At 67.2% G+C, this 52,821-nt stretch carries 72 protein-coding genes (1 of these 72 running past the window's edge); 50 read left to right on the top strand and 22 right to left on the bottom strand.

The features are described 5' to 3' along the window. From OG194_RS18580 to OG194_RS18535, 10 genes are all read right to left on the bottom strand, one after another. Positions 1–424, bottom strand: partial view of a hypothetical protein gene (locus OG194_RS18580; RefSeq protein ID WP_327401949.1) — the 5' end (the start) only. The gene continues 800 nt to the left of window position 1, outside the view; 424 of the gene's 1,224 nt are visible here — the first part of the coding sequence; its start codon is at positions 422–424; its stop codon lies beyond the left edge, outside the window. A 283-nt stretch (positions 425–707) separates the two neighbouring features. Further along, positions 708–1,901, bottom strand: a complete 1,194-nt coding sequence (locus OG194_RS18575; protein WP_327401948.1) for a hypothetical protein — start codon at positions 1,899–1,901, stop codon at positions 708–710. Positions 1,902–1,905: 4 nt separating this feature from the next. Further along, complete coding sequence (locus OG194_RS18570; protein WP_327401947.1) at positions 1,906–2,826, bottom strand: phage distal tail protein; 921 nt, start codon at positions 2,824–2,826, stop codon at positions 1,906–1,908. Between the two features lie 61 nt (positions 2,827–2,887). Then, on the bottom strand, positions 2,888–4,150 hold the full coding sequence (locus tag OG194_RS18565) for a tape-measure protein (protein ID WP_327401946.1): 1,263 nt from the start codon (positions 4,148–4,150) through the stop codon (positions 2,888–2,890). Next, complete coding sequence (locus OG194_RS18560) at positions 4,147–5,343, bottom strand: phage tail protein (RefSeq protein ID WP_327401945.1); 1,197 nt, start codon at positions 5,341–5,343, stop codon at positions 4,147–4,149. The genes OG194_RS18565 and OG194_RS18560 overlap by 4 nt, the downstream gene beginning before the upstream one ends. 558 nt (positions 5,344–5,901) lie before the next feature. Then, positions 5,902–6,675, bottom strand: a complete 774-nt coding sequence (locus OG194_RS18555) for a hypothetical protein (RefSeq protein WP_327401944.1) — start codon at positions 6,673–6,675, stop codon at positions 5,902–5,904. Between the two features lie 95 nt (positions 6,676–6,770). Continuing rightward, complete coding sequence (locus OG194_RS18550; RefSeq protein WP_327401943.1) at positions 6,771–7,202, bottom strand: DUF3592 domain-containing protein; 432 nt, start codon at positions 7,200–7,202, stop codon at positions 6,771–6,773. A gap of 99 nt (positions 7,203–7,301) precedes the next feature. Further along, positions 7,302–7,697 carry a hypothetical protein gene (locus tag OG194_RS18545; RefSeq protein ID WP_327401942.1) on the bottom strand — a complete coding sequence of 132 codons (396 nt, stop codon included), beginning with the start codon at positions 7,695–7,697 and terminating at the stop codon, positions 7,302–7,304. Between the two features lie 40 nt (positions 7,698–7,737). Continuing rightward, on the bottom strand, positions 7,738–7,935 hold the full coding sequence (locus OG194_RS18540) for a DUF397 domain-containing protein (RefSeq protein ID WP_327401941.1): 198 nt from the start codon (positions 7,933–7,935) through the stop codon (positions 7,738–7,740). Positions 7,936–7,946: 11 nt separating this feature from the next. Then, entirely contained in the window at positions 7,947–8,798 is an 852-nt protein-coding gene (locus tag OG194_RS18535) for a helix-turn-helix domain-containing protein (RefSeq protein ID WP_327401940.1), read from the bottom strand. Between the two features lie 160 nt (positions 8,799–8,958). Here OG194_RS18535 and OG194_RS18530 point away from each other — a divergent pair, with 160 nt between their 5' ends. After that, positions 8,959–9,453, top strand: a complete 495-nt coding sequence (locus tag OG194_RS18530; RefSeq protein ID WP_327401939.1) for an ATP-binding protein — start codon at positions 8,959–8,961, stop codon at positions 9,451–9,453. A gap of 21 nt (positions 9,454–9,474) precedes the next feature. Here OG194_RS18530 and OG194_RS18525 read toward each other — a convergent pair whose 3' ends face one another. Both OG194_RS18525 and OG194_RS18520 read right to left on the bottom strand, forming a co-directional pair. Then, positions 9,475–9,723 carry a hypothetical protein gene (locus OG194_RS18525; protein WP_327401938.1) on the bottom strand — a complete coding sequence of 83 codons (249 nt, stop codon included), beginning with the start codon at positions 9,721–9,723 and terminating at the stop codon, positions 9,475–9,477. 9 nt (positions 9,724–9,732) lie between these two features. Continuing rightward, the gene (locus OG194_RS18520) at positions 9,733–9,939 is read right to left on the bottom strand and encodes a hypothetical protein (RefSeq protein WP_033279999.1); all 207 of its coding nucleotides are present in this window, start codon (positions 9,937–9,939) and stop codon (positions 9,733–9,735) included. 353 nt (positions 9,940–10,292) lie between these two features. Here OG194_RS18520 and OG194_RS18515 point away from each other — a divergent pair, with 353 nt between their 5' ends. Next, a complete protein-coding gene (locus OG194_RS18515; protein ID WP_327401937.1) occupies positions 10,293–11,087 on the top strand; it encodes a hypothetical protein in 795 nt (264 codons plus the stop codon). 3 nt (positions 11,088–11,090) lie between these two features. Here the strand turns inward: OG194_RS18515 and OG194_RS18510 are convergent, their stop codons facing one another. From OG194_RS18510 to OG194_RS18490, 5 genes are all read right to left on the bottom strand, one after another. Then, positions 11,091–11,447, bottom strand: a complete 357-nt coding sequence (locus OG194_RS18510; protein ID WP_327407126.1) for a hypothetical protein — start codon at positions 11,445–11,447, stop codon at positions 11,091–11,093. A gap of 65 nt (positions 11,448–11,512) precedes the next feature. Then, positions 11,513–11,803, bottom strand: coding sequence for a hypothetical protein (locus OG194_RS18505; protein ID WP_200691634.1), 291 nt, complete (start codon positions 11,801–11,803; stop codon positions 11,513–11,515). A gap of 86 nt (positions 11,804–11,889) precedes the next feature. Further along, positions 11,890–12,489: a phage tail tube protein gene (locus tag OG194_RS18500; protein ID WP_327401936.1), complete on the bottom strand. Its 600-nt coding sequence runs from the start codon at positions 12,487–12,489 to the stop codon at positions 11,890–11,892. Between the two features lie 132 nt (positions 12,490–12,621). Further along, positions 12,622–13,035, bottom strand: a complete 414-nt coding sequence (locus tag OG194_RS18495) for a hypothetical protein (RefSeq protein ID WP_327401935.1) — start codon at positions 13,033–13,035, stop codon at positions 12,622–12,624. A gap of 298 nt (positions 13,036–13,333) precedes the next feature. Further along, positions 13,334–13,801 (bottom strand): helix-turn-helix domain-containing protein, encoded by a 468-nt coding sequence (locus OG194_RS18490; RefSeq protein WP_327401934.1) that lies wholly within the window; start codon positions 13,799–13,801, stop codon positions 13,334–13,336. Between the two features lie 276 nt (positions 13,802–14,077). Between OG194_RS18490 and OG194_RS18485 the strand changes: the two genes are divergently transcribed. The 16 genes from OG194_RS18485 (at position 14,078) to OG194_RS18410 (ending at position 29,951) form a co-directional block, all read left to right on the top strand. Further along, positions 14,078–14,392 (top strand): WhiB family transcriptional regulator, encoded by a 315-nt coding sequence (locus tag OG194_RS18485; protein WP_327401933.1) that lies wholly within the window; start codon positions 14,078–14,080, stop codon positions 14,390–14,392. Position 14,393: 1 nt separating this feature from the next. Then, a complete protein-coding gene (locus tag OG194_RS18480; protein WP_327407125.1) occupies positions 14,394–15,074 on the top strand; it encodes a hypothetical protein in 681 nt (226 codons plus the stop codon). Further along, positions 15,071–15,271: a hypothetical protein gene (locus tag OG194_RS18475; RefSeq protein ID WP_327401932.1), complete on the top strand. Its 201-nt coding sequence runs from the start codon at positions 15,071–15,073 to the stop codon at positions 15,269–15,271. The genes OG194_RS18480 and OG194_RS18475 overlap by 4 nt, the downstream gene beginning before the upstream one ends. A gap of 156 nt (positions 15,272–15,427) precedes the next feature. Then, positions 15,428–15,982 carry a DUF1707 and DUF4190 domain-containing protein gene (locus OG194_RS18470; protein WP_327401931.1) on the top strand — a complete coding sequence of 185 codons (555 nt, stop codon included), beginning with the start codon at positions 15,428–15,430 and terminating at the stop codon, positions 15,980–15,982. A gap of 331 nt (positions 15,983–16,313) precedes the next feature. Continuing rightward, positions 16,314–16,685 carry a 30S ribosomal protein S12 gene (gene rpsL / locus OG194_RS18465; protein ID WP_003948652.1) on the top strand — a complete coding sequence of 124 codons (372 nt, stop codon included), beginning with the start codon at positions 16,314–16,316 and terminating at the stop codon, positions 16,683–16,685. A gap of 3 nt (positions 16,686–16,688) precedes the next feature. Next, positions 16,689–17,159 carry a 30S ribosomal protein S7 gene (rpsG, locus tag OG194_RS18460; RefSeq protein WP_005481264.1) on the top strand — a complete coding sequence of 157 codons (471 nt, stop codon included), beginning with the start codon at positions 16,689–16,691 and terminating at the stop codon, positions 17,157–17,159. A 39-nt stretch (positions 17,160–17,198) separates the two neighbouring features. Next, complete coding sequence (fusA, locus tag OG194_RS18455) at positions 17,199–19,328, top strand: elongation factor G (RefSeq protein WP_327401930.1); 2,130 nt, start codon at positions 17,199–17,201, stop codon at positions 19,326–19,328. Between the two features lie 143 nt (positions 19,329–19,471). Continuing rightward, positions 19,472–20,665, top strand: a complete 1,194-nt coding sequence (gene tuf, locus OG194_RS18450) for an elongation factor Tu (RefSeq protein ID WP_327401929.1) — start codon at positions 19,472–19,474, stop codon at positions 20,663–20,665. A gap of 190 nt (positions 20,666–20,855) precedes the next feature. After that, a complete protein-coding gene (locus OG194_RS18445; protein ID WP_327401928.1) occupies positions 20,856–24,005 on the top strand; it encodes a glycosyl hydrolase 115 family protein in 3,150 nt (1,049 codons plus the stop codon). Between the two features lie 72 nt (positions 24,006–24,077). Next, entirely contained in the window at positions 24,078–24,458 is a 381-nt protein-coding gene (locus tag OG194_RS18440; RefSeq protein ID WP_327401927.1) for a hypothetical protein, read from the top strand. Positions 24,459–24,521: 63 nt separating this feature from the next. Then, positions 24,522–26,558, top strand: coding sequence for a hypothetical protein (locus OG194_RS18435; protein WP_327401926.1), 2,037 nt, complete (start codon positions 24,522–24,524; stop codon positions 26,556–26,558). Next, positions 26,555–27,079: a hypothetical protein gene (locus tag OG194_RS18430; protein ID WP_327401925.1), complete on the top strand. Its 525-nt coding sequence runs from the start codon at positions 26,555–26,557 to the stop codon at positions 27,077–27,079. The genes OG194_RS18435 and OG194_RS18430 overlap by 4 nt, the downstream gene beginning before the upstream one ends. Positions 27,080–27,148: 69 nt before the next feature. Further along, the gene (locus tag OG194_RS18425; RefSeq protein WP_327401924.1) at positions 27,149–27,499 is read left to right on the top strand and encodes a hypothetical protein; all 351 of its coding nucleotides are present in this window, start codon (positions 27,149–27,151) and stop codon (positions 27,497–27,499) included. 220 nt (positions 27,500–27,719) lie between these two features. Continuing rightward, positions 27,720–27,950 (top strand): hypothetical protein, encoded by a 231-nt coding sequence (locus tag OG194_RS18420; protein ID WP_327401923.1) that lies wholly within the window; start codon positions 27,720–27,722, stop codon positions 27,948–27,950. Positions 27,951–28,017: 67 nt separating this feature from the next. Next, complete coding sequence (locus OG194_RS18415) at positions 28,018–29,376, top strand: alpha/beta hydrolase (RefSeq protein WP_327401922.1); 1,359 nt, start codon at positions 28,018–28,020, stop codon at positions 29,374–29,376. 110 nt (positions 29,377–29,486) lie between these two features. Continuing rightward, positions 29,487–29,951: a hypothetical protein gene (locus tag OG194_RS18410; protein WP_327401921.1), complete on the top strand. Its 465-nt coding sequence runs from the start codon at positions 29,487–29,489 to the stop codon at positions 29,949–29,951. Here the strand turns inward: OG194_RS18410 and OG194_RS18405 are convergent. The 4 genes from OG194_RS18405 to OG194_RS18390 all read right to left on the bottom strand — a co-directional run bounded on the left by OG194_RS18405 (position 29,912) and on the right by OG194_RS18390 (position 33,091). Next, a complete protein-coding gene (locus OG194_RS18405; protein ID WP_327401920.1) occupies positions 29,912–31,357 on the bottom strand; it encodes a S41 family peptidase in 1,446 nt (481 codons plus the stop codon). The two genes, OG194_RS18410 and OG194_RS18405, sit on opposite strands and share 40 nt — an antisense overlap. A gap of 255 nt (positions 31,358–31,612) precedes the next feature. Next, the gene (locus OG194_RS18400) at positions 31,613–31,966 is read right to left on the bottom strand and encodes a hypothetical protein (protein WP_327401919.1); all 354 of its coding nucleotides are present in this window, start codon (positions 31,964–31,966) and stop codon (positions 31,613–31,615) included. 50 nt (positions 31,967–32,016) lie between these two features. Beyond that, a complete protein-coding gene (locus OG194_RS18395; RefSeq protein ID WP_327401918.1) occupies positions 32,017–32,763 on the bottom strand; it encodes a WXG100-like domain-containing protein in 747 nt (248 codons plus the stop codon). A 4-nt stretch (positions 32,764–32,767) separates the two neighbouring features. After that, positions 32,768–33,091, bottom strand: a complete 324-nt coding sequence (locus OG194_RS18390) for a hypothetical protein (protein ID WP_327401917.1) — start codon at positions 33,089–33,091, stop codon at positions 32,768–32,770. Positions 33,092–33,225: 134 nt separating this feature from the next. On the opposite strand from OG194_RS18390, the gene OG194_RS18385 reads away from it, so the two are divergent. From OG194_RS18385 to truA, 32 genes are all read left to right on the top strand, one after another. Beyond that, a complete protein-coding gene (locus tag OG194_RS18385) occupies positions 33,226–33,576 on the top strand; it encodes a hypothetical protein (protein WP_327401916.1) in 351 nt (116 codons plus the stop codon). 655 nt (positions 33,577–34,231) lie between these two features. Continuing rightward, positions 34,232–34,540: a 30S ribosomal protein S10 gene (gene rpsJ / locus OG194_RS18380; protein ID WP_003948644.1), complete on the top strand. Its 309-nt coding sequence runs from the start codon at positions 34,232–34,234 to the stop codon at positions 34,538–34,540. Between the two features lie 17 nt (positions 34,541–34,557). After that, the gene (gene rplC, locus OG194_RS18375) at positions 34,558–35,202 is read left to right on the top strand and encodes a 50S ribosomal protein L3 (protein WP_327401915.1); all 645 of its coding nucleotides are present in this window, start codon (positions 34,558–34,560) and stop codon (positions 35,200–35,202) included. Between the two features lie 5 nt (positions 35,203–35,207). Further along, positions 35,208–35,864 carry a 50S ribosomal protein L4 gene (gene rplD, locus OG194_RS18370; protein WP_266861023.1) on the top strand — a complete coding sequence of 219 codons (657 nt, stop codon included), beginning with the start codon at positions 35,208–35,210 and terminating at the stop codon, positions 35,862–35,864. Further along, positions 35,864–36,283 (top strand): 50S ribosomal protein L23, encoded by a 420-nt coding sequence (gene rplW, locus OG194_RS18365; RefSeq protein WP_200681734.1) that lies wholly within the window; start codon positions 35,864–35,866, stop codon positions 36,281–36,283. Before rplD ends, rplW begins: the two co-directional genes overlap by 1 nt. 38 nt (positions 36,284–36,321) lie before the next feature. Next, a complete protein-coding gene (rplB, locus tag OG194_RS18360; protein WP_327401914.1) occupies positions 36,322–37,158 on the top strand; it encodes a 50S ribosomal protein L2 in 837 nt (278 codons plus the stop codon). Between the two features lie 12 nt (positions 37,159–37,170). Further along, positions 37,171–37,452 (top strand): 30S ribosomal protein S19, encoded by a 282-nt coding sequence (gene rpsS, locus OG194_RS18355; RefSeq protein ID WP_019055518.1) that lies wholly within the window; start codon positions 37,171–37,173, stop codon positions 37,450–37,452. Positions 37,453–37,492: 40 nt separating this feature from the next. Continuing rightward, a complete protein-coding gene (gene rplV / locus OG194_RS18350; protein WP_006604878.1) occupies positions 37,493–37,840 on the top strand; it encodes a 50S ribosomal protein L22 in 348 nt (115 codons plus the stop codon). Further along, a complete protein-coding gene (rpsC, locus tag OG194_RS18345; RefSeq protein WP_327401913.1) occupies positions 37,840–38,700 on the top strand; it encodes a 30S ribosomal protein S3 in 861 nt (286 codons plus the stop codon). Before rplV ends, rpsC begins: the two co-directional genes overlap by 1 nt. A gap of 5 nt (positions 38,701–38,705) precedes the next feature. Continuing rightward, a complete protein-coding gene (gene rplP / locus OG194_RS18340) occupies positions 38,706–39,125 on the top strand; it encodes a 50S ribosomal protein L16 (RefSeq protein ID WP_010986348.1) in 420 nt (139 codons plus the stop codon). Next, entirely contained in the window at positions 39,125–39,349 is a 225-nt protein-coding gene (gene rpmC, locus OG194_RS18335) for a 50S ribosomal protein L29 (RefSeq protein ID WP_005481220.1), read from the top strand. Before rplP ends, rpmC begins: the two co-directional genes overlap by 1 nt. Continuing rightward, a complete protein-coding gene (rpsQ, locus tag OG194_RS18330) occupies positions 39,349–39,636 on the top strand; it encodes a 30S ribosomal protein S17 (protein WP_019055521.1) in 288 nt (95 codons plus the stop codon). The genes rpmC and rpsQ overlap by 1 nt, the downstream gene beginning before the upstream one ends. A 126-nt stretch (positions 39,637–39,762) precedes the next feature. After that, positions 39,763–40,131, top strand: coding sequence for a 50S ribosomal protein L14 (rplN, locus tag OG194_RS18325; protein ID WP_003998823.1), 369 nt, complete (start codon positions 39,763–39,765; stop codon positions 40,129–40,131). Between the two features lie 2 nt (positions 40,132–40,133). Beyond that, positions 40,134–40,457, top strand: coding sequence for a 50S ribosomal protein L24 (rplX, locus tag OG194_RS18320; RefSeq protein WP_019055522.1), 324 nt, complete (start codon positions 40,134–40,136; stop codon positions 40,455–40,457). Next, positions 40,457–41,014 (top strand): 50S ribosomal protein L5, encoded by a 558-nt coding sequence (rplE, locus tag OG194_RS18315; protein WP_327401912.1) that lies wholly within the window; start codon positions 40,457–40,459, stop codon positions 41,012–41,014. The genes rplX and rplE overlap by 1 nt, the downstream gene beginning before the upstream one ends. A gap of 5 nt (positions 41,015–41,019) precedes the next feature. Further along, positions 41,020–41,205: a type Z 30S ribosomal protein S14 gene (locus OG194_RS18310; RefSeq protein WP_003948630.1), complete on the top strand. Its 186-nt coding sequence runs from the start codon at positions 41,020–41,022 to the stop codon at positions 41,203–41,205. Positions 41,206–41,418: 213 nt separating this feature from the next. Continuing rightward, a complete protein-coding gene (gene rpsH / locus OG194_RS18305; protein ID WP_266769350.1) occupies positions 41,419–41,817 on the top strand; it encodes a 30S ribosomal protein S8 in 399 nt (132 codons plus the stop codon). A gap of 22 nt (positions 41,818–41,839) precedes the next feature. Then, positions 41,840–42,379, top strand: a complete 540-nt coding sequence (gene rplF, locus OG194_RS18300; RefSeq protein WP_327401911.1) for a 50S ribosomal protein L6 — start codon at positions 41,840–41,842, stop codon at positions 42,377–42,379. A gap of 3 nt (positions 42,380–42,382) precedes the next feature. Further along, entirely contained in the window at positions 42,383–42,766 is a 384-nt protein-coding gene (gene rplR, locus OG194_RS18295; RefSeq protein ID WP_019055526.1) for a 50S ribosomal protein L18, read from the top strand. Positions 42,767–42,803: 37 nt separating this feature from the next. Continuing rightward, on the top strand, positions 42,804–43,409 hold the full coding sequence (rpsE, locus tag OG194_RS18290; protein WP_006376045.1) for a 30S ribosomal protein S5: 606 nt from the start codon (positions 42,804–42,806) through the stop codon (positions 43,407–43,409). Next, the gene (gene rpmD, locus OG194_RS18285) at positions 43,409–43,591 is read left to right on the top strand and encodes a 50S ribosomal protein L30 (protein ID WP_006376032.1); all 183 of its coding nucleotides are present in this window, start codon (positions 43,409–43,411) and stop codon (positions 43,589–43,591) included. The genes rpsE and rpmD overlap by 1 nt, the downstream gene beginning before the upstream one ends. A 2-nt stretch (positions 43,592–43,593) precedes the next feature. Continuing rightward, entirely contained in the window at positions 43,594–44,049 is a 456-nt protein-coding gene (rplO, locus tag OG194_RS18280; protein ID WP_019055527.1) for a 50S ribosomal protein L15, read from the top strand. Positions 44,050–44,305: 256 nt separating this feature from the next. Then, positions 44,306–45,619 carry a preprotein translocase subunit SecY gene (secY, locus tag OG194_RS18275; RefSeq protein WP_318018231.1) on the top strand — a complete coding sequence of 438 codons (1,314 nt, stop codon included), beginning with the start codon at positions 44,306–44,308 and terminating at the stop codon, positions 45,617–45,619. Continuing rightward, entirely contained in the window at positions 45,619–46,284 is a 666-nt protein-coding gene (locus OG194_RS18270) for an adenylate kinase (protein WP_026150164.1), read from the top strand. Before secY ends, OG194_RS18270 begins: the two co-directional genes overlap by 1 nt. A 130-nt stretch (positions 46,285–46,414) precedes the next feature. Then, positions 46,415–47,251, top strand: coding sequence for a type I methionyl aminopeptidase (gene map, locus OG194_RS18265; RefSeq protein ID WP_327401910.1), 837 nt, complete (start codon positions 46,415–46,417; stop codon positions 47,249–47,251). A gap of 248 nt (positions 47,252–47,499) precedes the next feature. Continuing rightward, positions 47,500–47,721 (top strand): translation initiation factor IF-1, encoded by a 222-nt coding sequence (gene infA / locus OG194_RS18260; protein WP_003948620.1) that lies wholly within the window; start codon positions 47,500–47,502, stop codon positions 47,719–47,721. Between the two features lie 59 nt (positions 47,722–47,780). Then, on the top strand, positions 47,781–47,894 hold the full coding sequence (gene rpmJ, locus OG194_RS18255; RefSeq protein ID WP_003998809.1) for a 50S ribosomal protein L36: 114 nt from the start codon (positions 47,781–47,783) through the stop codon (positions 47,892–47,894). A 205-nt stretch (positions 47,895–48,099) separates the two neighbouring features. Further along, positions 48,100–48,480, top strand: a complete 381-nt coding sequence (gene rpsM / locus OG194_RS18250) for a 30S ribosomal protein S13 (protein ID WP_019055531.1) — start codon at positions 48,100–48,102, stop codon at positions 48,478–48,480. A gap of 69 nt (positions 48,481–48,549) precedes the next feature. Beyond that, on the top strand, positions 48,550–48,954 hold the full coding sequence (gene rpsK, locus OG194_RS18245) for a 30S ribosomal protein S11 (RefSeq protein WP_006376016.1): 405 nt from the start codon (positions 48,550–48,552) through the stop codon (positions 48,952–48,954). Positions 48,955–49,068: 114 nt separating this feature from the next. Next, a complete protein-coding gene (locus OG194_RS18240; protein WP_019055532.1) occupies positions 49,069–50,091 on the top strand; it encodes a DNA-directed RNA polymerase subunit alpha in 1,023 nt (340 codons plus the stop codon). A gap of 83 nt (positions 50,092–50,174) precedes the next feature. Then, the gene (rplQ, locus tag OG194_RS18235; RefSeq protein WP_327401909.1) at positions 50,175–50,669 is read left to right on the top strand and encodes a 50S ribosomal protein L17; all 495 of its coding nucleotides are present in this window, start codon (positions 50,175–50,177) and stop codon (positions 50,667–50,669) included. Between the two features lie 126 nt (positions 50,670–50,795). After that, positions 50,796–51,641, top strand: coding sequence for a tRNA pseudouridine(38-40) synthase TruA (truA, locus tag OG194_RS18230; RefSeq protein WP_327401908.1), 846 nt, complete (start codon positions 50,796–50,798; stop codon positions 51,639–51,641). A 63-nt stretch (positions 51,642–51,704) separates the two neighbouring features. Here the strand turns inward: truA and OG194_RS18225 are convergent, their stop codons facing one another. Next, positions 51,705–52,580: a hypothetical protein gene (locus OG194_RS18225; RefSeq protein ID WP_327401907.1), complete on the bottom strand. Its 876-nt coding sequence runs from the start codon at positions 52,578–52,580 to the stop codon at positions 51,705–51,707. Positions 52,581–52,821 lie beyond the last annotated feature (241 nt).

Below are 52,821 nucleotides of genomic sequence, written 5' to 3'. Positions count from 1 at the left end.
GGATCAGGGGGGCGGTCGGGGTGGCCGCCGGGGTGCCCTTGACGATCTCCAGGGCGGCCTTCGTCTGGCCGGAGTTGTCGTAGAGGGAGTCGTAGATCCTGAGGACGACGAGGTCGATACGGGGGTTGGTCGCGTCGCCGTCGGCGAAGGCCAGGGCGGTCGGTTCGGGCAGGGTGACCGGGTAGGCGCCCCGGGTGGCGCCGGCCGCGACGACCGCACGGCCCTCGTGGACGGTCGCCGTCATCGCGCCCGAGGCGCCCTCCATCCAGAAGCCGGACATCCGGTTGAGGCCGTCGTAGGACCCCGGGAGGATGCCGGAGCGGACTTCGAGAGGGTTGGCGGGGGTGGTCGCGCCGAGCTGGGTCAGCCGGGTGTCCTCGCGGGTCTGACCGGTCTCGGCCACCCATGAGCTGCGCAGGTTCATGTACGGGTCTCCTGTGGTGGGGCGGGTGAGGCGAGGTGGGGTGGGTTCGCCCGCTGGTGGTGGGTGGGTCGGGGTCGTGGCGGTACGGCCAGCCCGCCGCTGGTTGCGCCCCTCTGTTTGCTGCCACAGTTGAAGGAGCGGGGACCAGATACGCGGCGGGCTGCGCCGTACCGCCACGACCCGCTCCCGTTTCGTCGGCGGGTGCGGGTGCGGGTGCGTGGTCCGTCCCGGCCCATCCCGGTCCATTCCAGGCGGGGGCAATTGGGCCTATGCGAGCGGGAGCTCAGGAACGGAGCCACTCGGCCGTGAGGTTGGTGGCGTAACCGGAGCCGCCGAGGGTGGTGATCGTGGAACCCGAGTTCTGCAGGCCGTAGAGCGCGATCTTGTCGCCGGCCGCGCACTTGAGGAGGGTGCCGCCGCCGACGCTGGTCGCGCCCGGACCGGCGCCGGTCAGCCAGGTGGCGCGGGGGACTCCGGAGCCGTTCTGGTAGATCCGGGCGCCGCGCGAGCCGGTGGTCGACTCGGTGAACCAGGTGAGGGCGCAGTCCACCCGCCACCACCCGGCCCTCGGCACGGTGTACGTGTTCGACCCGGACCAGCCGGTGACGTCGTCGACGTCCGTCGTCTGGAGCGTGATCTGCGTCCAGGTCCCGGTCGCCACGGACTGCGCGGTGGTCTGCTCGACGCTCAGCAGGATCTTCGAACGACCCTCCGCGTACTGCCAGTTGGCCCCGTCCCAGCGTTGCAGCAGCCCGGCCGCGTTCTCCTGGTACTGCCCGGCGTAACTCCCCGTGCTCAGCGCGCCGATCGGGGCGATCCCGCCGACCGCCTTCGGGTACGACACCCACGCCGAGCCGTCCCAGCGCTGGAACGTGCCCGGGGTGTCCCGGTACTGGCCCGCGTACGCGCCGTTGAAGCCGGACGCGGGCACGATGCCGCCCAACGCGGCCGTCGGATAACGGAGGTTGGTGACCACTGTGTCCCAGGCGAGCCCGCCGTTTCCGGCCGAAGCACCGGCCGGCACCGCGATCCGGTAGAGGGGGAGGGCGTTGCCGTTCGGGGTGGTGGGCACGATGGGCGTGGCGGCCGGGGTGCCCTGAACGAGCCGTACCAATACGGCAGTTGTCCCCGTCCCGTCGTACTCGTCGTCCAGTACGGCGAGTTCGACCAGGTCGATACGGCCGTACTGGGCGTCGCCGGCCGGCACGGTCAGGGTCTCCGGGTCGGTCACCGCGACCGGGTAGGTGCCCTGGAGGATCCGCCCGCTCTGCACGAAGGCCCGCCCGGTGCCGATCGTGAACGTCATCGCCCCGATGGAGCCGGTGAGCGCGAACCCGCCCGGGACGATGCCGCCGCGCGCCTTGAGCGGGACGTTCTCGGCCGCGCCGGCGTTGATGGTGAGCAGGCCGGAGAGGGTGAGCCGGGTGTCCTGGCGGGTCTGGTCGCCCGCGCTGAGCCAGGCCGCTGTGACCGTCATGCGATCACCACTCCGCCGAGCGCCAGCGCACCGAGAGCTGCGCGCCCGTGTCGTAGGTGTCCGGGCGGAACGCCAGCTCGGCGCGGCCCGGTTCGAAGGCGAAGAGTTCTTCCGGGCTGCTGTCCGCTGCCGCGGTGTGGCGGCGCGAGGCGGTGGAGTTGAGGGTGACGGTCCCGGCCGCCGTGTCGACGACCAGCTCGTCACCCGCCGCGAGCCCGATCTCGTAGCGCAGTCGGCGTCCCGAAGTCCGGTCCGTGACCGTCGGGTTGGTGCAGGGGCCGGTGAAGGTGAGGACCGGATGGGTGGGCGCGGAACCGGAGTTGTCGGCGCCCACGTCACCGGTGGACGAGGCCTGGCCCCAGTTCAGCGGCCAGGTCAGCGGCCAGGTGAGGCCGCTCTCCGGCTGCGGGGCACCGGTGACGGCGGTCTGCTCGTCGACGGTGTAGCGACGCGGATCGGTGGCGTACCACTGCACGGACGCCTTGGAGACGCCCTGGGTGGTGTACGTCCGGTCGGCGGCGAGCACACGCTGGCTGACCCGTGCCCGGATGGCGAGGATCTCGCCGTGCAGTCGTACCGCCAGCCAGCGCTCCGGGTCGCCGAGCAGCAGCGCCTGGCGCAGGGTGCGCATCGCGGAGAGGGAGGACTCGGTGTCGTCGCTGGTCGGCACGGTCCACACCGAGCCGCCGACCTTGCGGGGCTTGGCGTAGCGCGCGCCCGGCCAGGCGCCGTGCGCGGTCGGGTGGTCGGCGTCGGTCGTGTCGTAGTCCGGCAGGTCCTCCCAGCCGGTCAGCCCGTCACTGCCGATCTCGTACGGCGTACCGGGGCCGAGCAGCAGTCCGGCCCACTGCATCTGCCCGTCGCGGGTGATGAGTGAGCCGGGGGGAACGTCGTCGGTGGATGTGGTGGTCGTCAGATCGGCCATGGGGCCGTCACCTCACTGGGGTGGGCGGGTGTCGGTGGCTGCGGCTTCGGTTGTGGTCGCTTCATGCGCGGGCGTGGGCGGAGGCCAGGAAGAGGAGGTCGGCCGCAGTGCCGTGAGCGCCGGTGCCGTTGCTCTCGTGGAACTCCTTGATGCGCTGGGCGGGTTGGGCGGTTCTGGCGGCCGCCCGGCCGCGCTGTCGTTCCAGGGCGGTGAGGGACAGCACGCGGCCGGTCCGTGCGCCGGGGACCGCGATCCCGCCCTCCGCGAGCATCGGGATCTTGCTCAGATGCACGCCGAACTTCTTGCCGAGGATGCTGAAGCTGAGCTTGTTCAGCCCGTCGATCACCCAGTTCGCGAAGGCGACCAGCCCCTCGATCGGGCCCTTCACCACCCCGGCGACGGTCTGGGCGCCGGTGGTGACGAACTGCCCCATCGCGCGCAGGGTGTTGGAGGTGGCGGTCTTGATCCGGGTGAAGCCGGCCGGGATCTCCTTGGTGATCCAGTTCAGCACCGGCTTCACGGCGTTCTTGAACCCGCTCCAGATCGCGGACATCCTGCCGCTGAGGGCGCGGGTGTCGCCGGTGGTCAGCGCCTTGAGGACGGCGAAGCCGGTGCCGATGACCGTGCCGAGGACGGAGAGGGTGGTGGTGATCAGGGTGAGATAGCCGGTGACGTAGGTGTTCACGGCGCTCGCGATGAGCTTGAGGATCGGGCCGAGGATCGTGAGGTAGCTCTGGACGTACTTCAGGATCAGCGTGGCCAGTTGGTCCATCAGGCGTTGGCCGGTCTCGGAGTTCAGGGCGATGTCCAGCAGCCAGCCGGCCAGCGGGAGCAGGATGCCGATGACGAAGCCGAGGGGGTTGGCGCGGGTGAGGGCGTTGACGATGATCATTACGCCGGAGCCGATGGTCATGGCGGTGCCGAAGGTGTCGAGCAGTCCGCCGAGGACACCGGAGGCGGCGATAAGGGTGCCGACGATGGCGAAGACACCGCCGAGGCCGGTGGTGAGTTTGCCGAGGGACTTTCCGGCGGATCTGCCCCTGGCGCCCGTGGACTTGATGCCGGGGACGGCGCCCGTGGCGGTCTGGCCGGTTCTGGTGACGGAACGGGCGGCGGTGTCGGCGTTCGTCTTGAGCTGTTGGACGGCGGTGGAGCTCTGGGCGCCGGGGGCGGCGACGCGGTCGAGATCACCGGCGGCGCCCGTGACGCGCTCGGTGAAGGACCGTACACCGGCCTGGGTCTGCTGCACCTTGCTCTGGAAGGAGCGCAGGACGGGGGCGGCACCGGCGAGCGGATTGCGCAGTGCGGTGACCGTGCCGCTCATCCGCGCGCCTTCGCCAGGAACATCAGCGCGTCGGCGGTGCGCTGCGGGCTGCTGGTCTCAGCCGCGTAGTAGTGCTCGATGTGCAGCGCGCTGCCGTCGGCGCCGGACACCCCGGCGTACGCCCGACCGCGCGAGGCCGCTGTCCTGAGCAGCCGGTCGAGCTTGCTGAGCGGCAGTACGGCCTCCGCCTCACCGGCCTCGGCGAGAAGCGCGGGAACACCGCCGGAGCGGGGCATGACGACACCGCCGGTGGCCAGTGCGGGGATCCTCGGCAGGCTGACACCGAAGGTCTTGCCGCCGACCATCGGGACCCAGCCGGGGATGGAGACGTGGATGCCGTTGAGGGCGCCGATCGCGCGGTTGATGAGACCGATGACGGCGTTGATCGGGTCGCGGACCGCGCCCTTGATGCCGTCGAAGGCGCGACCGGCGATGCCCTTGAGCCCGCCCCAGATGCTGGACAGCCGGTCCTTCACGGCCCGGAAGGCGTCCGGGATCGCGGACTTGACCCAGCTGACGACCGGCGAGATGACGGCCTTGATGCCCTTCCAGACGTTGGAGACGACCGTGCTGATCGCCTTCAGGACGCCGGTGATGATGGACTTCCACACGTTGACGTAGGTCCTGATGACCGTGGCGACGGCCTTGACGATGTTCGTGATCGCCGTCTTGATACCGCTCCACACCGACTTGATCAGCTTGCCGGCGTTCTTCATGATCGGCTCGATGGCCTTCATGACGCTGCTGATCACGGACTTGATGACCTCGAAGGCCTGCTTCAGGACCTTCTGCATGGTCTTCGAGTTGGTCACCATGTCGATGACCTTCTGGATGAGCGGCGCGAGCAGTTGCATGAGCAGGCCGAAGAAGTTGCCCTTCATCGACGTGTTCATCTTGTCCTGGCCCTTGGCCGCCTTGCCCGCCCCGGTTTCGTACTTCCCGAGATTGGTCCCGGCACTGGAACCCGTCTTGCCGGCCTTGCCGAGAGACTTCTCGGCCTGGTCCGACGCGGTCCTGAGATCCTTCAACTCCTTGCCGGAACCGTCGGCGGCGGTCTTGAGGGCCTTGAGCTGAGCGGCACCTTTCTGCCCGGAACTGCCGATTTCCTTCGAGGCGGCCGACGCTCCAGAGGCCTTCTCCTTGAAGTCCTGCAGGGACGTGGTCGCCTTCTTCATCGAGGCAACAAGTGACACGGTGAATCTCCTTCAGTGCAGCTGATCTGGTCGTCCGGAACCTGAATCGGCTGCGGCGACCGCCGTGTTCAGACGCTCGTGAAGACCGAGACGGCCAATGCGGCGGTGAGTCGAACCGGTGGAGCCGGGCCAGGCGTCGGTATCCGTGGGCGCAGCCCCCTCGTCCTCCAACGCCGCCTTGAGATCGGCTTCCTGGGGTGAGGGAGGACAACGTGAGAGTCCGGTACTTCTTCGATGCGGTGGGGCAGTCGACGGAATTCCATCCGCAAATGAGTGCGCGGCTCTGCTCCGGGTTCGGCGGGGGTTCGGACAGTGCGTCCGGCTGCGGCTATTCGGGCGAGTGCGGAAACCACGCGTCTGCCGGGGGCCGACGAGGCCCGAGGGCGAGTGCGCGATGGACGCGGTGGTGTGGTGACGAGAGGGGTTTTCGGCGGCTGGCCTCGTGGGCGCGCGCCCTGCGGTGGGAGCCTCACGTTCACGGTGGCGCGCCGAGCACACCGGGGCCGGCGTCCAGGGCAGCCGGTGCGTCCACGTCAGCTACGGCAAGAGCGGCTGGCGTCAGATACCGGCCAAGGAGGCCACGAGTTCGTCCACGGCTTTTCGGAGGTTCTGCACATCCTTCGCCACCGGGCCGACCTTCGGTTGCTGGGCGTCCACGCCCTTGTGACGTGAGGTGAGTCCGGTTCGGTCGTCCCGGGCAGCTTGTGCCTTTTCCCGAGCGGTGCTGAGGGCTGCCTTGATCTTCTCGATCGCTTTTTCGTTCTCGCCGACTCGATGCGGCAGACCTTTGATCGTCTGCTGTATTTTCTCCTCGGCCTCCTTGGCCTGCCGCTCCAGTTGTTCCTTGGCCTCTTTGGCCTGCCGCTCCGCATCCTCCTGCTGGCGCTGTGTCGCGGCACGTTCCCTGAAGATGGAGTCACGCAGCTTGCCGACGTTGTTCTGCAGCTTGCCGACCCACTTCACGTTCTTCTCGTCGAGCTTCTTCCACAAAGTCAGGTCGATCTTGAGGATCTGCATGTCTATCTTGATCGCGGTCAGACCGAGGGTCGACAGTGCTGCGGTGCCTGCGGCACCCAGCGCCACCCAGCGGAGCCACTTCACCTTCTCCGAGAGTTTGGCGGCCGTCGCGTCGAGAGTGTCGAGTCTGCTCCGGAATGCGGAGATCTGCCCGGGCAGTTTTTCCAGAGAGGTCAGCCGCGATGCCACGTCCGGGCTCTTCGCCAGTGAGCCCAGGCTTTTCTGGATATCGGCGACGGTGCTCTGGACACCGGGGAATTCCTTTTCGAGTTTGCCTAGATCCTTGTCCAGTTGATCAACGCTTCTGCTGCTCACTTTTCCTCGCAGTTGTCTCGTCGGGGTGTTGTGTGGGTTGCGGTCGGATCGTCAAGGCGGCAACCACTACTACGGCCCCGGTGGACAGGCGGAGGTCAGCCGGTGAACGCCTGGGCCAGGGCCAGAGCGGCGAAGAGGGCCGCTGTCGCGGCGCAGATGGCATACGCCGCAGCATCTGTGCCGCGGACCCGGTGCCCCTCGAAGCGGGTGACGTGGATCCGGGTCGGCTTCGCGGGGTCGTAGACGATGTCCATCGAGTCACCCCGGGCGAAGCCGTTCGATCCGTCAGGCTTGGACGTCAGGGACTCCGCCTCGACCTCCGTGCCGTCGGGCAGGCAGAAGATCACCAGGACGCGGTGACGCGGGTCGGAGTCGGCATCGGTCGTCGAGCGGAAGCCGGACACCTGAGCGGTGGTCCGGACGCCGTGGCGTCGCAGTCGGTAGATCTCCCAGGCCGATGCCGTGCACGCGGCGGAGACTCCGAAGAGGATCAGGGAGACGGGAGCCCACACCCATATGGTCACCATAAGGGCAGTGTAGGAGCCGAGATGAACAGCCTGGATTTCTAAGGGCGTTGATGGATGATCGGCAATGGGCAGGGGATGCCCGGTCTCCTGCGGCGAGTGTTACGACGTCGATGTGGTCGGCTGTGGGCCGAGGGGCAGAAGTACCAGAAGCGATACGCGGACGACGATGCCGGCCAGCAGGGCCGTGAGGAAGCCGTCGACGTGGAGGCCCAAGTACATTTCGGAGTTGAGCCAGGAGACGAGCAGCCAGATCAGGGTGTCCTGAACGATGCCGATCGCGGCTTGAAGCAGCAACAGGATCGGGGAAGCGTTTCGGATGTTGCTCGGATAGGTGTAGATCAGTTGGTTCAGGACGAGGAAGACGCAACTGCCCAGCATTATCGGCATCCATGACGGATCGTCAGTTGTCAGGCTGACGCCAGGCAGAAGGGTGGCGAGTGCCACGCCCAGGCACGTACCGAGCACCCGTCTTTTCTTGTACATGCCGGGAATCATGGGGCTTTGCTCCTGGCGGACGCAAGAGTCCAGCCCGCCGCTACGGCTCCGTACGCAGCAGACCTGAACCCAGGGCCCCCGAGAACTCCGTCCACGCCCTCCGGCTCACTGTCGCCCACGGCAGTTCCGGGTGCTTCGAGTCGCGGAGGGCGATGAGGGGGCCGGCCTCAGCCATCTCGACGCAGGCGTTGGCGGATGCCTCGGAGTACGAGGACTTGCGCCACTTCGGCTCGGACACGGGGGCACCTCTTACAGGTCGTCGGCGATCGAGAGGATGAGGTCTCTCGACTTGTTCGGATTCAACGCGACCTGTTCGACCAAGTCCAGCCGTCGCCGGAAGTTGGCCAGTTGGGTCGGTGAGTCGAAGAACACCGCGCCGATGGGGGAGTCCACCTCCACTGTGTCCAGGTGGGCGCTGGCGGCGGAGACGTACATCAACGTGTCGCCGGCCATGGGGAAGCCCTCGGCGGTGAACGGGATCACCAGCAACCGGACGTTGGGGCGCTCGCTCTCCTCCAGTAGCCGACCGAGTTGGGCCTTGGCGACCCGGCGGCCTCCTGTGCGCATGCGCAGCGCCGTTTCGTGGACCAGGCCGACATAGGGAACACCCGGGGCGTCCGCGATCACGGCGTGGCGCCCCAGGCGTTGGGCGATCCTCAACTCGACCTCCAGACGCGGCAGTGCCGGGACGAAGAGGTCGAACAGCGCCCGTGCGTGCTCCTCGGTCTGGAACAGGCCGGGGATGTGGGCGGTTTGCAGCGTGCGCAGGCCGGTGGCGTGATGTTCGAGTTCCGCCACGTCCAGGAAGTCCGGCGGGATCTTGCCCCGGTACTCGTCCCACCAGCCCTTCGAACGTCCGCCGGTCATCGATGCCAGGGCGTCGATCAGTTCGGTGTCGTCGCACTCGTAGATGCTCGCGAGACGGCGGAGGCGGTCCTCGCTGATGCCGAATCGGCCGGCCTCGATGTTGGAGATCATCGTCCGGTCGGCGCCGAGCCGTTCGCCCGCGACCGGGGCGGACATGCCGACGCCTTCACGCAGTCTGCGCAGCTCGGCCCCGAAGCGCCGTTGGCGAATGGTGGGGGTCTGTCGGGGTGCCATGGATCAACTCCTCGCTCGCGCGCACAGTTTGCCGACCGGTGAGCACGGCGTCCACCCAGTTGGAGATCGGTACTCGTTTTAGCGAATTAGGTAGCACGCGTTTTAGATCTCCCGGTAGCTTGTGAGGCAAGCCACTCATCGACTCCCCGCGAGGTGAACGATGGATCTCCCTCCCTTCAACACCACCCCCACCCGCGTCGGTTGGGACACCTCCGCCCTCGACCCCCTCCGCCCCGTTGCCGAAGCCCGGCACCGCACCCGCGTATGGCTCCAAGAGCATTGGGGGCTGGGCGAGTTGGTCGATTCCGTCGAGCTCGCCGTGGGCGAACTGTGCACGAATGCCGTGCGGCACGGAGGTGGCCTCGCGGGGCTGGAGTTGACGCTTGGGGCCGGGCGGCAGTTCGCTCCGCCGGTGCTGCGGGTGATGGTCAACGACCACGCGCCCGGGCGGGTGCCCGAACTCCCCCTGGATGTCGACCCATTCGGCGAGGGCGGGCGAGGGCTGCGGCTCGTCGAGGCGTTGGCGCGGCGGTGGGGATGGCATCGCACCGGGTTCGACGAGAAGCAGGTCTGGTGCAGCTTCGCCCTCGCGTCCGGATCCGCCCGCAACGGATCGGCGGATCCGGACAGTTCACCTCACGGACCTCACCGCTGAGGTCCCGTCGCGGCCGACTGGCTACGGCGTTCGCTCGCCCGGTCGTGGGCCAAGTGCCAGCAGAAACAGGACAGTTGCCCGGACGATGACGCCGCCAAGCAGCGCGGCCAGGAAGCCGTCGACATGGAAGCCGGCCTGCGTCTTGCCGCTCAGCCAGGAGGCGAGCAGCCAGATCGGGGTGTCCTGCACGATGCCGGTCACCAGTACGTCGAAGAGTGCCGATATCGCTATCGCGTCGATGCTCGACGGCAAGGCGGCGGTAAGTGTCACCTCAACCGTCTACGGCCGCCCGCCCCGCCCCCGCCCCGCCTCCGTCAACGCGTCCGTCCACCCCGCCGCGTACGCCCGCGACTCCCGTGTGAGCAACTCCTCGTACAGCCGGTCGAGCAGGGCCGTGCGGTCGGGGGCCGGGGAGTGCAGGAGGTGGGCGAGGCGGGTGTAGGTGTCGATCGGCTGCTGCGGGGAGTGGCTCGTGCCAGTCGCCATGTCGTCGTCCTGCTTTCCTGTCTGTCCGCTCGGCTGGTGGTACAGGTGGCGCTCCCGAGGCGTCCGAAGCGTCTGTTCGAACTAGTGTACGAGTAATCCCGGGGTGCCGTTCCGTGTTTGCCGAAGACCGCCACCCGCTCAGCGGTCCGGACCTGCGGTGATGCGGGGTGCGGTGGCAGTTGTGCCAGGTTGGTGAAGTAGGATCCGGCCGTTCTCCCGTCGGTGAATGAAAGGTGAATTACCGGGCCCTGTGAGGCATTTGAGGGCCTGTCTACGACGGTGGGTGGCCGACAGGGCGGCCGTTCTCGCGCTGGGGGGCGCGGTGGGGCACGGACGAGAGCAAGGCCTACGGGGTGGATGGGAACGCGAGCGACGCGCGGCAGACGCATGTGATCGACTGGCTTGAACAGGCTCCCGACCTACCACATCTCATCGCCCGACTGTCCGAACTGGTCCTACGGCTCGGCCACGCGCCCGACGACCTGGTGATCCTGCCCCGCGCCGAACTCGACCGGCGTGAACTGGCCGCCTACAGCGCGGGCTGGGCCGACGTCGTCGAGGAGCAACTCCCGTCCGTGCGGCGGGCGTACGAGCAACGCATCACCGCCGCCTACCTCCAGGGCCAGGAGGACGCCCGCACCGGACGCCGGCCGCGCCGGGTGCGGGATCGCGATCACGTCGGTGGTGACGTCATCCAGCTTCCGTACGTCCAACTGCTGAGCCCTCCACCCGAGTTGACGCGAGTAGAAGAGCTCGGGGAGCGGGAGCGGGTGGTGGCGGATGGGCCGCGGGACCAGGTGAACCCCGACCCCGACCTCGGTTCCGACCCTGACCTCGACCCCGATCCCGATCCCGACATCCTGGTCACCGCCCGTGACGTCCGGGAGAAGCGCGCCGCACCCGCCGAACGGCGTTCGGTCGTACGGCGCAACGGGCGGCCCAGCGTGCCTCCGCTGAACGCCGGCACCGGGCGCGACAAGGGACGTAGAACGGAGTCGTCCGAACCCTCGCTCGCCCCGCCCGCCCCGCCCGGCGCCCGGAGCGAGGAACGTCCCCGGCTCTCCGCCAAGGCCCGTGCCCTCGCGGACGAGTTGGAGGGACGGGCCTCCGGCGGGCGCCAGGACGAGGAGACGGGGTCGGCGGACTGACAATCAGCCGAAGAAACAGGCCAGTTGGACCGTCGACGGCGTCGCGTCCGCGGCCGGCGTCTTCTCGGTCTGCCTGCCCGGTGTCTCCTCGTCCCCGGTCTCCGGCTGCTCGTAGGAAGGGCGCGGTACCGGTGCCGGTGGCTCCGGCTGGTCGCCCTCCTCGGAGTTGACGGAGGCGAACATCCAGTTCGCGGCGGCGAGATGGTCCACGGCGGCGGCCAGCAGATGGTCGGTCACCGACCAGTCGGCGGCCTCGCCGTGCAGCTCCCGGTTGAGGGCGCTGTCATGTGGCAACTGCCGTACGAGCACGGTGAGTCGGCGCGCGGAGAGCCGGTCACGGTGCCAGTCGAGCAGATCGATGCCGTAATAGCGGAGCAGGTCCGCTTCGAGGGCCTCGGCGTGTTCGTCGACGAACCCGACGAGGCTCAGCCTTCCCCCAGGCCGAGCCCGGTCTCCTTGCCGTAGGCCTCCAGGATGGCGGCGATGTCCTGCATCGTGACCTCGTGCTGCTCGAAGCGGGTGAACTGCTTCTCGCCCAGGAGGAGTCGGAGCAGCCCGTCCACGTCGTTGTCGTCGAGCTTGCGCAGCGCCTTGGCGGTGGCGCGGGTCAGCTCGGTGGGGAGGGTGTAGCTCTCGGTGTCGAGTTCGAACGACCAGGTGCGGCCGAGGGCTTCGAGCCGCTGGGCGCGGGCTGCGTTGACGTCGAAACGGGCCATGGCGATGAGTGCTCCTTAACAGGCGGCAGAGGGAGGGGAGTTGGGCCCGGGGGGGACAGACACGGGTGCCTGTCCCCCCCGGTGGGTCAGGACGCGGCGTACGCGGCGTCCTTCATCACGAAGCTGGCCAGCGGCGAACCGTCGGCGGCGGACATGGCCGTGTAGGTGATGCCGAGCTGGGCCGCGGACTTGCGGGCCAGCTTGATGTCGTCGGCCGCCGTGACCTGGCCGCGCGGGACGCCGAAGCGGTAGGTCACGGTCGAGCCGTCGCCGGCCCGGACGTCCGTGAACTCCAGCCCGAGAGCGCGCACATCGGCGAACGGCCGGTCGGCGATGTCGTACTTGTAGACGCCCGTCGAACCGGTCACCGCGCCCACCGCACCGCCGCCCATGAAGAACGGCAGCGTGTCCTCGTTGAACTGCATCAGCGAGAACTTCAGGGTCAGATCGCGGTCCGAGTACACGAAGTGCACCGGGCTGACGGCCTGCCACACGTCGACCGGCTCCAGCTTGTCCTTCTTGCTGAAGGTGACACCGTCTCCCGAGGTGAAGCCGAGGTTCTTCCAGGTCGCCCAGTCCGTGGCGGTGTCGGAGGAGAACGTCGACGGTACGGCGGTGTCGGCCGGGGCGACGTAGAGGCGGCCTACGCCGGCGATGCGGATCTCGGAGGAGTTGGTTCCTGCCATGGGTGAATCTCCTTGTTCTTATGGGGTGTTGTCGTACTCGGGAGCTCCGGGTACGAAGAAGGCCCCGCCGGGGGGTGGCGGGGCCTTCGGTCTGTGGGGCGCGGAGCGTGGAGCGTCCGTGAGGATCAGGGGTCAGTAGACGTCCACGTACACCTTCATCACCGTGACGTAGCGGTTGGCCGCGGAGTACAGGTAGTCGGGCAGCCAGCGCGGGCCGTCCTGCTCCTCGACCTCGGTGACGAGGTTGGTGCCGTACTTGTTGTTGGCCATCGCCAGTACGGCCTGGCGGGCGTCGTTGGCCAGGACGTGCGCGGCCTGCTTGGTCGGGCCGTACACCTCCAGCTCGATCAGCGGCTGGTCGACGTGGCGCTCACCGACCCAGGCGCCGCCGCGCCGGTTGACGAACACGGCGGCGGCCGTGCCGTCGAAGCCCGACGGCGCCTGTACGGCGACGATCGCGCCGGAGAGCCGGGAGTCGTCCTCCAGGATGTCGACGATCATCGCCTCGACGTCGGGGAAGGCGCTCGGTGGAGTGGGTGTGGTCATGCCGGGTCACCTCGGGGCAGCTTCGGGAGAGCGTGCGGGACGCGACGAGGCACTGAGCGGCCGACCTGCGGGCGCAGCTCCGCCGCTGCACCAACTGTGACAGACGAGCGTGCGCGCACGCAACTAAAAACCGACGGTGCGTGAGGCGCCTGGGATTTGGGTGGGGGTGGAGCGGGGTGGGGGAGTGGGGGCGGTAGGGCTGGGGGAGGTGCTTGGGTGCGGGGAGGGAGGGACCAGTCCCCTCGTGTCGCGAACCAGTGATCGCCGACGGGCGACCGGCGGCCGGCCGGTCAGCCGGTCAGTCGGTCACCAACAGTCGTGCGTCCTCAGGTGCCATGTCCGCCGCCGCCGGCACGTCGTTCGGCAGGAACTGCTCGACCACGCGCACGAACATCTCCCGCCGGTCGGCCGGCACCCCCAGCAGATCGGCGACCTCCTCCAGCGTGGGGCGGCGGGCGAACTCGGCGCCGGGTGCGGGGGAGGCCAAGTAGTCGTGGGGGTCGGCGAGTTCCTCCGCGGTCAGTCGGCCGGAGCGGATGAGCATGTCGCGGACCGGCACGCCCAGCACGCGGGCGAGCCTGCGCGTGGTCTCCAGGTCCGGCATGCTCTGGCGCTGCAGCAGGCGGGTGACGGCGGCCCGGTGGACGCCCGCCTCGTCCGCTATCCGGGACTTGCCGCCGCCGCGTGGGCTGTCGATGTCGTAGCCGCGTTCGCGCATCAGGTCCTCGACCCACGCGGCGAACGCGTCCAGATCCTGGCTGGTCATCTGTGTGCTCGCTTCCTTTGGATGGCAGCGAGTTTAGCTTGCTTGCGCGCAAGGAATTACGTGCTCGCGTGCAAGCACTGAGAAAAACCGCCCCAATTAAGGGGAGGTTCGGTGGAGATAGGGGTGTGATCACCGGTTTCGTGACAGGTGGTCGTCGCTCCTGTGAGGCGAGTGACCAAAGTTTACGTTGCGAGCGCGCGCGCAATCTGTAAACCTGGTCGACCTGGACGGCACGTGCCAGACGCTCGTGCCACCCCCGACCTATAGGGAGGCCCCATGTCCACCGACTCGTGCTCACCACCCCGCCCCCACGACAAACGCGCCGGCTGGCAGACCGCCGCCGCCTGCGCCGGGCTCCCGCCCAAGGCCGTCTTCTCCAAGAAGGTCAAGGAGGCGGCCCCCGTCCTGCGGGCCTGCGCCCGCTGCACGGTACGGCGGGACTGCGAGCGGATCGTCGCCCCGGCCGACAACTGGTTCGACGGCGTCTGCGGCGGCCGCCTCTACCGTTCCGGCCGCCCGGTCGAGATCCCCGCGCACCTTCTCCCGGCCATGTCGGTCATGCCGGCTTCGCGGGGAGGCTCCCTTGCCTGACCTGAGCCCGGTGCCCGACCCGAGCCCGGCGTCCGCCGGGACGGACCCGACCGCGCACGCCGCCCTCTGGATCGGCACGCTGCTCCAGCAGTTCCCCGAACTGGCCGTCGAACTCGCCCCCGGCCGCACCGCGCCGGCCCACTGCGCACCCGCCCCGCCGCCCCCGCCCGACCTCGCCGACCGGCTCCGCGCGGAGCGTGCGGAGGCCCTCCTCCTGGAGCAGCGGCACGGACTGGTCGCCCCCGGCCACAGCGCGGCCCCGCTCCGCCTGCACATCTCCGACACGATCCGGGACATCACGGACGGCGTCGTAGAACTGGAGGAGGCCGTGCGGGACCGGCTCGGGCTGCCTCGCGTGCGGCGGGCGTCCGTGCCCGAGCGGTTGCGAAGGATCGCGGAGCTGCTCGACGAGGTCGCCGGCGACGCCGTACTCGCGGCGCATGTACGGGACGAGACCCGGCGGATGGCACGGCGGTGCGCCCGCGCCCTGGGGGACAGCGAGACCGTCGTACGGGTGGCGGGCCGTTGCCCCTGGTGCGACTCGGTGTCGCTGCGGGCCTTCCCGGACCGCGGCGCGGTGCTCTGTGTGAACCCCGGCTGCCGTTGTTCGGCGCCCGACTGCGGCTGCCACGACGACCCGGCCTACCGGCACACCTGGGACGAGGGGGAGTGGAGCCGATGACGACACCGACGAGGACCGGAGCGCCGACCCTGATCCCCGGTCCGCTCGCCGCGCGGGAGGCCGGGGTCGCGCCCGCCACCATCCGCAAGTGGGTCCAGCTCGGCCGGCTCCGGGCGGTCGGCAGGGCGGGCCGCGCCCAGCTGTTCCGCCTGGAGGACGTGTTCGCCGCGGAACGCACCGCCCGCCGCACCCGCTGACACCGGTCAACCCGCCCCCTATATACGGGAGATCTACGGGGGCGGGGTGGCCGGCCTTTTTGGGTATCGATCGGTATCGGTGGGGAACCGGTGCCGTTTTCGGTGCGTTGGAGCATCATGGAGGCATTCGGTCTCCGGCGCCGGGGGAGGTGTTCCGTGTCGTACCCGACACCGTGGCAGGGGCAGTGGCCGCACCAGCCGTCGCCGGGACAGGGCGGGGGCTCCATGCTGGCCGCCACCGCCGACCGGGAGCGGGCCGTGGACGTGCTCCGGGCGGGTTTCGCCGAGGGCCGGCTGCGGGAGGACGAGCTGGAGAAGCGGGTCGCCCGTGCCTACGACGCCCGTACGGTGGGCGAGTTGATGCTGCTGGTCGCCGATCTGCCCCAGGGGCCGCAGGCGACCCCGGTCGTCCAGGGGCCGCCGATGGGTTTCCGGCCGGTGCCGCCGACGTTTCTGCCGTCCCCGGTGTCGCAGACCAACGGCAAGGCGGTCGGCGCGCTGGTCTGCGGCCTGCTGACCGTGCCGACGCTCGGACTCACCGGCATCCCCGCGGTGGTTCTCGGTCACACCGCCCGCGCGGAGATACGGCGGACCGACGAGGTCGGCGAGGGGATGGCGCTGACCGGACTGGTCTTCGGCTGGCTCTCCATCGGGGGCTGGGCGCTGCTGATCCTGCTGGGTCTGATAGCGGCCGTCGCGTCGCCGGGCTGAGGGTTCCGTGCCGTCCGACCGATGGCTCCGAGCCGTAGATTCGAAGATCGCGGACGGGGCGCGGCTTCGGCATCTCCCGTGTCGAGCCGTGGGTGGCACCCATTTGTTTTGACCGCAGCGAATGAGGTAGGTACGCTCCTACCTTGTGCCTGGGGTGTGCCCTGGCTCCCGTGCGTGCCTTGAACCGCACTAAGGGAGCCGACACTGGCCACCGCGATCTGCGCCCCTTTTGCTCACCGGCGAAAGTCTGCGGGATTCGACACACCCGACCGCGTGGGTCGGCGACGTTCCAGGTTAGCTTCACCATCGGCACACAGAAACCGGAGAAGTAGTGCCTACGATCCAGCAGCTGGTCCGGAAGGGCCGGCAGGACAAGGTCGAGAAGAACAAGACGCCCGCACTTGAGGGTTCGCCCCAGCGTCGTGGCGTCTGCACGCGTGTGTTCACGACCACCCCGAAGAAGCCGAATTCGGCCCTGCGTAAGGTCGCGCGTGTGCGTCTGACCAGCGGGATCGAAGTCACCGCTTACATTCCGGGTGAGGGACACAACCTGCAGGAGCACTCCATCGTGCTCGTGCGTGGCGGTCGTGTGAAGGACCTGCCCGGTGTTCGCTACAAGATCATCCGCGGTTCGCTTGACACCCAGGGTGTCAAGAACCGCAAGCAGGCCCGCAGCCGCTACGGCGCCAAGAAGGAGAAGTAGAAAATGCCTCGTAAGGGCCCCGCCCCGAAGCGCCCGGTCATCATCGACCCGGTCTACGGTTCTCCTCTTGTCACCTCCCTGATCAACAAGGTGCTGCTGAACGGCAAGCGCTCCACCGCCGAGCGCATCGTGTACGGCGCCATGGAGGGCCTGCGCGAGAAGACCAGCAACGACCCGGTCATCACGCTGAAGCGCGCGCTGGAGAACATCAAGCCCACGCTTGAGGTCAAGTCCCGCCGCGTCGGCGGTGCGACGTACCAGGTTCCGATCGAGGTCAAGCCCGGTCGCGCCAACACGCTCGCGCTGCGCTGGCTGGTCGGTTACTCCCGCGCCCGTCGCGAGAAGACCATGACCGAGCGTCTGCTCAACGAGCTTCTCGACGCTTCGAACGGCCTCGGTGCGGCCGTCAAGAAGCGCGAGGACACCCACAAGATGGCCGAGTCCAACAAGGCCTTCGCGCACTACCGCTGGTAGTCGCTACCCACGACGAGACCGAGAGAAGACCGAAGCCTTATGGCTACCACTTCACTTGACCTGGCCAGGGTCCGCAACATCGGGATCATGGCTCACATCGACGCGGGCAAGACGACCACCACTGAGCGGATCCTCTTCTACACCGGCGTCAGCTACAAGATCGGTGAAGTCCACGACGGCGCCGCCACCATGGACTGGATGGAGCAGGAGCAGGAGCGTGGCATCACGATCACCTCTGCTGCCACCACCTGTCACTGGCCGCTTGAGGACGACGACTACACCATCAACATCATCGACACCCCGGGGCACGTCGACTTCACCGTCGAGGTGGAGCGCTCGCTGCGCGTCCTCGACGGTGCCGTCACGGTGTTCGACGGTGTCGCCGGTGTCGAGCCGCAGTCCGAGACGGTGTGGCGTCAGGCCGACCGTTACGGCGTGCCGCGCATCTGCTTCGTCAACAAGCTCGACCGGACCGGCGCGGAGTTCCACCGCTGCGTCGACATGATCAAGGACCGCCTCGGTGCGGTGCCGCTGATCATGCAGCTTCCGATCGGTGCCGAGATGGACTTCAAGGGCGTTGTGGACCTGGTCCGCATGAAGGCGCTCGTGTGGTCCGCCGAGGCCGCCAAGGGCGAGATGTACGACGTCGTCGACATCCCGGCCACGCACGCCGAGGCCGCCGAGGAGTACCGCGGCAAGCTGGTCGAGGCCGTCGCGGAGAACGACGACGACATCATGGAGCTGTTCCTGGAGGGCATCGAGCCCACCGAGGAGCAGCTGTACGCCGCGATCCGTCGCGTCACCATCGCGTCCGGCAAGTCCAACGGCATCACGGTCACCCCGGTGTTCTGTGGCACCGCGTTCAAGAACAAGGGTGTCCAGCCCCTGCTCGACGCGGTCGTGCGCTACCTGCCGACCCCCCTGGACGTCGAGGCCATCGAAGGCCACGACGTCAAGGACCCCGAGGTCGTCGTCAAGCGCAAGCCGTCCGTGGACGAGCCGCTGTCCGCGCTCGCGTTCAAGATCATGAGCGACCCGCACCTGGGCAAGCTCACCTTCGTCCGGGTCTACTCGGGCCGCCTGGAGACTGGCACCGCGGTGCTGAACTCCGTCAAGGGCAAGAAGGAGCGCATCGGCAAGATCTACCGCATGCACGCGAACAAGCGTGAGGAGATCGACGCGGTGGGCGCCGGCGACATCGTCGCCGTCATGGGCCTGAAGCAGACCACCACCGGTGAGACGCTGTGCGACGACAAGAACCCGGTGATCCTGGAGTCCATGGACTTCCCGGCGCCGGTCATCCAGGTCGCCATCGAGCCCAAGTCCAAGGGTGACCAGGAGAAGCTGGGTATTGCCATCCAGCGTCTCGCGGAGGAGGACCCCTCCTTCCACGTTCACTCGGACGAGGAGACGGGCCAGACCATTCTCGGCGGTATGGGCGAGCTGCACCTTGAGGTGCTGGTCGACCGTATGAAGCGCGAGTTCAAGGTCGAGGCCAACGTCGGCAAGCCGCAGGTCGCGTACCGTGAGACGATCCGTAAGGCCGTCGAGCGCGTGGACTACACCCACAAGAAGCAGACCGGTGGTACCGGTCAGTTCGCCAAGGTGCAGATCGCGATCGAGCCGATCACCGAGTCGGACGGCCCGGCGTACGAGTTCGTGAACAAGGTCACCGGTGGCCGTATCCCGCGGGAGTACATCCCGTCGGTGGACGCCGGTGCGCAGGAGGCCATGCAGTTCGGCATCCTCGCCGGGTACGAGATGACGGGTGTCCGCATCACGCTTCTCGACGGTGCCTACCACGAGGTCGACTCCTCCGAGCTCGCCTTCAAGATCGCCGGATCGCAGGCCTTCAAGGAGGCCGCGCGCAAGGCGTCCCCCGTGCTCCTTGAGCCGATGATGGCCGTCGAGGTCACCACGCCCGAGGACTACATGGGTGAGGTCATCGGCGACATCAACTCCCGCCGTGGTCAGATCCAGGCCATGGAGGAGCGTGCCGGTGCACGTGTCGTGAAGGGCCTCGTGCCCCTCTCGGAGATGTTCGGCTACGTCGGCGACCTCCGCAGCAAGACCTCGGGTCGCGCAAGCTACTCGATGCAGTTCGACTCCTACGCCGAGGTTCCCCGGAACGTCGCCGAGGAGATCATCGCGAAGGCCAAGGGCGAGTAACACACACCGTTTGCACGCTTTAGGCTTGACACCGACCGCCGGGGCTCACCCGGGAGGGCAGACCCCGGCGGACGGCATCCCAGCAAAGATCACCTGGCGCCGATGAGTAAGGCGTACCAGAACCACTCCGCAGGAGGACCCCAGTGGCGAAGGCAAAGTTCGAGCGGACTAAGCCGCACGTCAACATCGGCACCATCGGTCACATCGACCACGGTAAGACGACCCTCACGGCCGCCATTACCAAGGTGCTGCACGACGCGTACCCGGACCTGAACGAGGCCTCGGCCTTCGACCAGATCGACAAGGCTCCTGAGGAGCGCCAGCGCGGTATCACGATCTCGATCGCGCACGTCGAGTACCAGACCGAGACGCGTCACTACGCCCACGTCGACTGCCCCGGTCACGCGGACTACATCAAGAACATGATCACGGGTGCCGCGCAGATGGACGGCGCGATCCTCGTGGTCGCGGCCACCGACGGCCCGATGCCGCAGACCAAGGAGCACGTGCTCCTGGCCCGCCAGGTCGGCGTTCCGTACATCGTCGTCGCCCTGAACAAGGCCGACATGGTGGACGACGAGGAGATCCTGGAGCTCGTCGAGCTCGAGGTCCGTGAGCTCCTCTCCGAGTACGAGTTCCCGGGCGACGACCTGCCGGTCGTCAAGGTCTCGGCGCTCAAGGCGCTTGAGGGCGACAAGGAGTGGGGTCAGACGGTCCTCGACCTGATGGCCGCCGTCGACGAGTCGATCCCGACCCCCGAGCGTGACGTCGACAAGCCGTTCCTCATGCCCGTCGAGGACGTCTTCACGATCACCGGTCGCGGCACGGTCGTCACCGGCCGTATCGAGCGTGGTGTCCTGAAGGTCAACGAGACCGTTGACCTCATCGGCATCAAGCAGGAGAAGACCACCACCACGGTCACCGGCATCGAGATGTTCCGCAAGCTGCTCGACGAGGGTCGCGCGGGCGAGAACGTCGGCCTGCTCCTCCGTGGCATCAAGCGCGAGGACGTCGAGCGCGGCCAGGTCATCATCAAGCCCGGCTCGGTCACCCCGCACACGGAGTTCGAGGCCCAGGCGTACATCCTGTCCAAGGACGAGGGTGGCCGTCACACGCCGTTCTTCAACAACTACCGTCCCCAGTTCTACTTCCGCACCACGGACGTGACCGGCGTCGTGACCCTCCCCGAGGGCACCGAGATGGTCATGCCGGGCGACAACACTGAGATGACGGTTTCGCTCATCCAGCCCGTCGCCATGGAAGAGGGCCTGAAGTTCGCCATCCGCGAGGGTGGCCGCACGGTGGGCGCCGGCCAGGTCACCAAGATCAACAAGTAGTCTTGATCTGACCCGGTAGCTTTTCCAGAGGGGCCCGTACGACTTCGGTCGTACGGGCCCCTCTGCCGTCCCCGCTGCTTCCGGCTCGCTGTTACGAAATTATTCGGCGCGTACGACCCGTTGTTCCCTCCTTCCACTCGCCCCACCATTTGTCATGCCGCTGAGCAAATTCGCTTCGGAGGGATGAGTCATGGGCGAGCGCGTGAGCCGAAGGGCCGTTCTGGGTGCGGGAGTTGCCGCGGTGCCGGTGCTGTCGGGGGTGGGGCCGTCCAAGGCGTCGGGGCCTGCGGACGCGGGTGCGTACATCTCCTTCTCGCGTACGACGGGTGCGTTCCCCCTCGTCGGCGCCCCGGTCGTGGTGGACCCTGACGATCACCCCGGAGTCGTACGGGTTGTAGGGGACCTGAGGGACGACGTCGAGCGCGTCACCGGCGTCCGCCCCGGGAGCGCGCTCGCGGGGGCGGGTTCGCGGGCGCGTGAGGTGGTGCTGGTCGGGACGATCGGGCGCAGCGCGCTGATCGACGGCTTGGTGGCCGCCGGGAAGCTGGACGTGTCCGGGGTGCGGGGCCGGTGGGAGACCTCGCTACAGACGGTGGTCGAGCGGCCGATGCCGGGTGTGGAGCGGGCGTTCGTCGTCGCGGGGAGCGACCCGCGCGGCACGATCTTCGGTGCGTACGACGTGTCGTACGGCATCGGGGTCTCGCCCTGGCACTGGTGGGACGACGTGCCGCCGACGCGGCGTGACGAGGTGTGGGTGCGGCCGGGGCGGTACTCGCAGGGGACGCCGGTGGTGAAGTACCGGGGGTTCTTCATCAACGACGAGAATCCGGCGCTCGGGACGTGGGCACCGGCGTACTTCGGGCCGGGCAAGGCGGCGGGGTATCCGGGCGGCTTCACCGCGGACTTCTACGGCAAGGTCTTCGAGGTGCTGCTGCGGCTGAAGGGGAACTACCTCTGGCCGGCGGTGTGGGGCCGGGCGTTCGCGGAGGACGACCCGGAGAACCATCGGCGGGCCGCGGAGTACGGAATTGTCATGGGCACGTCGCACGAGGCGCCGATGATGCGCGGGATCGAGGAGTGGAACCGGCACGCGGTCGCCGCCGTACGGGACTCCTCCGGCGCGATCGTGACGCCGGGGCACGATCCGTACGGCGGGACGGGCGAGTGGTCGTACCGGCTCAACTCCCCGGCGATACGCGCCTATTGGCGGGCCGGGGTGCAGCGGATGGTCGACCAGGGCTTCGAGGGTGTCGTCACGCTGGGCATGCGCGGGAACGGCGACACGAGCCTGCCCGACGGCGACGGCATCGAGCTGATGCAGGAGATTATCGCGGCGCAGCGGCAGATCATCGAGGAGGTGACGGGGCGGCCGGCGGCGGAGACTCCGCAGGTGTGGACGTTGTACAAGGAGGTGCAGCGGTACTGGGACCGGGGGTTGAGGGCGCCGGACGACGTGACGGTGGTCCTCACGGACGACAACTGGGGGAACATCCGTAAGCATCCGGACGTAGGGGACGGAGGCGGAGCGGGGGACGGCGAGCGCGCCGGCGGCTACGGCCTGTACTACCACTTCGACTACGTGGGCGCCGGGCGGAACTACAAGTGGGTGGACACGGCGAACCTGCGGAACGTGTGGGAGCAACTGCACGCGGCGTACGCGTACGGGAACCGCGGGTTGTGGGTCGCGAATGTGGGCGACCTGAAGGGGAACGAGCTGCCGACCGAGTTCTTTCTCGACTACGCCTGGAATCCGGAGGGTTGGGATGCCGACACGCTTCCTGCCTGGGAACTCCGTTACGCACGGCAGAACTTCGGCGAGGGGCAGGCGGAGGAGATCGCTTCGGTACTGGCGGCGTACGGGCAGTTGCAGGCCCGCCGCAAGCCGGAGTTGCTGAACCGGCGGATCACTCTCGTCGACGGGCAGGTGGTCTACGACGATCAGCAGACCCCATTCGCCTTCGGGCACCGGGAGTTGGAGCGGGTCACGGAGGAGTGGCGGGAGCTGGGGCGACGGGCCGAGCGGATCGGGCGGCGGTTGCCGGCCGGGGTGCGGGACGCGTGGTTCGAACTCGTCGGGTACGAGGTGCAGGCCACCGCCAACCTGTACGGGCTGCGGTCGGCCGAGTTCACGAACCTGCTCTACGCGGCGCAGGGCCGGGCCGCGACGAACGACCTCGCGGATGCGGCGGAGGCGGGGCTGGAGCGGGACTTCGCGCTGGCCGACCGTTTCAACTCGGCGGTGGCGGGCGGGAAGTGGGCCGGTTTCCAGACGCAGCCGCACATCGACTACGGAGATGTGGAGCGGTACGGGCCCAACGCCGGTTGGCAGCAGCCGGAGAAGGACAACGTGGCGTTGCCGGATGTGCTGTTCCCGGCGGTGCGGCGGATCGAGGTGCCGGGGGCGGCGGGGCTCGGGGTGTCGGTGGACGGTGCTTCGGAGTCGGGGGCGGATGAGGGGGCGTGGTGGCCGGGGGGTGCGGCGGGGGTGGCGGCCGTACTCCCTGCGTTCAGTCCGTATCAGACGCGCCCGCAGCAGTTCGTCGAGGTGTTCAACCGGGGGCGCACGGCCTTCGATTACCGGATCGAGACGTCCGTGCCGTGGGTGGTGGTGGATCGGCCACGGGGGCGGGTCGAGCGGCAGGTGCGGGTGGAGGTGGGGGTGAACTGGGCGCGGGTGCCCGGGAGTTCCGGGGCGCGGGGGTCGTTGACGGTGCACGGGGCGGGGGAGTCGGTCACCGTTGAGTGCGTGGCTGAGGTGCCGTCGGGGCGGGGGCTGCGGGGGTTCGTGGAGGCGGGCGGTTACGTGGCGATCGACGGGGAGCACTATGACCGGGCGGTCGGCGGGTGGCGTCGTATTGACGGCATCGGTCGTACGGGTCGTACGGGTCGTACGGGTCGTACGGGGTGGACCGCGGCCGGGATGACGCCGTGGCCGGTGACGCTGCCTCGGCAGACGCCGGGTGGGGCGGGTTCGCCGAGGCTGGAGTACGAGGTGAGCCTGCTGGCGGCTGGGGAGGTGACGGTGTGGGCGTACCTGTCCCCTCGTAACCCTGCGTTGCCGACCGGCGGTCTGCGCTACGGCGTCTCCCTCGACGGCGGGCCGATCGAGACCGTCGACATCAACATCGGCGCAGATGACGGGCTGTTGAACGCGGTGTGGGCCCGCCACACCTCCGACAACGTCAACGCGACGGCCACGAAACACTCCGTGACGAAGGCCGGGGTCCACCGGTTGAAGTTCTGGATGGTGGACCCGACGGTGGTGCTGCAGCGGCTCGTGATCGACACGGGGGGTCTGCCGGCGCTGTACCTGGGGCCGTTGGAGAGCCGGCGGGTGTAACGCGCGGCGCAGGGCGGAGGGTTACGGGTGGGCGTGACGGGTGTTTCGGGCGGGCCGGGTGGCGTGCCGGGTGTGCTGGACGTTTCGGGGGTGCCGAGTGTCCCGGGGGTTTCGGCAGCACGGCCGAGTCTGGCTTCGTCGCCGAGTGAGAAACGGGCGGCGGCGCGGGCGATCGAGGACCACATCGAGCCCGGTACACGTGCGGCGGGGCGGTGGGCGGACGACGAGAACGGCGCCGCTGTACGGGAGTTCGCCGCGAAGGACGGCGAGGGGTGGGTGACCTCGGCGGCCCTGAAGAAGGCACACGGGGCGTGGGCGGACCAGGTGAAGAACCTGATGGACCGGCTGGGCGCGGAGAAGGGCGCGTTGCGGAGCGGGAACGCGGTGCTGACGAGTACGGATCTGGCGGTGGGGTCGACGTTGCGGGAGCGGTCCGCGCTGGACGCGCTCTGAGGCCAACGGGCTGTCGGGTCAGCGGAGTTATCGGTCAGCGGAGCTATTGGGGCAACTGGGCGCATGCCGACGTATCACGAGATCATGACCACCGACCTCGCCGCGCTGACCACCGCGGCCGAGCGCTGGGACGGCATGGCGGGCGAGTTCGAGAAGCAGGAGGCGGCGTACCGGCGGGATGTGCACGGCATCTCCGTGGGCACGTCGTGGACCGGGCTCAGCGCCGACGCGGCGAACGCCCGCTTCGACGTCACGCTCAAGGAGTTCCAGTACGCGCAGACGGAGGCCAAGGGGATCGCGGCGCTGCTGCGGGACGCGCACGACCGGTTCGTGGAGTTACGGGGCCGGGTGGTGGCGGCGCGGTGGGACGCGGTCCGGGCGGGCATGCGGGTCTCGGAGTCCGGTGTGGTGAGCCCGAGTTCGGACCAGCCGCACACCCCCGCCGCTCCCCAGGCCGTACAGCCGTGGCAGGACGGGATCAACAAGGCCGTCCGTGATGTGACGGACGCGGACACGGGCGTCCGGGTCGCGCTGGCCGGGGTCGTGATCGACTCCGAACTGCTGGCCGGCGGGCGGGGGTTCAACGGCAGGGCGATGGGCGACATCGAGGCGTACGAGGCCGAGGAGACGGAGAGATACCTGCGGAAACTGAGCCGGGGTGGTGAGTTGACGGCTCCTCAACTCGCCGAGCTGGAACGCTCGTTCCGGGACAACAGCGAGGACGAGGGTTTCTCGCAGATGGTTCTGGACGACCTCGGCCCCACCGGCACGATCAAGCTCACGAACGAACTGAACGACCGCGTCCACGTCCAGGGCGGCGCGGGCGCGGGTACGTACTCGTCGATCGAGACGGGCCTGGCGAACACCCTCGCCACGGCGACGAGACACACGAAGTCTGCCTGGTACGGGAAGTGGCGCACCGCGATGCGGCGCGCGGGTGTGGCGCACTACGCCACGGATGCCCAGGGCCTCCACCTGGACAAGGCCGTCGGCTACCAGTCCCTCGTCACGCTGATGCAGAAGGGCCACGGTTACGCCCCGGCGATGGTCGAGGACCTCACCGACGACATGATCGCCGCGGAGAAGAAACACCCTGGGGTCTGGCAGGTGAAGGGCACCTACGCCGGGGCGCGCGGCGGTTGGTTCGCCAACGATCCCGTCGACGGCATGCTCGGCATCATGAGCCGCGATCCTGCCGAGGCTGCGCGATATCTCCATTCCGATGCCCACATGAAGTACCTCATGAAGGAACGGGACTGGAATGTCACCCTGAACGACGAGGGGGTTTCTAAGGGCGGGCGTTATGTGCCGCGGTTGGACGGGGACGACCGGGCCGGATTCGGGGCTGCTTTGCAGGCGGGGGCCACGGGTATTGATCCTGCGGATCCGAAGGGGGTTCGGGTGGGGGATCGGGCGACGAATGATGCGGTGTTCAAGTCGGCGTTCACGTATTTGGCGGACAGTGGGGACGAGTTTCCGGCGTCGTTGCGGAGGCCGATGGCTAACGTTCTGGTCAATCATGGGGGGACTGTGCACGCGGCCATGAGTGAGGTGGATGTTGGCCATTCTTCCTTGGACCAGCATCAGCTTTTCGAGGTTGCGAAGCAGGTGTCCAAGGATGAGGGGGCGTATGGGATTTTGAACGGGGGGATGAACCAGTCACTGGTGTCGGATATTCACCGTGACCACTCGAACTCGCCCGATTCTCTGACCCGGGCCGGCCGAACCGTCGGTTTCTTGGAGGAGGCGCGGGTGCAGGCTGCAGGGGACCCAAAGGTGGCGGAGTTCGAGACGAAGCCATTCTTTGACAAGGCGATCAGTTATATCCCCGTGGTGAGTAGTGATGTACAGGCGGGCTTCGACTATGTGACGGAGCAGTGGCTGGCCGATGAGCAGCGGAAGCTGGACAGCAAGCAGGAGGACGCCAATGTTCAGGCGTACACCACGAGGAACGGCCAGCTGATGGCGCTCGCGGAAGAGTGGAAGAAGGCTCACCACACAGATGGAAATTCTTACTTCGACCCCAAGGTTGAGGTCAACAAGTCAGCGCGAGAAGGAATCGCGCAGGCTACGGGTATGTCCGGAGCGCAGCCGAAGTGAATGTTCGCCAGTTCCTTATCGTGTTGACGATTTCTTTCCTAGCGATGTCCTGTAGCTCCTCCGGTAGTGACGAACTCTCGGGAGCTATTTGTGGTACGCCCATCAATCCCGCTGTCACCCGTCCGCTCCTGACGTCCACAGATGATTTGCACGAGTTCACCCGAGTTGATCGGTCCGAGGCAATCACTGCACCCTGCGTGCTTCTTGCTGGGCGCGACCCTGTTCTTGACTTCCGTTTCTCCTGGGATGACACGGCAAGGGACCTCATGTACCTGGCGGCAAATACCGGTTCGATCTCGGGGATCAGGGAGCCGCGGGAGATCGACTTCACCTACAAGACAATCGTCGGCACAGACGGAGCCATCTCGATCGCCCCCTGTAAAACGAACGGCGGCAAATACTTCACCCTCACCCTCCAAGTCCCCCAAATCGGCCTCATGGACCAGACCCACCGCAAGGACATCGAGAAGTTCATGCGTGCGTACTTTCCGGCGACCCTCAAGACTCTGGGATGTAAGTGAGGGCCGTAGGCCCCCGGCCTGAGTACTCGTGCTCATGTGCCGCCTCGCGCCCTGCAGTTGGCTGGGCGCATGTCGATCACACAGGGCACTTCGGTACGGGTTACATGGTTGGGACCGCTGATCGCGACGGTCGTCACCCTTCCCGCCGCCTTCTTCGTGTACATCATCGGCAGCCTCACCCCCATGGCCTGCGACTCCTGTAACGGCGCGGAAGCCGAGCACTTCACCCGGAGGTTCGATACCGCCTTCACGCTTCTCCAGGTGGGGCTTCTCGCCTCCCTCGTACTGCTGATCGTCAGCTGGGGCCTGCCGCAGACCGAGGAGAACGTCGCCCGGCGCGCTGTGTTCGCCGTCCTCGCACCCTGCACCGTCGCGTTCTCGTTTCTCCTCTTCACCGGGATGGTCCCGTCCCCCAACTGACAGCAGCCGATTCTGATCGCTCCGCGCTACGGAACGAGTTTCGACCGAACTGTCGTCCTTCACGGCGTTCCGGAAACGCGTCGACCAGCTTGTCCGCGAGCTGAACGGTTCGGACGCCGGCCCGGGCAAGGTCGGCCAGGAACAGCTCGTACGGCATCAGTTCGGTGGCAGTGGCGGTCAATGGTCCGAGGCGGCCGGGCTGTTCACCGCGTACGAGACGGTGGTCGGTGAACTGGAGACGCTCTCGAAGCTGCTCTCCGACTCGATCGAGGGCATGAACATCGCGGTGCTGGCCTCGCACAAGGGCTATCAGAACATCGACCTCGACCTCCGTGACCGTATGACCGCGATCAGCGCGGAGACGACGAAGTTCTACGGCGGCGCTCGCGGCCCCCAGCTCCCCAAGAAGCCTCATACCGTCACCGGAGGCGACGCGGGAGGCGCGATCTGATGCCCGCCGTAGCGCCCGGAACCGGGAGCACGCCCTTCGAGGACATGAGCCACGAGCGGATGCTCGCGTGGCTCGACCGGGCGAACCGGGCACGGCGCGGTTCGCCGCCGACCGTCTGATCGCGGCCGCCCTCAAGGAAGCTACTGAGGCGGACGAGAAGTGGGCCCCGAAGCTGCGGGCGTTGAAGGCCGACGACGACCTGACCGTGTCCGACAAGGACTGGGTCGACGCATCCTCGGACACGAAGGGCGTGACCGAAGCCGGCAAGAAGTACCTCGACTCTCTGCCCCAGCCGCCCAAGAACGGCAGCACGAAGGACAACGCGGAGTGGTGGAAGGGGCTCACCGCGGAGGAGCAGACCGCGTGGATCTCCATGCGGCCCGACAGCGTGGGTGCGATCGACGGACTGCCCGCCACGGTCCGGGACGAGGCGAACCGGACCGTGCTCGCCGAGGCGCACGGTGTCGCGCAGGGCGAGTACGACACCTGGTTGAAGCAGCACCCTGAACCCTCGCCGCGCTATCAGCCCTACATCGATCCGTACACCGGGACCATCATGAAGAGCATCAGCGTGGAGACGCAGGAGTGGAAGGACTGGGAAGAGTCCAGAAAGTCCGCCCATAAATCCCTCGACGGCATGGATGCGATTCAGAACCGTTTCGACGCGACCGGCACCAATGGACTTCCCGATGCATACCTCTTGGGGTTCAGCACCGAGGGAGACGGCCGCGCGATCGTCGCCAACGGAAATCCGGACACTGCGGATCACACAGCGGTATATGTTCCGGGTACGACGGCGGATCTGGGGAGTGTCGACGGCAACATCAACCGGATGGTCAATGTCTGGCACGCGGCCGATGTCAAAGCTGCCGGGCAATCCGTTTCCACGATCACCTGGCTCGGCTACGACGCACCTGACAGCGTCGTCAAGGACGCACCGTTCGAACACTACGCATACGACGGGGCACCAGAACTCCGCAATTTCATGGACGGACTCGACGTGCCGCATTCCGGAGATGCACCGGCGCACACCACCGTGATCGCGCATTCGTACGGAACGAACCTTGTCGGCGCGGCGGCCGAGACGGGGCACCTCAACGCCGATGACGTCGTGCTCGCCGGCAGCCCCGGCGTCAAGGTGTCCGGCGCGGATGAGATGGACGTGCCCAAGGGGCATGTGTGGAACGAGGAGGCCGACGGAGACGCGGTGCCGGATCTCGGCCGTTGGGGCCACGGAGGGGACCGCTTCGTCATCCCCAGCGATCCGGAATTCGGTGCCAACCAGCTGACCACCGACACCGAAGGGCACAGTGGTTACTGGAATGAGAACTCCCAGAGTCTGATGAACCAAGCCCTGGTGGTCGTCGGGAAGGGCGATGAGGTGGAACTGAAGCCGCCGCCCGATCCGTGGTCGCACATGAGATAGGAAAACCCCCGACTCAGTCCGACGAAGTAAGGCTCCCTGACGTGAAGACCAAACCGAGCGCTCTGGCGCTCGCCGTACCCCTTGCACTCACTACCCTCACGGGATGCAGCATGACTGACAACGAATCCGCCGACAAAACTCCGTCCGCTGGTACGAGCACGTCACGTGACGCCTCCGACGCGATGGAAAAGGTGTCCAGCGGTATTTACGACCTGATCAGTGTCAAGGGGAAGACGTCCGACAGCCGTCCGGGAGTCATGGACTGCTCGGGCAAGGACACGAAGACGTACTTCCGTATCTTCCACCCGTGGAGCTTTACCCCCGCCTCGGCAGGCGATCTCGACGAAGCGATGGAGCAGCTAAAGACGGAACTGCCGAAGCGCGGGTGGAAGATCGTCGAATACGGGCCGGACACCAGCAAGAACAAGAACATCAAAATGACCGCTGACAACGACAAGAAGAAGGTCGGCGTAAACATCGTCAAAAGGTCGAAGTACGACCCACCGATTCTGGACCTGACCGTCGTGTCCGGTTGCTACAAGGTCCCGGACGGCGAAGAGGTCGAACGCTTCTGAGGGCTTGCCGGCGTTTCCTGTCCACCCAACACCCCCACCGCCCCCTCGAACCCTGAATCCCGCCCCGCCGCGAACTCCTCCTCCGTGAACACCGGCACCCGTACCTGCGGCGGAATCCCCGTCCCGTCGAACGTCCGGCCGGAGTGCGTAAGGAACTCCTCGTTCGGAAGCCAGGCCGCCATGCCGTTCGGTAGGTGGCGGGTCAGGGTGTCCGAGAAGACGCCCTGGGTGGGCTGGCCGATGCGGAGGGTCTCGCCGGGGCGGTTCATCAGGGCCTGGGTGAAGGTTTCGCCCGCGCTCACCGTCGAGCCGCCGGTCAGTACGGCGATCGGGCCGGTGTAGCGGGGGGAGTGGGCCGGGAGCACCGGGACCGGTTCGGGGCGGGTGTGGTGGGCCGGGTTCTTCGGGTCGTCGCGGGCGCGCTTGGCGTAGGCGATGTACGGGGTGTCCGTCAGGCGGGACGCGATGTGGAGGCCCATCGCGTCGGAGCCGCCGCCGTTGATCCGGACGTCGATGATCAGGCCGTGCAGCCGGTTCACCCGCTTCGACGTGAGGATCGTGTCCAACGCCCGGTCCAGCTCGGCGAGTTGGGACGCGTACGAGGCGTGCTCCTGCGGCAGGTAGCCGCCGAAGCCCGAGATGCGGAGGTAGCCCAGGTGGCCGGTGTCGCCTCGAAGATCCGCGTACGTGATGCGGCCGTTGGCGAAGTCCCGGCGGTACGTGGCACCCGCCAGGTCGTGCCGCTCGATGAACTTCTTTGTCCTGGTGTCCAGTTCGGGACTCGGCGGCTCCGTGCCGGGGCGGCCGACTGCGAACACATGGTCGCCGTCCTGGACCGCGACGTGCGCGTCGTGCAGCGGACGCACCATCGCGCTGAAGATATCGAACAGTTCCGCCCTGGTCGTGTCCGCGTGCACCCGCGGGCGGTACTCGGCCCGCAGCGCCCGCCAGTCGACGCCCTTGGCCGCGAAGAAGGGGTAGTTCTCCTCGAAGGACTGCCAGAAGACGTCGAAGGAGGTCAGGGGGTCCTTCGGCAGCTGCCTGGTGCAGTCCGCCGGTAGGGAACTGATCCGGTGGAGCTGCTTGTGGCCCGCCGAGCTGGCCGTCGCGACCGACGCGTGGTTCGCGTCCGCACCCAGCCTCACCGTCAGGACATCGCCGCCCACCGTGTACGTCCCCGGGCCCGTCCGCCGGGCGGTGTCGCCCTTGAGGCAGCTCACGGCGGTGGTCTGGTACTCCTGGTACGTCCCGTGGGTGAGGGCGACGACCGTGCCGTAGCCGTCCATGCGCCACAGGCCGGCAGCAGGGGGTCGTTCCGGGCTGCGGGAGGCCGCGGCCGGGGCCGCGAGTCCCGCGGTGAGAAGCAGGGTCAGGGCGGCGGCGCTGGACGCGGTGGTGATACGCACGTTCGGTTCTCCCCGTGGTGTGACGGCGCACATCTGCGTGCCTCGTCACCCTGGCCGCCCGCCCGTCACCCCACCATCCGGCACACCCGCGCATCGGGGTGAGGGAAACCCCCGGACCTCCGTTCCGATGCGCCGGTGTCCCGCGCGGTACAGCGGGCAGTTGAAGGTAAAGGCCCTGCGTGAGCTGGAGGCAGCCACAGCGACGGCAGCGAGGGTGACTCTTGCGTCGCGGCCGCCACCACTCCCTCGTACGCATCAGGAAGCTCCTTGAGCCGAGCGCTCCTCCTCGATCTCTGCCGTCTGTTCCGCCAGGTACGCCCGCGCGGCTGCCTCCTGGTTCGCGCGTTCGCCGGGGGAGAGGCTGTCGTACTCGCGGAAGCCCTGACCCATGCGGTCACCCAGTGCCTCCGCGTACGCGGGGATCCGGGCGGCCTCCCGCAGGCCCGTCCGGCCGCTGAGGACCTCGCGGGCCATCTCGCGCAGCGGATCGTCGGGGGCACGGTCGTCGGCGAGTTTCTGAAGTGCCTTGCGAAGCGACCGGGCGCGGGCCTGGTCGCCGCCGGTGATGCTCATCAAGTCCGCGTCGCCGATGCGTAGTTCGTCGGACATGCGTGTCCTCCTTGTGGCGTGGGGTCGGTTGTCGGGTGCTGGGCGCGGTGTCAGATCGACGGGCTCGGATGGTCGTACTCGCCGATCTTCGTGAACTCGGAGACCGTTCCGTAGAGGGTCGCGCCGATGGTCTCCACCACACCGACGGTGCCGTTCACGATGCCCTGCACGTTGCCGAGGGCCTGGGTGGCCTGGCCCCACAGGCGGAGCATGGTGGCGATCTCCAGTGCCGCGAGGCCGTAGCCCACCGCCGCGCCGACGCCGGTCCACGACAGTGTCGTCCCGGCCGCCATCTCGACGGCCGTGATCAACAGACCATCGATGATGCCGCTCAGGTAGCCGTTGACGGCCTCGGCCGTCGAGTAGGCGGAGTGGGCGAGGTGGTCGTACTCCGTCCGGAGCTTGTCGAACTCGCCCCTGATCTCTTCGAGTTTCGCCGCGCACGTGTGGAAGTACGTGTACGCCGCGTCGGCGGCACGGCCGTCCCATGCCTTGTCGAGCGTCCTGTTGCCGGACCTGATGTTGCCGGAGACCGCCTCGACGGCCTGGCCCAACTGGCCCCAGACATCACCGCACTTGGCGAACGACTCCCAGTCGCCGGCGAACCACTTGATGGCTTCGTCGAGCGGATTGAAGCCGAAGACCGCGCTGTACGCCTCCGTCAGCCAGTACGTCGGGCTCATCAGATCGCCGCAGCTGTTGAACGTGTCGAGGATCGGGCCCTGGGCGTACTCGTCCGGGGCGGACGGGGCCCTGAGCAGAGCTGTCGGTTCGATGACATCGGTGAAGTCGGACATGGGGTTACTCGGCCGGGCGCTCGACGACGGGGTAGGTCGCGTCGACGCGTGCCGCCACGGCAAGGTCCGTGTGCGCGTAGTACTTCTTGTTGCGCTCCAGCTCCGAACTCGCCGCCCCCAGGACCTCCCACAGCCTGTCCATCGCCAGGCTGACCGTCTTCACCGTCGACGTGTGGGTGGTCAGGAAGAGGTTCAGCAGACCCTGGTCCGAGGCGTCGACGTCGGTGTACCTGGTGCAGTGGGTCTTGAAATCCGCCGCGTCGAGCGCCGCGCGGCCGACCTGACGTGCGTATCCACTGAGGGCCCAAGGGGTCACCCTGAGGTTCATGCGAAGCCTTCCGTGCTCGCGGCCGTGTTGCCGCTTCTGCCAACTCCCGTAGGGGTACGCGCGTTTCGCGATGCGCTGGAAGAAACCGGAAGGAATGAGCGAACGGGGCGATCTACGTCAGTAGAGTGCCCGCCGTGACGAACTACGGGAGTCGGGCAAATAGTCGGAACGAGGTCGGTCTCGACGACAGCGCAGTTGCGCGGGCCGCAGTCGACGACCGTGGTCGGAGGCTGTTCTCCGGCCTCACCTGCTTCTGCGCGGTCCTGCTCGCTGTCGGCTCGCTCTCGGTTCTCGGTCGGAGCGTGGCAGGCAGGGGGCTCGGCGGGCATCAGGTGGGCGCGGCCGTCATGGGGCTCGTGGTGGACGCGGTCGTGGTGTGGCTGGTGGTTCGGGCCCGGCGAGCCCAGAGCTGGGCGCCGCTGCTTGTCGCGTGCGGGAGCTGCGTGGGCTGGATGGCCGTCATGGCCCTCGCCGGGAGGGTCTAGGTGTGTCGTGCGGCACGTTGGTGACGGGGGCTTTCATGTGCCGCGTTGTCGTCGCCTCCCTGCGGCCTGAGCCGCCGGACAGGCCCCAGCCGGGAATTCCCGGCAGGCGCGAGTTCGGACTCGTGGCGTTGCCGGTGGGTATGACCTGCGCGGAATGATCAGGCTCGGCCACGCGGGTATCTCGCGGGTATCTCGCGTCCGCTCCGGGGGCCCGCCGCGCGCATGTGTTTGACCTGCGTCACTCCAGGGGTAATCTCTACGCCCCGATTGGCCAGCCGCCTGCCCCATATGGCAGACTGTCCGAGTTGCTCGGTCGAGTGTTGATGCTGCGCGCCTCCCGTCGGGAGGACCGGAAGCGAGTCCCACGGTACTCGTCGTCCCAACTGCCTTACGGCAGCGCTGGGGCGGACGTACGGGAATCTTTCGGGAAGTGTCAGTGCGGCGCCGGCCAGGCACCCGGTGGGCTTCTTCGCCCTCGGCTTGCGGTTCCGGAAGGGCCGTGCTTTCCCAGTAGGGAAGTTCCGAATATGGGACTTCTGTGTCGGTGAGAGCGCGACACACCCGACCGCGTGGGTCGGAGGAATCGAAGACGTAAGAGAGCAGAAGGGCTTACCGGGGTGCAGAGCGTTACTAGAGACAGGACTACTGAGTAGCCATGGCGGGACAGAAGATCCGCATCCGGCTCAAGGCCTACGACCACGAGGTCATCGACTCCTCGGCGAAGAAGATCGTCGAGACGGTGACGCGCACTGGTGCGTCGGTCGCGGGCCCGGTGCCGCTGCCCACTGAGAAGAACGTGTACTGCGTCATCAAGTCGCCGCACAAGTACAAGGACTCGCGCGAGCACTTCGAGATGCGCACGCACAAGCGCCTGATCGACATCCTCGACCCCACCCCCAAGACCGTTGACTCTCTGATGCGACTCGACCTCCCGGCCGGTGTCGACATCGAGATCAAGCTCTAGGGGCCGGTGAGCTGAAGATGGCTAAGCAGATCAAGGGCATCCTGGGCGAGAAGCTCGGCATGACGCAGGTGTGGGACGAGAACAACCGTGTTGTTCCCGTGACCGTCGTCAAGGCCGGCCCGAACGTCGTGACCCAGGTCCGTACGAACGACAGTGACGGCTACGAGTCGGTCCAGATCGCCTTCGGCGAGATCGACCCGCGCAAGGTGAACAAGCCCCTCAAGGGTCACTTCGCCAAGGCCGATGTCACGCCGCGTCGCCACCTCGTCGAGCTCCGCACCGCGGACGCCTCCGAGTACACGCTCGGCCAGGAGATCACCGCTGAGGTGTTCGAGGCCGGCGTCAAGGTCGACGTGACGGGCAAGAGCAAGGGCAAGGGCTTCGCCGGTGTCATGAAGCGTCACAACTTCAAGGGCCTCGGCGCCGGCCACGGTGTCCAGCGCAAGCACCGCTCTCCCGGCTCCATCGGTGGCTGTGCCACCCCGGGCCGTGTGTTCAAGGGCGTCCGCATGGCGGGCCGCATGGGCAACGAGCGGGTCACCACCCAGAACCTGACCGTTCACGCTGTTGACGCGGAGAAGGGACTGCTCCTCATCAAGGGAGCCATCCCGGGTCCGAACGGCGGCCTCGTCCTGGTCCGTACCGCGGCCAAGGGGGCCTGAGGACTATGAGCACCATTGACATTCAGTCGCCCTCCGGCGACAACGCCGGGACCGTAGAGCTCCCGGCCGAGATCTTCGACGTAGAGAAGATCAGCATCCCGCTGCTTCACCAGGTCGTCGTCGCACAGCTGGCCGCCGCCCGTCAGGGCACGCACAAGGTCAAGCGTCGTGGCGAGGTCCGCGGTGGTGGTAAGAAGCCGTACCGCCAGAAGGGCACCGGCCGCGCCCGTCAGGGTTCGACCCGCGCCCCGCAGTTCGCCGGCGGTGGCGTCGTGCACGGCCCGACGCCGCGCGACTACTCGCAGCGGACCCCGAAGAAGATGAAGGCCGCGGCCCTGCGCCACGCCCTCACCGACCGGGCCCGCAACGCTCGCATCCACGTCATCACCGGCGTGATCGAGGGCGAGACCCCCTCCACCAAGGCCGCCAAGAGCTTCCTCGGCAAGGTCAGCGAGCGCAAGAACGTGCTCCTGGTCATCGAGCGCTCCGACGAGGCCGCGCTGCTTTCCGCGCGCAACCTGCCCCAGGTCCACATCCTGGAGCCGGGCCAGCTGAACACGTACGACGTTCTCGTCTCGGACGACGTGGTCTTCACCCAGGCCGCTTTCGAGTCCTTCGTGTCTGGCCCCCAGGCCGCTGACACCGAAGGGAGCGAAGCCTGATGGCTACGCGTCACCCGAGCATCGCCTCGAAGGCCGCCAAGGCCAAGAAGGTCGCCCGCATCGCCAAGGCGAAGCGGCACGAGACCGAAGGCAAGAACACCGTCGAGACGCCGATCAGCAAGTCGTTCACGGACCCCCGTGACGTGCTGCTGAAGCCGGTCGTCTCGGAGAAGAGCTACGCGCTCCTCGACGAGGGCAAGTACACGTTCATCGTCGCCCCGGGTGCCAACAAGACCCAGATCAAGCAGGCCGTCCAGGCGGTCTTCTCGGTCAAGGTCACCGGGGTCAACACGATCAACCGTCAGGGCAAGCGCAAGCGCACCAAGACCGGTTTCGGTCAGCGCGCGGGCTCCAAGCGCGCGATCGTGACCCTCGCTGAGGGCGACCGTATCGACATCTTCGGCGGTCCGGCCGCGTAAGCGGGTCGGATCGTCCGATATCGGACGAGGACTGAGAAATGGGAATCCGCAAGTACAAGCCGACTACGCCGGGCCGCCGTGGCTCCAGCGTCGCCGACTTCGTCGAGGTCACGCGGTCCACGCCGGAGAAGTCGCTGGTCCGCCCGCTGCACAGCAAGGGCGGCCGTAACAATTCCGGTCGTGTGACCGTTCGCCACCAGGGTGGCGGACACAAGCGCGCCTACCGCGTCATCGACTTCCGTCGCCATGACAAGGACGGCGTGCCGGCGAAGGTCGCGCACATCGAGTACGACCCCAACCGCACCGCGCGCATCGCGCTGCTGCACTATGCCGACGGCGAGAAGCGCTACATCCTCGCCCCGCGCAACCTGTCGCAGGGCGACCGTGTCGAGAACGGTCCCGGGGCCGACATCAAGCCGGGCAACAACCTGGCGCTCCGCAACATCCCGGTCGGTACCACGATCCACGCGATCGAGCTCCGTCCCGGTGGCGGCGCCAAGTTCGCCCGCTCCGCCGGTGCCTCCGTGCAGCTGCTGGCGAAGGAGGGCACCATGGCCCACCTTCGTATGCCCTCCGGTGAGATCCGCCTGGTCGACCAGCGCTGCCGCGCCACGGTCGGCGAGGTCGGCAACGCCGAGCAGAGCAACATCAACTGGGGCAAGGCAGGCCGCAAGCGCTGGCTGGGCGTTCGCCCGTCCGTCCGCGGTGTTGCGATGAACCCGGTCGACCACCCGCACGGTGGTGGTGAGGGCAAGACCTCCGGTGGTCGCCACCCGGTCAGCCCGTGGGGTCAGAAGGAGGGTCGTACTCGCTCGCCGAAGAAGGCATCGAGCAAGTACATCGTCCGCCGCCGCAAGACGAACAAGAAGCGCTAGGAGCGGGTTTAGATGCCGCGCAGTCTCAAGAAGGGGCCCTTCGTCGACGGCCACCTCATCAAGAAGGTGGACGTACAGAACGAGGCCGGCTCCAAGAACGTCATCAAGACCTGGTCCCGCCGCTCGATGATCGTCCCGGCCATGCTCGGCCACACGATCGCGGTGCACAACGGCAAGACCCACATCCCGGTGTTTGTCACCGAGTCGATGGTCGGCCACAAGCTCGGCGAGTTCTCGCCGACGCGCACCTTCCGGGGTCACGTCAAGGACGACCGGAAGTCGAAGCGCCGCTAGCGCGGGGTGACCGACCATGACAAACACTGAAGGGACAACCATGGAAGCCAGGGCCCAGGCGCGGTACATCCGCGTCACGCCCATGAAGGCCCGCCGCGTGGTGGACCTCATCCGTGGCATGGACGCCACGGAGGCTCAGGCGGTCCTGCGTTTCGCCCCGCAGGCCGCGAGCGTGCCGGTCGGCAAGGTGCTTGACAGCGCCATTGCCAACGCCGCACACAACTACGACCACACCGACGCCGGCAGCCTCGTCATTTCCGAGGCGTACGTCGACGAGGGTCCGACCCTGAAGCGGTTCCGGCCGCGTGCCCAGGGCCGCGCCTACCGGATCCGCAAGCGGACCAGCCACATCACCGTGGTCGTCAGCAGCAAGGAAGGAACCCGGTAATGGGCCAGAAGGTTAACCCGCACGGGTTCCGGCTCGGCATCACCACGGACTTCAAGTCCCGGTGGTACGCCGACAAGCTGTACAAGGACTACGTCAAGGAAGACGTCGCCATCCGTCGGATGATGACGTCCGGCATGGAGCGCGCCGGCATCTCGAAGGTTGAGATCGAGCGCACCCGTGACCGCGTCCGCGTGGACATCCACACCGCTCGCCCGGGCATCGTCATCGGCCGCCGCGGCGCCGAGGCCGACCGCATCCGCGGCGACCTGGAGAAGCTGACCGGCAAGCAGGTCCAGCTGAACATCCTCGAGGTCAAGAACCCCGAGCTCGATGCCCAGCTGGTCGCTCAGGCCGTCGCCGAGCAGCTCTCCTCCCGCGTCTCCTTCCGTCGGGCCATGCGTAAGAGCATGCAGTCGTCGATGAAGGCCGGCGCCAAGGGCATCAAGATCCAGTGCGGCGGTCGCCTCGGCGGCGCCGAGATGTCCCGCTCGGAGTTCTACCGCGAGGGCCGCGTGCCCCTGCACACGCTCCGCGCGAACGTCGACTACGGCTTCTTCGAGGCCAAGACGACCTTCGGCCGTATCGGTGTGAAGGTCTGGATCTACAAGGGCGACGTCAAGAACATCGCCGAGGTCCGCGCCGAGAACGCCGCTGCCCGTGCGGGTAACCGCCCGGCTCGCGGTGGCGGCCCGGGCGGCGACCGCCCGGCCCGCGGCGGTGGCCGCGGTGGCGAGCGTGGCGGCCGCGGCCGCAAGCCGCAGCAGGCCGCTCCCGCTGCCGAGGCCCCCAAGGCCGAGGCTCCGGCGGCTGCCGCTCCGGTCGAGGCCGCGCCCTCTTCTACCGGTGGAACGGAGGCCTGACCGAAATGCTGATCCCCCGTAGGGTCAAGCACCGCAAGCAGCACCACCCCAAGCGCCGTGGTCAGGCCAAGGGCGGTACGCAGGTTTCGTTCGGCGAGTACGGCATTCAGGCCCTCACGCCGGCGTACGTGACGAACCGCCAGATCGAGGCCGCCCGTATCGCGATGACCCGCCACATCAAGCGTGGCGGCAAGGTCTGGATCAACATCTACCCGGACCGCCCGCTCACGAAGAAGCCTGCCGAGACCCGCATGGGTTCCGGTAAGGGTTCTCCCGAGTGGTGGATCGCGAACGTGCACCCGGGCCGGGTCATGTTCGAGCTGTCCTACCCCAACGAGAAGATCGCCCGTGAGGCCCTCACTCGCGCAGCGCACAAGCTGCCGATGAAGTGCCGGATCGTCAAGCGCGAGGCAGGTGAAGCGTGATGTCGGCCGGTACCAAGGCGTCCGAGCTGCGCGAACTGGGTGACGAGGAGCTTCTCAACAAGCTCCGCGAAGCCAAGGAAGAGCTGTTCAACCTCCGCTTCCAGGCGGCGACCGGTCAGCTCGAGAACCACGGTCGGCTGAAGGCCGTCCGGAAGGACATCGCGCGGATCTACACCCTGATGCGTGAGCGCGAGCTGGGCATCGAGACGGTGGAGAGCGCCTGATGAGCGAGAGCAACGTGACTGAAGAGCAGACCGCGAGCCGCGGCTTCCGCAAGACCCGTGAGGGTCTCGTCGTCAGCGACAAGATGGACAAGACCGTCGTCGTCGCTGTCGAGGACCGCGTGAAGCACGCGCTGTACGGCAAGGTCATCCGCCGTACGAACAAGCTCAAGGCCCACGACGAGCAGAACGCCGCAGGCGTCGGCGACCGCGTCCTCCTCATGGAGACGCGTCCGCTGTCCTCGACGAAGCGCTGGCGCATCGTCGAGATCCTCGAGAAGGCCAAGTAGGTAATTCCCGCAAGGGAATTCCAAGTAACGCAGCCTGCGGGCAATCCCGCAGGACAGTTCCGCCAGGCTCCGGGGGCCGTTCTCTGAACGGCCCCCGGGGAACCGGCAGACGATCAGGAGATAGACGTGATCCAGCAGGAGTCGCGACTGCGCGTCGCCGACAACACTGGTGCGAAGGAAATCCTTTGCATCCGTGTGCTCGGTGGCTCAGGTCGCCGCTACGCGGGCATCGGTGACGTCATCGTCGCCACCGTCAAGGACGCGATCCCCGGTGGCAACGTGAAGAAGGGTGACGTCGTCAAGGCGGTCATCGTTCGCACCGTGAAGGAGCGCCGCCGTCCGGACGGCTCGTACATCCGCTTCGACGAGAACGCCGCCGTCATTCTGAAGAACGACGGCGACCCTCGTGGTACCCGCATCTTCGGCCCGGTCGGGCGCGAGCTGCGCGAGAAGAAGTTCATGAAGATCATCTCGCTGGCTCCGGAGGTGCTGTAAGCATGAAGATCAAGAAGGGTGACACGGTTCAGGTCATCACCGGCAAGGACAAGGGCAAGCAGGGCAAGGTCATTGCGGCCTACCCCCGCGAGGACCGCGTCCTGGTCGAGGGTGTCAACCGGGTCAAGAAGCACACCAAGGCCGGCCCCACCGCCAAGGGTTCGCAGGCCGGCGGCATCGTCACGACCGAGGCGCCCGTCCACGTCTCCAACGTCCAGCTGGTCGTTGAGAAGGACGGCAACAAGGTTGTCACGCGTGTCGGTTACCGCTTCGACGACGAGGGCAACAAGGTTCGCGTTGCCAAGCGGACGGGTGAGGACATCTGATGACTACCACCACCAGCCCGCGCCTCAAGACGAAGTACCGCGAGGAGATCACGGGCAAGCTGCGTGAGGAGTTCTCCTACGAGAACGTCATGCAGATCCCCGGCCTCGTCAAGATCGTGGTGAACATGGGTGTCGGCGACGCCGCCCGTGACTCCAAGCTCATGGACGGTGCCGTCCGTGACCTGACCACGATCACCGGTCAGAAGCCGGCCATCACCAAGGCCCGCAAGTCCATCGCGCAGTTCAAGCTGCGCGAGGGTCAGCCGATCGGTGCCCACGTCACGCTCCGTGGCGACCGCATGTGGGAGTTCCTGGACCGCACCCTGTCGCTCGCGCTTCCGCGCATCCGCGACTTCCGCGGTCTGTCTCCCAAGCAGTTCGACGGTCGTGGCAACTACACCTTCGGTCTCACCGAGCAGGTCATGTTCCACGAGATCGACCAGGACAAGATCGACCGCGTCCGGGGTATGGACATCACCGTGGTGACCACGGCGACCAACGACGCCGAAGGCCGTGCCCTTCTCCGTCACCTCGGCTTCCCCTTCAAGGAGGCGTAAGCGAGATGGCGAAGAAGGCTCTGATTGCCAAGGCTGCTCGTAAGCCCAAGTTCGGAGTACGTGGCTACACGCGCTGCCAGCGCTGCGGCCGTCCGCACTCCGTGTACCGCAAGTTCGGCCTCTGCCGCGTGTGCCTTCGTGAGATGGCTCACCGTGGCGAGCTGCCGGGCGTGACCAAGAGCTCCTGGTAGTCCGGTAGTTCCGGACTCCCGAAGCTCTCGGTAAGCAGAGGGCACGGTCAGGTGCCCACCCCTCCATGGCATAGGCTAGGAGGGTTGGGCGCCTGATTGCCGCCCATACGACTTACTACGCCGTAGGTCCACCGCACCGCACCCGCCTCGTCTCGGATCGAGGAGAGGGATGGGCACCTGGAAACCCCGGCGAGAGAGGCCGAAGGCCAATTCATGACCATGACTGATCCGATCGCAGACATGCTTACGCGTCTGCGGAACGCGAACTCGGCATACCACGACTCCGTGACGATGCCGGCATCGAAGATCAAGTCGCACATCGCGGAGATCCTCCAGCAGGAGGGCTTCATCACGGGCTGGAAGATCGAGGACGCCGAGGTCGGCAAGAACCTCGTCCTCGAGCTGAAGTTCGGCCCGAACCGTGAGCGCTCCATCGCGGGCATCAAGCGGATCTCCAAGCCCGGTCTCCGGGTTTACGCGAAGTCCACCTCCCTGCCCAAGGTGCTCGGTGGCCTCGGCGTGGCGATCATCTCCACGTCGCACGGTCTCCTCACTGGACAGCAGGCCGGCAAGAAGGGCGTAGGCGGAGAAGTTCTCGCCTACGTCTGGTAGCGGAAAGGAATCGGAAGAAGCTATGTCGCGTATTGGCAAGCTCCCCATCACGGTTCCCGCCGGCGTGGACGTCACCATCGACGGCCGTACGGTGCTGGTCAAGGGCCCCAAGGGCTCGCTGACCCACACCGTCGCAGCGCCGATCGACATCGCCAAGGGTGAGGACGGCGTGCTCAGCGTCACCCGCCCCAACGACGAGCGTCAGAACAAGGCCCTGCACGGCCTGTCCCGCACGCTGGTGGCGAACATGATCACCGGCGTGACCGAGGGTTACGTGAAGAAGCTCGAAATCAGTGGTGTCGGTTACCGCGTCGCGGCCAAGGGTTCCACCCTTGAGTTCGCGCTCGGCTACAGCCACTCGATCACGGTCGAGGCGCCCGAGGGCATCTCGTTCAAGGTCGAGAACCCGACGCACTTCTCGGTCGAGGGCATCGACAAGCAGAAGGTCGGCGAGGTTGCGGCGAACATCCGCAAGCTGCGCAAGCCCGACCCGTACAAGGCCAAGGGCGTCAAGTACGAGGGCGAAGTCATCCGGCGCAAGGTCGGAAAGGCGGGTAAGTAAGCCATGGCATACGGTACGAAGATCGCTAAGGGCGACGCTTACAAGCGTGCTGCCATCAAGCGTCGTCACATCCGCATCCGGAAGCACATTTCCGGTACGGCTGAGCGTCCGCGCCTGGTCGTGACCCGCTCCAACCGCCACATCGTGGCCCAGGTCATCGACGACATCAAGGGTCACACCCTGGCGTCGGCGTCGACCCTGGACACCTCGATCCGCGGCGGCGAGAGCGACAAGTCCGCGCAGGCCAAGTCGGTCGGCGCCCTGGTCGCCGAGCGCGCCAAGGCCGCCGGTGTCGAGGCTGTCGTATTCGACCGCGGCGGCAATCAGTACGCGGGGCGCATCGCCGCCCTGGCGGACGCCGCCCGCGAAGCCGGACTGAAGTTCTAGTCGCTTCCGTAGCTAGCGGAAAGAGAGAGGTAATCCAATGGCTGGACCCCAGCGCCGTGGAAGCGGTGCCGGTGGCGGCGAGCGGCGGGACCGGAAGGGCCGTGACGGCGGCGCTGCTGCCGCCGAGAAGACCGCGTACGTTGAGCGCGTAGTCGCGATCAACCGCGTCGCCAAGGTTGTCAAGGGTGGTCGTCGCTTCAGCTTCACCGCGCTCGTCGTGGTGGGCGACGGTGACGGCACCGTCGGTGTCGGTTACGGCAAGGCCAAGGAGGTGCCGGCCGCGATCGCCAAGGGTGTTGAAGAGGCCAAGAAGCACTTCTTCAAGGTCCCCCGTATCCAGGGCACCATCCCGCACCCGATCACGGGCGAGAAGGCCGCGGGCGTCGTCCTGCTCAAGCCTGCTTCCCCCGGTACCGGCGTCATCGCCGGTGGCCCGGTGCGAGCTGTCCTGGAGTGCGCCGGCGTTCACGACATCCTGTCGAAGTCGCTCGGCTCGTCCAACGCGATCAACATCGTGCACGCGACCGTGGCGGCCCTCAAGGGCCTGCAGCGTCCCGAGGAGATCGCGGCCCGCCGCGGTCTGCCCCTTGAGGACGTCGCCCCCGCGGCTCTGCTTCGTGCACGTGCGGGAGCGGGTGCGTAATGGCTCGCCTCAAGGTCACGCAGACGAAGTCGTACATCGGCAGCAAGCAGAACCACCGTGACACCCTGCGGTCTCTTGGTCTCAAGGGGATCAACACCGTGGTCGTCAAGGAGGACCGCCCCGAGTTCCGCGGAATGGTTCACACCGTCCGCCACCTCGTGACGGTTGAGGAGGTCGACTGATCATGGCGGAGAACAACCCGCTCAAGATCCACAACCTCCGTCCTGCCCCGGGCGCCAAGACCGCCAAGACCCGTGTGGGTCGTGGTGAGGCGTCGAAGGGTAAGACGGCTGGACGTGGAACCAAGGGCACGAAGGCCCGTTACCAGGTTCCGGAGCGCTTCGAGGGTGGCCAGATGCCCCTCCACATGCGTCTCCCGAAGCTGAAGGGTTTCCGTAACCCGTTCAAGACCGAGTTCCAGGTCGTGAACCTCGACAAGCTGGGCGCGCTGTACCCCGAGGGTGGCGAGGTCACCGTTGAGGGTCTCGTCGCCAAGGGTGCCGTTCGCAAGAACAGCCTCGTCAAGGTGCTCGGCCAGGGCGAGATCTCCGTGGCGCTGCAGGTTTCGGTTGACGCCGTCTCCGGCTCCGCCAAGGAGAAGATCACTGCCGCGGGCGGTACGGTCACCGAGCTCGTCTGATATTTCGGACCGAGCCTGACCAACGTCGGCATCAGCGGCCGGGGTTGGCCCTCTAGCGAGGGTCGACCCCGGCCGTTTTTTCAGTAGTCGTGACTCATGGGACGTTCGATCGGTATCCCCTAGGGGCGTTGATGTAGGTAGGCTGTGCGGCTGGTACCCAGCGTCGTCTTGGCATGCCGTAATCTCGTTCCACAGGCCATCAACCACACTTAGTCGTCACCTCACGCGCACACGCGCGGGGGTCGCAGGAGGCACCGTGCTCACCGCGTTCGCCCGGGCGTTCAGGACACCCGACCTGCGCAAGAAGCTGCTCTTCACGCTCGGGATCATCGTGGTGTACCGGGTCGGTACGCACGTCCCGATCCCGGGCGTCGATTACAAGAGCGTCCAGACCTGTATCGACGTCTCGAACGGCAACCAGGGTCTGTTCGGTCTGGTCAACATGTTCAGCGGTGGCGCGCTGCTCCAGATCACGATCTTCGCGCTCGGCATCATGCCGTACATCACCGCGAGCATCATTCTGCAGCTGCTGACCGTGGTGATCCCGCGTCTGGAAGCCCTCAAGAAGGAGGGGCAGGCCGGTACGGCGAAGATCACGCAGTACACGCGTTATCTGACCGTGGCGCTCGCCATCCTCCAGGGCACCGGTCTGGTGGCCACCGCCCGCAGCGGCGCCCTCTTCTCGGGCTGCCCGACGGCGAATCAGATCGTCCCGGACCAGTCGATCTTCACCACCATCACCATGGTGGTCTGCATGACCGCCGGCACCTGCGTCGTGATGTGGCTCGGTGAGCTCATCACCGACCGCGGCATCGGCAACGGCATGTCGATCCTCATGTTCATCTCGATCGCCGCGACCTTCCCGTCCGCTCTGTGGGCCATCAAGAAGCAGGGCACGCTGGCCGGCGGCTGGATCGAGTTCGGCACCGTCATCCTCGTCGGCCTGGTGATGGTCGGCCTCGTGGTCTTCGTCGAGCAGGCCCAGCGCAGGATCCCGGTCCAGTACGCGAAGCGCATGATCGGCCGCCGTTCCTACGGTGGTACGTCGACCTACATCCCGCTGAAGGTCAATCAGGCCGGTGTGATTCCGGTCATCTTCGCGTCGTCGCTGCTCTACATCCCGGCTCTGGTCGCTCAGTTCTCCGGCGGTACGTCCACCTGGAAGACCTGGATCCAGACCAACCTGACCAAGGGTGACCACCCGATTTACCTGGTCAGCTACTTCCTGCTGATCGTTTTCTTCGCGTTCTTCTACGTGGCGATCTCGTTCAACCCCGAGGAAGTCGCGGACAACATGAAGAAGTATGGTGGCTTCATCCCGGGCATCCGGGCTGGCCGGCCCACCGCTGAGTACCTGAGTTACGTACTCAACCGGATCACCTGGCCGGGTTCGCTGTATCTGGGTCTGATCGCTCTCGTACCGACGATGGCGTTGGTCGGTTTCAACGCAAGCGGCAACTTCCCGTTCGGCGGGACCAGCATCCTGATCATCGTGGGTGTCGGTCTTGAGACGGTGAAGCAGATCGAGAGCCAGCTCCAGCAGCGCAATTACGAAGGGTTCCTCCGCTGATGCGAATCGTCCTCGTCGGGCCGCCGGGTGCCGGTAAGGGAACGCAGGCTGTGCGCCTCGCCAAGACGCTGCACATCCCGCACATCTCCACGGGCGACCTCTTCCGTGCCAACATCAGTCAGGCCACGGAACTCGGCAAACTGGCGAAGTCCTACATGGACGCGGGCAACCTGGTCCCGGACGAGGTCACCATCGCGATGGCCAAGGACCGCATGGAACAGCCGGACGCCGTCAACGGCTTTCTGCTGGACGGTTTCCCGCGCAATGTGTCGCAGGCCGAGGCGCTGGACGAGCTGCTGAAGACCGAGGACATCAAGCTGGACGCGGTCCTCGACCTGGAGGTCTCCGAGGACGAGGTGGTCAAGCGCATCGCCGGCCGCCGCATCTGCCGCAAGGACTCCAGTCACGTCTTCCACGTGACGTACAGCCCGCCGAAGCAGGACGGCGTCTGTGACGTCTGCGGCGGCGAGCTGTACCAGCGCGACGACGACTCCGAGGACACGGTCCGCACGCGGCTGGAGGTCTACCACACGCAGACCGAGCCGATCATCGACTACTACAAGGCCCAGGGCCTGGTGGTCACGATCTCCTCGCTCGGTCCGGTGGACGAGATCACGCAGCGGGCGCTGGACGCGTTGCAGCGCGAGGACGAGAGCGCGAAGTAGTCAGCTGACAGTTCCGGCCGCGGTGCCCACAGGGGTGCCGCGGCCGTACTGTTGTGTACAGCCATTTTGAGTACGGCCTTTGAGTACGGCCATTCCTTTGTGTCGCGGAAGACGGAGAGCGCAGGCCCCCATGGTGCAGATCAAGACCCCCGAGCAGATCGCCAAGATGCGCGAGGCGGGGCTGGTCGTCGCCGCGATCCACGCGGCCACGCGTGAGGCGGCCGTACCCGGCGCCAGCACGAAGGATCTGGACGAGGTCGCCCGCAAGGTCCTCGCGGACCACGACGCGAAGCCGAACTTCCTCGGCTACGGCGGCTTCCCCGCGACGATCTGCACCTCGGTGAACGAGGTCGTCGTCCACGGCATCCCGTCCGACGAGGTCGTCCTGAAGGACGGCGACATCATCTCCATCGACTGCGGCGCGATCATCGACGGCTGGCACGGGGACGCGGCGTACACGGCGTTCGTGGGGACTGGGCACGCCCCCGAGCTTCTTGAACTGTCGCGGGTGACCGAGGGGTCGATGTGGGCCGGGATCGCCGCGATGAAGCTCGGGAACCGGCTGGTGGACATCTCCCGGGCGATCGAGACGTACATCCGGCGGCAGCCGAAGCCGGGTGGGGGCAAGTACGGGATCGTCGAGGACTACGGCGGTCACGGCATCGGTACCGAGATGCACATGGACCCGCACCTGTTGAACTACGTCGAGAAGCGGCGGGGGAAGGGGCCGAAGCTGGTGCCGGGGTTCTGCCTCGCCATCGAGCCGATGGTGTCCCTGGGTACCCCGAAGACCGAGGTTCTCTCGGACGACTGGACGGTCATCACGACGGACGGGACGTGGTCCTCGCACTGGGAGCACTCGGTTGCTCTGACCGAGGAGGGGCCGCTGGTGCTTACGGCTCCTGACGGTGGTAAGGCGAAGCTGGCCGAGTATGGGATCACGGCTGCGCCGGATCCGCTCGCGTAGTTGCTTGTTTGCCGGCCCGGTGGGGGCTGGGCGCGCAGTTCCCCGCGCCCCTTTGGGGCGCGTCCCGTGAGGGTGTTTATCCCCTCGCGTGCTTAATGATCTCCGTCTTCGGGCATCCTTCCTCGATTCGTCTTTCCGAGTGGCCTGACGTAGACTGACTCGTCGGCTCTCGTGCAGCCGCATGTCCGCATGCACCCCGTAAGGGGACGCACTGAGTCGATCAAGGTAGTCGATTCGAAGGGCGAAGCGTGGCCAAGAAGCAAGGTGCCATCGAGATCGAAGGCACTGTCGTCGAGTCTCTCCCGAACGCCATGTTCAAGGTGGAGCTCCAGAACGGCCACCAGGTCCTGGCACACATCAGCGGCAAGATGCGTATGCACTACATCCGCATCCTCCCTGACGACCGGGTCGTGGTGGAGCTGTCTCCGTACGACCTGACGCGTGGCCGGATCGTCTACCGCTACAAGTAGATCTTGCCCGGGTTCCGCGCAAGCGGCGCCGAAGGCAACTGACCCGGAGAACCTCACCAATGAAGGTCAAGCCGAGCGTCAAGAAGATCTGCGACAAGTGCAGGGTGATCCGCCGTCACGGTCGGGTCATGGTCATCTGCGAGAACCCGCGCCACAAGCAGCGCCAGGGCTGACGCAGGACCTTCCCTCTGCATCTTTCGCAGAGTTTCGCGCGACGCGAGCAATACATGTTCATACGCAGGACCCGGGCGTAGTAGGCGCCCGACACCCCCGGCTCGGAGGCTGGGGACCCACGCCGTACCAAATCTTCCGCGGAAGAGGCCGGCGGCTGGGATCCGGTTCTGCGGAAGACCTCCGAAGATCAACTGGAGCCATTGAATGGCACGCGTTTCCGGTGTCGACATCCCGCGCGAAAAGCGCGTGGAGGTCGCCCTCACCTACGTGTTCGGCATTGGTCGGACCCTTTCCCAGCTGACGCTGGCCGAGACCGGCATCGACCCCAACACCCGCGTTCGCGACCTCTCGGAAGAGCAGCTCGTCGCGATTCGTGAGTACGTCGACGCCAACATCAAGACCGAGGGTGACCTCCGTCGCGAGATCCAGGCCGACATCCGCCGCAAGGTGGAGATCGGCTGCTACCAGGGTCTCCGTCACCGTCGTGGTCTGCCCGTTCGCGGTCAGCGCACCAGCACGAACGCTCGTACCCGCAAGGGTCCGCGTCGCGCCATCGCCGGCAAGAAGAAGCCGGGCAAGAAGTAGTCCGCAGCGGACAACGCTTCACCAGCGGTCTTCGCTGTAGGACCGACCACCTCCCCGTAGGAGTAATAGATGCCCCCCAAGGGTCGTCAGGGCGCTGCCAAGAAGGTGCGCCGCAAGGAAAAGAAGAACGTCGCTCACGGCCACGCGCACATCAAGAGCACGTTCAACAACACGATCGTCTCGATCACGGACCCCGCGGGCAACGTGATCTCCTGGGCCTCCGCCGGCCACGTCGGCTTCAAGGGCTCGCGCAAGTCCACCCCCTTCGCCGCGCAGATGGCCGCCGAGTCGGCCGCCCGTCGCGCGCAGGAGCACGGCATGCGCAAGGTCGACGTCTTCGTGAAGGGCCCGGGCTCGGGTCGCGAGACGGCCATCCGTTCGCTTCAGGCGACCGGTCTTGAGGTCGGCTCCATCCAGGACGTCACCCCCACCCCGCACAACGGCTGCCGTCCGCCGAAGCGCCGCCGCGTCTGACGCACGGTTGTCTCAGGTTTCGGGCGGTATGGCCTTTCGGGGTCGTGCCGCCCGTACCCTTGTAGCACTCAAGGACATCAAATAGTGGGTGTCCATGACTGAAGGACTCACCTCATGCTGATCGCTCAGCGCCCCTCGTTGACCGAAGAGGTCGTCGACGAATTCCGCTCCCGGTTCGTGATCGAGCCGCTGGAGCCGGGCTTCGGCTACACCCTCGGCAACTCCCTGCGTCGCACGCTCCTCTCCTCGATCCCCGGTGCCGCCGTCACCAGCATCCGGATCGACGGCGTTCTGCACGAGTTCACCACCGTGCCGGGCGTCAAGGAGGACGTCACCGACCTGATCCTCAACATCAAGCAGCTGGTCGTCTCCTCGGAGCACGACGAGCCGGTCGTGATGTACCTGCGCAAGCAGGGTCCGGGTCTGGTCACCGCCGCCGACATCGCGCCCCCGGCCGGTGTCGAGGTGCACAACCCCGACCTCGTCCTCGCCACGCTCAACGGCAAGGGCAAGCTGGAGATGGAGCTCACGGTCGAGCGTGGCCGCGGCTACGTCTCCGCCGTGCAGAACAAGCAGGTGGGCCAGGAGATCGGCCGTATCCCGGTCGACTCCATCTACAGCCCGGTGCTGAAGGTCACGTACAAGGTCGAGGCCACGCGTGTCGAGCAGCGGACCGACTTCGACAAGCTCATCGTCGACGTCGAGACGAAGCAGGCCATGCGGCCGCGCGACGCCATGGCGTCCGCCGGTAAGACCCTGGTCGAGCTGTTCGGTCTCGCCCGCGAGCTGAACATCGACGCCGAGGGCATCGACATGGGCCCGTCCCCGACGGACGCCGCCCTTGCCGCTGATCTCGCCCTGCCGATCGAGGAGCTTGAGCTCACCGTTCGGTCGTACAACTGCCTCAAGCGCGAGGGCATCCACTCCGTGGGTGAGCTCGTGGCTCGTTCCGAGGCCGACCTCCTGGACATCCGCAACTTCGGTGCGAAGTCCATCGACGAGGTCAAGGCGAAGCTGGCCGGCATGGGCCTGGCCCTGAAGGACAGCCCGCCCGGATTCGACCCGACGGCCGCTGCCGACGCCTTCGGCGCCGACGACGACGTGGACGCGGGTTTCGTGGAGACCGAGCAGTACTGATCGGTTGTTGCCGGTGAGCATCCGCTCACCGGGTCCTGACCCCGGTACCTGATACGGCCGGGGCAGATACCAAGGAGAAAGACATGCCGAAGCCCACCAAGGGTGCCCGTCTGGGCGGCAGTGCCGCGCACGAGAAGCTGCTTCTCGCGAACCTCGCGAAGGCGCTCTTCGAGCACGGCCGTATCACCACCACCGAGGCGAAGGCCCGCAAGCTGCGGCCGTACGCCGAGCGTCTGGTCACCAAGGGCAAGAAGGGCGACCTTCACAACCGTCGTCAGGTGCTCCAGGTGATCACGGACAAGAGCATCGTCCACACGCTCTTCACCGAGATCGGCCCGCGCTACGAGAACCGTCCCGGTGGCTACACCCGTATCACCAAGATCGGTAACCGTCGTGGCGACAACGCGCCCATGGCTGTCATCGAGCTGGTCGAGGCGCTGACCGTCGCGCAGGCTGCGACCGGTGAGGCCGAGGCCGCGACCAAGCGTGCCGCGAAGGACACCGAGGCTGCTGCCCCGGTCGAGGTCGTTGAGGACGCCAAGCCGGTTGAGGCTGACGAGGAGTCGAAGGACGCGTAAGTCGTCTTTTGGCTGCCGGTCCGTCGTGGCTGGTCGCGCAGTTCCCCGCGCCCCTGAAGGGGCGCTTCAGTGGGCCCGTTCCTTCTTGGGACGGGCCCGCTTTTGTGTACCTGAAAGGATCTCGGTGTGAGTGATGAAGTAGCGGCCGGGTTCGTACGCGTACGACTCGACCTCTCCTACGACGGGACCGCGTTCTCCGGGTGGGCCAAGCAGGCCGGGGGGCGGCGGACCGTGCAGGGGGAGGTCGAGGACGCGTTGCGGACGGTGACGCGGTCGGGGGCGGTGGCGTACGACCTGACCGTGGCCGGGCGGACCGATGCCGGGGTGCATGCTCGGGGGCAGGTGGCGCATGTCGATCTGCCGGGGGAGTTGTGGGCGGAGCACCGGGAGAAGCTGCTGAAGCGGCTTGCGGGGCGGTTGCCGAAGGATGTGCGCGTGTGGGGCGTGGCGGAGGCTCCCGAGGGCTTCAACGCGCGGTTCGCGGCCCTGTGGCGGCGTTATGTGTATCGGGTGGGGGACCGGCCGGGGGGCGTGGACCCGTTGCTGCGGAATCATGTGCTGTGGCACGACTGGGAGTTGGACGTCGATGTGATGGACGCCGCTGCCAAGTCCCTTGTGGGGGAGCATGACTTCGCCGCTTATGCGAAGAAGCGTGAGGGCGCGTCCACGGTTCGGGAGATTCTTGACTTCGGGGTGACGCGGCGCGCGGACGGTGTCGTCGAGATCGAGGTGCGTGCCGATGCCTTCTGCCATAACCAAGTGCGGTCCATGGTCGGGGCGTTGGTGTTCGTCGGCGACGGCCATCGGGGCGCCGAGTGGCCGCGGAAGGTGCTGGACGCGCGGGTGCGGGACAGCGCCGTGCATGTCGTACGGCCGCACGGGCTGACGCTGGAAGAGGTCGCTTATCCGGCCGACGAGGGGCTCGCGGAGCGGCAGTTGCTGGCCCGGCGGGTGCGGGGGGCTCTGCACTGAGGCCGGCCAAGTGGGCGTGCTGGGCGCCAACTCCCGGTGGCGCCCAGCTTGTTACTGCGCTTGTTACTGCGCCGCCGCCGAAGCCTGGGCCTCGCCGCGTGCGCGGATCTGGTCGAAGGCGAACTTGCCCAGGTCGTCGCCGATCGTGAAGACCTTGGTGTCCTTCGCCGTCACATCCGTGCCGCTGGTGAAGCCGGCGACCGTGAAGTAGGCGTAGCGGCCGTAGGCGTTGGTCGTCGTACGGCAGATCGCGCCGTCGCAGAAGGCCTTGACGCCCTTGCCGGACAGGGACCTGACGGCGCTCTTGGTGTCCGCCTGGGCCTTGGCCTTGGTCGCCTGTGCCTCGGTGTCGAAGAGGGCCACACCGACCGTGACCGCGATGTTGTCCTTGATGTAGGAGACCCGCATGAGGCGGGTGCAGCCGTTCGCGGTGAGGATCTTGGGGAGGGTGCCCGAGGCGACCGAGGCGCAGTTCGTGGTGTCGGCCGTCGGGCCCTTCTTGTACACCGTCGAGGCGACCGTCAGCTGGGTGCCCGGGAAGAGGGTCGCGGGGCTGAGCGGTGCCGTGTCCTTCGCCTTGCTGGAGATGAACTCCTCGGGGTCCAGCGGCGGGGGCGCGCTGGTCGGCGCGAAGGACGGCGAGGTGGCGTCGGCGCTGGGCACGGAGGCGCTCGCGGGCAGGTTCGTGGGCTTGCCCGACGCGCTCGTGTCGTCGTTCGCCGACATCACGGCCATGGCCACGGCTGTTCCGACGGCGACCGTCGCGAGCGCGCCGCCGACTATCAGCAGCAGTCGCTTACGTCTGTTGCGCGTCTCCGCCTGGTCGGCGAGCGCGGCCCAGTCCGGGGTCTCGTCGTCGACGCTGCCGCCCCATGGCTGCTGCGAATTGGGTTTCCAGGGATCCCACTGGGACTGGGGTCCCCCCTGTCCGAAGCTCATGGGTCGCATCCTAGACGGGGCGACGGCGGTACCGGTGCGCCTCAATGAGGCCTGTGGCGACTGACGTTGGGGATGTCACGGTAAGTATTTCCGCCGTTGCTTTCCGCATCTGTTCTGGTCGCGTTCTGCGCCTGTTCTGGTCACGCCGACCTCGTTTTGACCCGTCCGGTGCGGCGCGGGTACTCTTACGGTTTGTTATGCGTATCGGCTTGGTCGCTCTCAGGCGAGAGGCCCTTACGTA

Origin of the sequence: Streptomyces sp. NBC_01288 (assembly GCF_035982055.1) — a bacterium.
In the GTDB taxonomy this organism is placed as follows: domain Bacteria; phylum Actinomycetota; class Actinomycetes; order Streptomycetales; family Streptomycetaceae; genus Streptomyces.
The sequence above is the reverse complement of the archived record's forward strand: the minus strand, read 5'-3'. Positions and strand labels throughout refer to the sequence as shown.

What these genes read in the sequence shown, in the direction of transcription:
- OG194_RS18575 (WP_327401948.1), bottom strand. Translation starts at nt 1,901, where the DNA reads ATGACGGTCACAGCGGCCTGGCTCAGCGCGGGCGACCAGACCCGCCAG.
- OG194_RS18570 (WP_327401947.1), bottom strand. Translation starts at nt 2,826, where the DNA reads ATGGCCGATCTGACGACCACCACATCCACCGACGACGTTCCCCCCGGC.
- OG194_RS18565 (WP_327401946.1), bottom strand. Translation starts at nt 4,150, where the DNA reads ATGAGCGGCACGGTCACCGCACTGCGCAATCCGCTCGCCGGTGCCGCC.
- OG194_RS18550 (WP_327401943.1), bottom strand. Translation starts at nt 7,202, where the DNA reads ATGGTGACCATATGGGTGTGGGCTCCCGTCTCCCTGATCCTCTTCGGA.
- OG194_RS18545 (WP_327401942.1), bottom strand. Translation starts at nt 7,697, where the DNA reads ATGATTCCCGGCATGTACAAGAAAAGACGGGTGCTCGGTACGTGCCTG.
- OG194_RS18535 (WP_327401940.1), bottom strand. Translation starts at nt 8,798, where the DNA reads ATGGCACCCCGACAGACCCCCACCATTCGCCAACGGCGCTTCGGGGCC.
- OG194_RS18530 (WP_327401939.1), top strand. Translation starts at nt 8,959, where the DNA reads ATGGATCTCCCTCCCTTCAACACCACCCCCACCCGCGTCGGTTGGGAC.
- OG194_RS18520 (WP_033279999.1), bottom strand. Translation starts at nt 9,939, where the DNA reads ATGGCGACTGGCACGAGCCACTCCCCGCAGCAGCCGATCGACACCTAC.
- OG194_RS18505 (WP_200691634.1), bottom strand. Translation starts at nt 11,803, where the DNA reads ATGGCCCGTTTCGACGTCAACGCAGCCCGCGCCCAGCGGCTCGAAGCC.
- OG194_RS18500 (WP_327401936.1), bottom strand. Translation starts at nt 12,489, where the DNA reads ATGGCAGGAACCAACTCCTCCGAGATCCGCATCGCCGGCGTAGGCCGC.
- OG194_RS18495 (WP_327401935.1), bottom strand. Translation starts at nt 13,035, where the DNA reads ATGACCACACCCACTCCACCGAGCGCCTTCCCCGACGTCGAGGCGATG.
- OG194_RS18490 (WP_327401934.1), bottom strand. Translation starts at nt 13,801, where the DNA reads ATGACCAGCCAGGATCTGGACGCGTTCGCCGCGTGGGTCGAGGACCTG.
- OG194_RS18485 (WP_327401933.1), top strand. Translation starts at nt 14,078, where the DNA reads ATGTCCACCGACTCGTGCTCACCACCCCGCCCCCACGACAAACGCGCC.
- OG194_RS18475 (WP_327401932.1), top strand. Translation starts at nt 15,071, where the DNA reads ATGACGACACCGACGAGGACCGGAGCGCCGACCCTGATCCCCGGTCCG.
- rpsG (WP_005481264.1), top strand. Translation starts at nt 16,689, where the DNA reads ATGCCTCGTAAGGGCCCCGCCCCGAAGCGCCCGGTCATCATCGACCCG.
- fusA (WP_327401930.1), top strand. Translation starts at nt 17,199, where the DNA reads ATGGCTACCACTTCACTTGACCTGGCCAGGGTCCGCAACATCGGGATC.
- OG194_RS18445 (WP_327401928.1), top strand. Translation starts at nt 20,856, where the DNA reads ATGGGCGAGCGCGTGAGCCGAAGGGCCGTTCTGGGTGCGGGAGTTGCC.
- OG194_RS18435 (WP_327401926.1), top strand. Translation starts at nt 24,522, where the DNA reads ATGCCGACGTATCACGAGATCATGACCACCGACCTCGCCGCGCTGACC.
- OG194_RS18425 (WP_327401924.1), top strand. Translation starts at nt 27,149, where the DNA reads ATGTCGATCACACAGGGCACTTCGGTACGGGTTACATGGTTGGGACCG.
- OG194_RS18410 (WP_327401921.1), top strand. Translation starts at nt 29,487, where the DNA reads ATGACTGACAACGAATCCGCCGACAAAACTCCGTCCGCTGGTACGAGC.
- OG194_RS18400 (WP_327401919.1), bottom strand. Translation starts at nt 31,966, where the DNA reads ATGTCCGACGAACTACGCATCGGCGACGCGGACTTGATGAGCATCACC.
- OG194_RS18395 (WP_327401918.1), bottom strand. Translation starts at nt 32,763, where the DNA reads ATGTCCGACTTCACCGATGTCATCGAACCGACAGCTCTGCTCAGGGCC.
- OG194_RS18390 (WP_327401917.1), bottom strand. Translation starts at nt 33,091, where the DNA reads ATGAACCTCAGGGTGACCCCTTGGGCCCTCAGTGGATACGCACGTCAG.
- rpsJ (WP_003948644.1), top strand. Translation starts at nt 34,232, where the DNA reads ATGGCGGGACAGAAGATCCGCATCCGGCTCAAGGCCTACGACCACGAG.
- rplC (WP_327401915.1), top strand. Translation starts at nt 34,558, where the DNA reads ATGGCTAAGCAGATCAAGGGCATCCTGGGCGAGAAGCTCGGCATGACG.
- rplD (WP_266861023.1), top strand. Translation starts at nt 35,208, where the DNA reads ATGAGCACCATTGACATTCAGTCGCCCTCCGGCGACAACGCCGGGACC.
- rplW (WP_200681734.1), top strand. Translation starts at nt 35,864, where the DNA reads ATGGCTACGCGTCACCCGAGCATCGCCTCGAAGGCCGCCAAGGCCAAG.
- rplB (WP_327401914.1), top strand. Translation starts at nt 36,322, where the DNA reads ATGGGAATCCGCAAGTACAAGCCGACTACGCCGGGCCGCCGTGGCTCC.
- rpsS (WP_019055518.1), top strand. Translation starts at nt 37,171, where the DNA reads ATGCCGCGCAGTCTCAAGAAGGGGCCCTTCGTCGACGGCCACCTCATC.
- rplV (WP_006604878.1), top strand. Translation starts at nt 37,493, where the DNA reads ATGGAAGCCAGGGCCCAGGCGCGGTACATCCGCGTCACGCCCATGAAG.
- rpsC (WP_327401913.1), top strand. Translation starts at nt 37,840, where the DNA reads ATGGGCCAGAAGGTTAACCCGCACGGGTTCCGGCTCGGCATCACCACG.
- rplP (WP_010986348.1), top strand. Translation starts at nt 38,706, where the DNA reads ATGCTGATCCCCCGTAGGGTCAAGCACCGCAAGCAGCACCACCCCAAG.
- rpmC (WP_005481220.1), top strand. Translation starts at nt 39,125, where the DNA reads ATGTCGGCCGGTACCAAGGCGTCCGAGCTGCGCGAACTGGGTGACGAG.
- rpsQ (WP_019055521.1), top strand. Translation starts at nt 39,349, where the DNA reads ATGAGCGAGAGCAACGTGACTGAAGAGCAGACCGCGAGCCGCGGCTTC.
- rplX (WP_019055522.1), top strand. Translation starts at nt 40,134, where the DNA reads ATGAAGATCAAGAAGGGTGACACGGTTCAGGTCATCACCGGCAAGGAC.
- rplE (WP_327401912.1), top strand. Translation starts at nt 40,457, where the DNA reads ATGACTACCACCACCAGCCCGCGCCTCAAGACGAAGTACCGCGAGGAG.
- OG194_RS18310 (WP_003948630.1), top strand. Translation starts at nt 41,020, where the DNA reads ATGGCGAAGAAGGCTCTGATTGCCAAGGCTGCTCGTAAGCCCAAGTTC.
- rpsH (WP_266769350.1), top strand. Translation starts at nt 41,419, where the DNA reads ATGACCATGACTGATCCGATCGCAGACATGCTTACGCGTCTGCGGAAC.
- rplF (WP_327401911.1), top strand. Translation starts at nt 41,840, where the DNA reads ATGTCGCGTATTGGCAAGCTCCCCATCACGGTTCCCGCCGGCGTGGAC.
- rplR (WP_019055526.1), top strand. Translation starts at nt 42,383, where the DNA reads ATGGCATACGGTACGAAGATCGCTAAGGGCGACGCTTACAAGCGTGCT.
- rpsE (WP_006376045.1), top strand. Translation starts at nt 42,804, where the DNA reads ATGGCTGGACCCCAGCGCCGTGGAAGCGGTGCCGGTGGCGGCGAGCGG.
- rpmD (WP_006376032.1), top strand. Translation starts at nt 43,409, where the DNA reads ATGGCTCGCCTCAAGGTCACGCAGACGAAGTCGTACATCGGCAGCAAG.
- rplO (WP_019055527.1), top strand. Translation starts at nt 43,594, where the DNA reads ATGGCGGAGAACAACCCGCTCAAGATCCACAACCTCCGTCCTGCCCCG.
- OG194_RS18270 (WP_026150164.1), top strand. Translation starts at nt 45,619, where the DNA reads ATGCGAATCGTCCTCGTCGGGCCGCCGGGTGCCGGTAAGGGAACGCAG.
- map (WP_327401910.1), top strand. Translation starts at nt 46,415, where the DNA reads ATGGTGCAGATCAAGACCCCCGAGCAGATCGCCAAGATGCGCGAGGCG.
- rpmJ (WP_003998809.1), top strand. Translation starts at nt 47,781, where the DNA reads ATGAAGGTCAAGCCGAGCGTCAAGAAGATCTGCGACAAGTGCAGGGTG.
- rpsM (WP_019055531.1), top strand. Translation starts at nt 48,100, where the DNA reads ATGGCACGCGTTTCCGGTGTCGACATCCCGCGCGAAAAGCGCGTGGAG.
- rpsK (WP_006376016.1), top strand. Translation starts at nt 48,550, where the DNA reads ATGCCCCCCAAGGGTCGTCAGGGCGCTGCCAAGAAGGTGCGCCGCAAG.
- OG194_RS18240 (WP_019055532.1), top strand. Translation starts at nt 49,069, where the DNA reads ATGCTGATCGCTCAGCGCCCCTCGTTGACCGAAGAGGTCGTCGACGAA.
- rplQ (WP_327401909.1), top strand. Translation starts at nt 50,175, where the DNA reads ATGCCGAAGCCCACCAAGGGTGCCCGTCTGGGCGGCAGTGCCGCGCAC.
- OG194_RS18225 (WP_327401907.1), bottom strand. Translation starts at nt 52,580, where the DNA reads ATGAGCTTCGGACAGGGGGGACCCCAGTCCCAGTGGGATCCCTGGAAA.